Source organism: Variovorax sp. dw_308 (genome assembly GCF_019207085.1).
GTDB lineage: Bacteria > Pseudomonadota > Gammaproteobacteria > Burkholderiales > Burkholderiaceae_C > Variovorax.
In genome coordinates, this window is sequence record NZ_JAATOM010000008.1 from 170753 (window position 1) to 228423 (window position 57671).

Below are 57671 nucleotides of genomic sequence, written 5' to 3' on the forward strand. Positions count from 1 at the left end.
CCAGCTTCGTCTCGGTGCCCTTGAGTTCGAGCGAGCTCTCGTCGAAGGTCGCGTAGAGCGAGACGGCCGGGCAGTCGCGCCCTTCCTGCAGCGTGTACGCGTTCACGATGTCGTCCGGCAGCATCGTGATCTTGTAGCCCGGCATGTAGACCGTGGACATGCGGTTGCGCGCCACCTGGTCGATCGCGCTGCCGGGCACCAGCGCCAGTCCCGGCGCGGCGATGTGGATGCCGACGACGACCGTGCCGCTGCCCAGGCCCCGCACGGAGAGCGCATCGTCGATTTCCGTGGTCTGCGAATCGTCGATGGAAAAGGCCTGCACGCCCTCGGCCAGCGGCAGTGCGTCGGTGATCGCTGGCGCCTGCAGGGCCGGGAAGGCGGTGCCTTTGGGGAAGTTCTCGAACAGGAAGCGCTTCCAGTGGAACTGGTAGGCCGAGTCGATGGCCCCGGCGCGCTCCAGCAGTTCCAGCGGCGGCCGCTGCGAGGCGCGCGAGGCATCGACCACGGCGCGGTATTCGGGCGCGTTCTTGTCGGGCTTGAACAGGATCTTGTAGAGCTGGTCGCGCACCGGTGCCGGGCATGTGCCCTCGGCCAGTTGCTTCGCCCATTCGTCGATCTGCGCCTGCACCTGCTTCTTCTTCTCGATGGCCGCGAGCGCCTGCTGCACGATCTCCGCGGGCGCCTTCTTGAAGCGGCCCTTGCCGGCGCGGCGGAAGTAATGCGGCGCATCGAACAGGCCGAGCAGCGCGGCAGCCTGCTGCGCCAGCGTGGGCTTGTCCTGGAAATAGTCGGCCGCCAGGTCGGCGAAGCCGAACTCTCCCTCGGGCGAGAACTCCCAGGCGAGGTCGAGGTCCATGGTTGCAGCCAGGGCACGCGCCTCGCTGATCAACTCGGCCGGGCCGGGCTTCTCGAAGCGCAGCACGATGTTGGCGGCCTTGACCTTGACGCGCTTGCCGGTGTCGAGCTCGACCTGGGCCGAGGCTTCCGCCTCCGACAGCACGCGACCGCCAAGGTATTTGCCGGCTTCTTCAAACAATACAAACATGGTGACGATTGTCCCATGGGCCCGAGGCGTGAAAACCGAGGGCTTGTGCGCGGATTACCCCGAGGAGTCCGGGGGCGAACTACAGGTTCAGGAACGCCATGACCTCGTCCAGGTGCGCCCGTTCGAAATCCGACAGCGCGTGGTCGCCCTGGTTCAGCAGCTTGATGCGGCTGCCGGCATAGCGCGCCGACATCTCGCGCCAGTCGAGCACCTCGTCACCCTTGGCCACGATCGCGAAGCAGCGCTCCGGCCGCGGCAGCGCCCCCACTTCCAGCGCCTTCAGCTCGCCGATGTACTCCGGGCGGAAATGGAACTGCTGCGCCGGGTCATGCCACTGGGTCTGCGTGCCGATGTGGTGCGCCAGGTCGCGCGCCGGGTCGACCGCCGGGTTCAACAGCACCGCGGGGCAGCGGGTCATTCCAGCCACGTAGGTGGCGTAGAAGCCGCCCAGCGACGAGCCCACCACCGCCATCGACTCGCGCGGCCAGGACGCGATGCCGCGCATGACCATGTCGATGGCCTCGCGCGGCGAGGGCGGCAACTGCGGGCACCACCAGTGAACCTCCGGGTGCGATGCCGCGACGCGGCGCGCCATCACTTGCGCCTTGGTCGAGTTCGGAGACGAGCGGAAGCCGTGCAGGTATAGCAGATGGGTCGCGGGAAGATGTCGCATGCTATGAAATTTATAGCGGGTTATGCAGGGGCCACGGTCACTGCGCGCTGCTTTGTTCTGGAGGGAGGTGTCATCGTAGGGCGGGCGGGCGGACCCCGGCAGGAGCCCGTGCGGCTAGTTTGTAACAAGTGTCGACTCACTCCGCCTCGCCATGCATCCCATGAATTCGGCAGTCAACAATGTGTATTAACTGTTACTCGATTTATGCTCAGGCCCATGTCCCCCACAGAAACGACCTTGACATCGCCCTCGCCCTGGGGCGTCCTGGTCGTGGAGGACGACAACCATGCCCGCGCGTTCTTCGAGGCGAGCGTGCGGCGCAGCCCGCGGCTGCAGTGGCTTGGCGGCGCGGCCTCCGTGCGCGAGGCGCTGGACTGGCTCGACGGCGACGCGGTGGCTCCGGACGTGCTGCTGGTGGACCTCGGCCTGCCCGATGGCAGCGGACTCGACGTGATCTCGGCCGCCGTGGCCCGCTATCCGCAGTGCGAGCCCCTCGTGATCTCGGTCTTCGGCGACGAGGACAGCGTGCTCGCGAGCATCGAGGCCGGAGCACTTGGTTACATCCACAAGGACGCCGCGCCAGAGGACATCGCCCTCACCATCCTCGAGATGAAGGCCGGGGCCTCGCCGATCTCGCCGATGATCGCGCGGCGCGTGCTGGCGCGATACCGGCTGCTGCAGTCGGGCGGCCGGGCCGAGCCCGATGCGGCGCCCACCACGCCCCCGCCAGGCCCGGACGGCGCGGCGCGAGCGCTGCTCTCGCGCCGCGAGCAGGAGGTGCTGACGCTGATCGCCCGCGGCTTCTCGTACGCCGAGATCGCGCGCCTGCAAGGCCTCAGCGTGCACACGGTGCAAACCCACATCAAGCACCTCTACGGCAAGCTGGCGGTGCACTCCAAGAACGAGGCGGTCTTCGAGGCCATGCGCCTGGGCCTGCTGCACCACCCGGGCGCGCGCTGATGCGCGGCTGGCGCGCCGCGGCCATGGCGCTGCTGGTGTGCTGGGCCTGCGCCTTCGCGTCTGCCCACACCGGAGCGGCCGTCCTGGAATTGCGGCAGGGCAGCGTCAGCAGCACCGTCGATGGCCAGGCCACCACGGCGCCGGTGGAACTGCCCTACAACTGGGACCACGAACAACATGCGCGGCCCGGCATGGCCAGTTTCTCGCTGCCCTTCACGCTGCCCGGGCGGCCCGACGGCCCCTGGGCCCTGTACCTGCAACGCATCGGCAGCACCTTCGAAGTGCGCCTCAATGGCGAACTGCTGCGCGTGCATGGCGACCTGTCGCACGGCAACGGTGCGGACTATGCGAAGTCGCCGAGGTCGCTGATGATCCCGGCGCAACTGCTGCGCGCCGGCCCCAACCTGCTCGAAGTCCGCCTGCGGGCCGATTCCGGGCGCCGCGCCGGCTTGTCCCCGGTCCTGATCGGCCCGGCCGACGATGTGCTGGCGGCCTTCAGCGTCGACTACGCCTGGCGTTTCACCGGCTCCGTCCTGCTGGTGGGTTTCAGCGTCGTCGTCGGCGCCATCGCGCTGGCCTTGTGGCTCACGCAGTCCGACAGCGGCGTGACCGGCGGGCGCCGACGCGAACCCGTCTATTTCTGGGCCGCGCTGGCGGAATTCTGCTGGGCCTTGCGCGTGGCCGATGCCGCCATCGCCACGCCGCCGATCGGCTGGGTGGGCTGGGGCACGCTGATGACCGCCTGCTATTCGGGCTGGGCCGCGTCGGCGATGCTGTTCTGCCACCATGTCGCGGGCTGGGACCGGCACCCCCGCATGCGCTGGATGGGGTGGTCCATGGCCCTCATGTTCTTCGGCTCCATTGCCTGCTGCTGGATCTCGCTGAGCCGGGCCGACCCGCGCTGGCTGACCGCGTGGCTGGCGCTGGAGCTGGTCGGTGTGATCGGCTACATCGGCGTCTTTGTCGTGGCCACGGCGCGCCGGCCCGACACCGGGCGCGTGCTGGTCGGCTCGGCCGCGGTGCTGACCGTGCTGGTGGCGCTGCGCGACTGGGCCGTGATCCGCCTGAGCGACAGCTACGGTGAAACCACCTGGGTGCGCTACACATCGGTGTTCTTCGGCATCGCCTTGCTGGCCATCGTGCTCGAGCGCTTCCAGGCCGCCAGCACCCAGGCCAGGAACCTGCTCGGCACCCTGGCCGCCCGCGTGGCCGATCGGGAGCGCGAACTGGCCTCGACCTACGCCCGGCTCGACGCCGCCAGCCGCGAGCAGGCGCGCACGCTCGAGCGCGAACGCATCCTGCGCGACATGCACGACGGCGTCGGCTCGCACATCAGCGCGGCCATCCACCAGATCCAGTCCGGCCAGGCCCGGCCATCGGAGCTGATGCGCACGCTGCGCGATTCGCTGGACCAGCTCAAGCTGTCGATCGATGCGATCCACATGCCGCCCGGCGACGTGGGCGCGCTGCTGGCCGCGTTGCGCTACCGGCTGGAGCCGCGGCTGGCCGCGTCCAGCGTGGGGCTGGAGTGGGCGGTGGATGAGCTCGAACCCGTGGCGCGCCTGGACGCCCCTGCCATGCGGCAACTGCAATTCCTGCTGTTCGAGGTCATCTCCAACGTGCTGCAGCACGCCGGCGCCAGCGTGCTGCGCATCGAGGCCGCGATGCACGAGGGCGTGCTGCGATTGCGCGCCGTGGACAACGGCCGCGGCTTCGACGCCAGCCAGCCGCCGCGCGCCCTGCGCCAGCGCGCGCAGGCCATCGGCGCGCACCTGGCGCTGGAAAGCCAGCCGGGGCGGACGGTGGTACAGCTCGCCTTTCCGTGACGGCGGCCCCGGCAGGCGCGTTTCCTGCTAACTGCGGTCAGCACTTTCCAGAGGACGCCATGAACCGCTTCAACCCCTCGCGGCGCACCGCGCTGCATTGGCTCGCAGCCAGCGCTGCCGCAGCCACTTTCCCCGCCTACGCACAATGGCCGGACCGGCCCATCCGGATCGTCGTGACTTTCCCTCCGGGTGGCTCGAGCGACGTGCTGGCCCGCCTCATGGCGGAGCAACTGGGCAAGAAGCTGGGGCAGCCGGTCGTCGTCGACAACAAGCCCGGCGCGGGAGGCACCATTGGCGGCACGCTCGTGGCCACGGCGCCGCCGGATGGCTATACGCTGCTGCTCTCCAACACGACGCCCATCGCGCTCGGCCCGTTCACCCTGGAGAAGCAGCCCTACGATCCGGTGGGTGACTTCACCCACATGGCCTACCTGGGCGCCGCGCCGCTCGTCATCATGGCCAGCAAGCCCTCCGGCATCAAGACCTATGCAGAGTTCGAGGACGTCGCCAGGAAGCAGGGACGCATGGACTTCGGCTCCGGCGGCCCCGGCTCCATCGGGCACATCCACGGCGAATTGCTCAAGAAGACGACCGGCTTGAACATGGTGCACGTGCCCTATCGCGGCGGCGCGCCGATGACCACCGACCTGATCGCCAACACCATCCCGATCGGCATCGATGTCATCACCTCGTACATCCCCTTCTTCAAGGGCGGGCAGCTTGTTCCCCTGGCAGTGACAAGCGCTCAGCGCGCGCCGCTGATGCCTGAGGTGCCCACCATCGTGGAGTTGAAGCAGCCCAAGCTGGTTCTCGAGAACTTCTTCGGCCTGTCCGGCCCGCCCAGGATGCCTGCCGACGTGGTGGCCCGGATCAACTCGGCATGCAATGAAGTGCTGGTGATGCCCGATATCCAGAAGAAGTTGACGGAACTGGCCATCGTGGCAAAGCCGGAGACGCTCGCAATGTTCAATGACTTCGTGAAAGAACAGGTGGCTGTGTTGGGCCCGACGGTCAAGGCCGCGGGAATCAAGCTTTAGCGGGCGTTTCCAAGCGGCGCATGCTGCCTCCCCGCGGTCATTCGCGGGTGGGCGGGGCGATAATTGCGCCCCATGTCGGCCGTCTTCCAGCAACCTTCCCTCGCGCGCCGCATCGCGCCCATCTTCCAGGGCTTCGATGGCTACCTGGCCTTCGCCGTGCTGCTCTTGGTTTGCGCGGGCTTGGTCACGATGTATTCGTCCGGCTATGACCACGGAACGCGCTTCATCGACCACGGCCGCAACATGCTGCTGGCGGCGTTCATCATGTTCGTGGTGGCGCAGATACCGCCGCAGCGCTTGATGGCGTTCGCGGTGCCGCTCTACACCGTGGGCGTCGCGCTGCTGATCGCGGTGGCGGTGTTCGGCATCACCAAGAAAGGCGCGAGGCGCTGGATCAACGTCGGCGTGGTCATCCAGCCCAGCGAAATCCTCAAGATCGCCATGCCGCTGATGCTGGCCTGGTGGTTCCAGCGCCGCGAAGGCCAGTTGCGGCCGCTCGACTTCATCGTGGCCACCGTGCTGCTGGGGGTGCCGGTCGGCCTCATCATGAAGCAGCCCGACCTCGGCACCGCGCTGCTGGTCCTGGCGGCGGGCATGTCGGTGATCTTCTTCGCGGGGCTGTCGTGGAAGCTGATCGTGCCGCCGGTGGTGATCGGCCTCGTCGCGGTGGCGCTGATCGTCGGCTACGAATCGACGCTGTGCGCAGACGGCTTCGACTGGCGCGTGCTGCACGACTACCAGAAGCAGCGCATCTGCACGTTGCTCGATCCGACCAAGGACCCGCTCGGCAAGGGCTTCCACATCATCCAGGGCATGATCGCCATCGGCTCGGGCGGCATCGGCGGCAAGGGCTTCATGCAGGGCACGCAGACGCACCTTGAGTTCGTGCCCGAGCGCACCACCGACTTCATCTTCGCGGCCTATTCCGAGGAATTCGGGCTGGTCGGCAACGCGTTCCTGATCGTCTCCTTCGTCTTCCTGATCTTCCGCGGACTGGCCATCGCGATGGACGCGCCCACGCTGTTCTCGCGCCTGCTGGCCGGCTCAGTCACGATGATCTTCTTCACCTACGCCTTCGTGAACATGGGCATGGTGAGCGGCATCCTGCCGGTGGTAGGCGTGCCCTTGCCCTTCATCAGCTATGGCGGCACGGCGATGGTCACGCTGGGACTGGCGCTGGGCATCCTGATGTCGATCTCGCGCGCGCGGCGGCTGATGCAGTCGTAGCAATGTCCCCGGCGCGATAGCCTCGGGCCCCGGCACCGGCTTCAATCGGTGCGCATTCCCCAAAATCAACGGAGACAAGACATGGCGTTCCTCATCGCCCGCGCGAGCGCGGGCATTGCACTGGCCGCGGCCACCGCATTCAGCATGGCACAGACACCTCCCGCGCCGCTCTCGTCCACCGACAGCGACCCCGTCAAGCTCGGCTGGATGCAGGGCTCGCCAGCGCCGGCCGACAAGCAGGTCAGCTTCCAGAACGCCGGCCAGTTCCCGCAGGTCCGCTGGGCCCTGCAGCACATGCGTGAACTCGTGCCCAGCCGCAACGTCTGGCGCGGCTCGGGCGCGGCCACCGAACTGCCGCGCGCCGAGCGCGACTGGTCGGGCTTCACCTTCACGGACGATCGCGGTCAGAAGGTCGGCATCGATGCCTATGCCGAGCGCAGCTACACCGACGCCATCGTCGTGCTGCACAAGGGCCGCGTGGTGCTGGAGCGCTACTGGAGCGGCATGACGCCGAACACGCCGCACGCGGTGTTCTCGGTCACCAAGTCCCTCACCGGCGTGCTGGCCTCGCAACTCATCGCCGAAGGCAAGCTCGACCCGAACGCGAAGGTGTCGAGCTACATCCCCGAACTCGCCGGCACCGCGTGGGAAGACGCGACCGTCCAGCAGACGCTCGACATGACGGCCGGCGTCAAGTTCCGCGAGGACTATGCGGATCCGACCTCCGAGGTGAACCAGTACGCGATGTCCTCAGGCCTGGTGCCGACGCCGCCGACCTGGAACGGCCCGCGCGACACCATCACCTTCCTGAAGACCTTGAAGAAGGAGGGCGAGCACGGCGCCGGCTTCAGCTACAAGACCGTCCACTCCGAGATCATCGGCTGGCTGGTGAACCGGGTCACGGGCAAGCCGTTCTCGCAAAACCTCAGCGAGCGCGTCTGGAGCCGCATGGGGGCCGAGAACGACGCCTCCATCAACATCGACCGCCTCGGCTTCGAGTCGATGGGCTCCGGCTTCAACGCCACCGCGCGCGACCTGGCCCGCTTCGGCGAGATGCTGCGCAACGACGGGCAGGTCGGCGGCGTGTTCAGCCGGCAGCAGTTGGTCTCCAAGGCGGCGGTCGACATGATCCGCGCCGGTGGCGACCGCGAGAAGTTCAAGGCCGGCAACCAGGCTGCGCGCCCCGGCTACTCGTACCGCAACCAGTGGTGGATCCTGCACAACGCCGACGGCGCATTCGAGGCCTCGGGCATCTACGGCCAGTACATCCACGTCAACCCGAAGGCCGAAGTGGTGATCGTCAGGCTCGGCTCCACGCCCGGCGCGGCAAACGGCCCGCTGCACGGCTTGCATATGCGCGCCTTCCAGGCCATCGCCGACACGGTGCGCTGAAGCAATCGGACAGCCGAACGCAGAAGAAAGACAAAAGTACGCAGAAGTCGCAGAAGGGCAATCCAAGATTATTTTGGTATTCCTTTTGCGACTTCTGCGAAACCTTTGCGACTTCTGCGTTCGGCTGCCCGCATCCGGCTGCCCCGTGCGCTAATCCCCCGGCACACAGCGATCATCGGCGCGAGCAATAATGCCCCGATGATCTCCCGCGAACCCACCATCGAGCGCCTCGCCACGGCGCAAAGCCTCCTGCTCACGCCTTTCGGACTCGACGAGTCCCACCTGTCGCGTGCGCTGGCCGAGATCACCGCGCACAAGGTGGACGACGCCGACCTCTACTTCCAGTACACGCGCAGCGAAGGCTGGAGCCTGGAAGAGGGCATCGTGAAGACCGGCAGCTTCAGCATCGACCAGGGCGTCGGCGTGCGCGCGGTCAGCGGCGAGAAGACGGCCTTCGCCTATTCGGACGACATTTCCGAAGCCTCGCTGCTGGACGCCGCGCGCACGGTCCGCTCGATCTCCTCCGCCGGCCGCTCGGCCCGTGTGAAGGCGCCGGTGCGCAAGATCGCCTCCAGCCGCTCGCTCTACAACGGCATCGACCCGATCTCCACGCTGGACAGCACCGCCAAGGTCGAACTGCTCGGCCGGGTCGAGAAGCTGGCCCGCGCGCGGGACCCGCGCGTGTCGCAAGTGATGGCCGGGCTCGCCAGCGAATACGACGTGGTGCTGGTAGCCCGCGCCGATGGCACGCTCGCCGCGGACGTGCGCCCGCTGGTGCGACTGTCCGTCACCGTCATCGCCGAGCAGAACGGCCGCCGCGAAATGGGTTCGGGCGGTGGCGGCGGCCGCTTCGGCCTGGCTTACTTCGACGAAGCCCATATTGCCGAGTACGTCGAGCAGGCGGTCAGCGCCGCGCTCGTGAATCTCGAATCGCGCCCCGCACCCGCCGGCGAGATGACCGTGGTCCTCGGCCCTGGCTGGCCAGGCATCCTGTTGCACGAAGCCATCGGCCACGGCCTGGAAGGCGACTTCAACCGCAAGGGTTCGAGCGCGTTTTCGGGCCGCATCGGCCAGCGCGTCGCGGCCAAGGGCGTCACTGTGCTGGACGACGGCACCATCGCCGACCGCCGCGGTTCGCTCAACGTGGACGACGAGGGCAACGCCAGCCAGCGCAACGTCCTGATCGAGGACGGCATCCTCAAAGGTTACATCCAGGACTCGCTCAACGCGCGCCTCATGAAGGTCAAGCCCACCGGCAACGGCCGCCGCGAAAGCTATGCCCACGTACCGATGCCGCGCATGACCAACACCTACATGCTCGGCGGCAAGAAGGACCCGAAGGAAATCGTGGCCAGCATCAAGAAGGGCCTCTACGCCACGAACTTCGGCGGTGGCCAGGTCGACATCACCAGCGGCAAGTTCGTGTTCTCCGCGAGCGAGGCCTACTGGGTTGAAAACGGCAAGATCCAGTACCCGGTGAAGGGCGCGACCATCGTCGGCAACGGCCCCGATGCGCTCACGCGCGTGACCATGATCGGCAACGACATGGCGCTCGATTCGGGCGTGGGTACCTGCGGCAAGGAAGGGCAGAGCGTGCCGGTCGGGGTGGGGCAGCCCACGCTGCGCATCGACGGCCTGACCGTCGGCGGCACCGCCTGAGCAGGCGATCCCGGCGGTCCGGCTGAGCCAGATCCGCGGTTTCCCGCCAGCAACTCTTGTGCTACATTCGCCACCCATGTCTTCGCGCGCAGCTTACTTTTTTTCGTACTTTTGGTTCCGGATGTCCGGCGGCCTAGAGGCGAGCGCGTAGAACACAGACGCACACCCCCCAAAGACCGCCGGCGCTCACGCCCCGGCGGTTTTTTTATGCCTTCTCGAAATCCAACCTGGAGCAACACGATGACCCCACCCAACACCCAGCAGCCCGGCGACAGCTGGTATGCGAGCGTCGAAAAGACCAGCCAGACCGACGACGAACGCATCAAGGACATCAACGTGTTGCCCCCTCCCGAACATCTGATCCGCTTCTTCCCGATCCGCGGGACGCCGGTCGAGACGCTGATCACCGGCACGCGCCGCGCGATCCACAACATCATGGCGGGCAAGGACGACCGGCTGCTGGTGGTCATGGGCCCGTGCTCCATCCACGACCCTGCGGCCGCAATCGACTACGCTCGCCGGCTCAAGGTCGAGCGCGAGAAATACGCCGATTCGCTGGAGATCGTGATGCGCGTCTACTTCGAGAAACCGCGGACCACGGTCGGCTGGAAGGGCCTCATCAACGACCCGTACCTCGACGAGAGCTACCGCATCGACGAAGGCCTGCGCATGGCGCGCCAGTTGCTCATCGATATCAACCGCCTCGGCCTGCCGGCCGGCAGCGAATTCCTCGACGTGATCTCGCCGCAGTACATCGGCGACCTGATCTCTTGGGGGGCGATCGGCGCGCGCACCACCGAAAGCCAGGTGCATCGCGAACTGGCCTCGGGCCTGTCGGCGCCAATCGGCTTCAAGAACGGCACGGACGGCAACATCCGTATCGCCACCGACGCGATCCAGGCGGCGGCGCGCGGGCACCACTTCCTCTCGGTGCACAAGAACGGCCAGGTCGCGATCGTCCAGACCAACGGCAACCGGGATTGCCACGTCATCCTGCGCGGGGGCAAGGCGCCCAACTATGACGCGGCCAGCGTGGCCGAAGCCTGCAAGGACCTCGAAGCGGCCAAGTTGCCGCCCACGTTGATGGTGGACTGCAGCCATGCCAACAGCTCCAAGCAGCACCAGAAGCAGATCGACGTGGCGCGAGACATCGCAGCGCAGATCGGCGGGGGGAGCAAGCGCGTGTTCGGCGTGATGATCGAGAGCCATCTGATTGCCGGCGCACAGAAGTTCACGCCCGGCAAGGACAAGATCGCCGGCCTCGAATACGGCAAGAGCATCACCGATGCGTGCATCGGCTGGGACGATTCAGCCGCAGTGCTTGAAACGCTGTCCCAGGCGGTCAAGCAGCGCCGCGGCTGAGGGCCCTTGTGGCGCAGCGCCTTGGGCACATTCCGGGGTGCATCAGATCAGGCTGGCCAGTTCCGGCCAATGATGGCGCAGGACTGCGGCTTCGTCGCCGTCCGGCGCCATGAGCGAGAAGTCCGCGAAGTCGAAGCCCGGCGCAACCATGCAGGCGGCCAGGCTGTAGTCGCCGCTGCTGTGCGCGACGAGCGGCCGCGCGGCCTGCCACTGGCCGGCAGGCACCATTTGCTGCGGCCGCGTGCCATGCGCGTCGACCGGCCCAAGGCGCGCATGGGCAGGCGCGGTGCGCAAGGCAGCGTCGCAGGTCCAGAGCGCGATCGGCACGCCTTCGAGGTGGACCCACACCTCATCGGACAGCACCCGGTGCCACCGCGACTGCTGCCCCGCTTCGAGCAGGAAATAGATGCTGGTCAGCGCGTCGCGCCGCGGCCGGCCTTGCTGCGGGTCCACCTGCCCCGTCGAGCGGAACACTTCGCGATACCAGCCACCTTCCGGATGCCGCTGCAGCCGAAGCACTTCGATCAATTCTTGCGCACGCATGGCGTTCAGCTCCCCCCGTCCAGGGCCGACAGGAGCTTTTCGTGGATGCCGCCGAAGCCGCCGTTGCTCATGCAGACGATGTGGTCGCCCGGCCGTGCTGCGTACACCACTTGCGCGACCAGCGGCGCAATCTCGCCGGCCACCTGCGCGCGTGCGCCCATCGGCGACAGCGCCGCGGCAGCATCCCAGCCGAGTCCGGCCGTGTGGCAGAACGCGAGGTCGGCCTGTTCCAGGCTCCACGGCAATTGCGCGGCCATGGCGCCGAGCTTCATCGTGTTGCTGCGTGGCTCGAACACGGCCAGGATGCGGTCGGGCCGGTTTCCGCGGGCATCGAGCTGGCGGCGCAGGCCGTCGAGCGTGGTGTGGATGGCTGTTGGATGGTGCGCGAAGTCGTCATACACCGAGATCGCGCCGCCATTGCGCTCCACGGTGCCACGTAATTCCATGCGCCGGCGCACGTTGCGGAAGGATGCGAGCGCGGCGGCTGCTTCCGCCGGCGGCACGCCCAGATGGTCCGCCGCCGCGATGGCGGCCAGCGCGTTCATCTGGTTGTGCAGGCCCGAGAGCGCCCATTCCACGCGTCCGACCACCTCGCCCTGGCGCAGCACGTCGAAGGCATCGTGAGATCCGCTCGCCTGCCACTCGCCGCCTGCACCAAAACGCGCCAGTTCGCTCCAGCAGCCCTGGGCCAGCACGCGGCGCAGGCTGTCTTCCGTTGCGTTGGCGACCACGCGGCCGCTGGCGGGCACCGTGCGCAGCAGATGGTGAAACTGCCGTTCGATGGCGGCCAGGTCATCGAAGATGTCGGCGTGGTCGAACTCGAGGTTGTTCAGCACCGCGGTCCGCGGCCGGTAGTGCACGAACTTGCTGCGCTTGTCGAAGAAGGCGGTGTCGTATTCGTCGGCCTCTATGACGAACGGAGCCCCCATGCGCGCCAACTCGTGCGACTGGTCGCCGACCGAGCCCGGTCCGCCCGCGCCCAGCCGCGCCGACACCTCGAAATTCAACGGGACCCCACCCACGAGGAAGCCCGGCGCGCGGCCAGTGGCTTCGAGAACCCAGGCGAGCATCGATGTTGTCGTTGTCTTGCCGTGCGTGCCGGCCACCGCCAGCACGTGCCGGCCCTGCAGCACCTCTTCGGCCAGCCATTGCGGGCCGCTGGTGTAGCGCAGGCCGGCGTCGAGGATCGCTTCCATGAGCGGGAACTTGGCGCTGCCGTCGTCCAGCCGTGCGCGCGACACCACGTTTCCAACCACGAAGACATCGGGCTTGAGCGCCAGCTGCTCCGCGCCGAAGCCTTCGATCAAGTCGATGCCAAGTGCGCGCAACTGGTCGCTCATCGGCGGATAGACGCCGGCATCGCAACCCGTGACCTTGTGGCCGGCCTCTCGCGCCAGCGCCGCGACGCCGCCCATGAACGTGCCGCAGATGCCCAGAATATGAATATGCATCGGTCGATTTTAGGGATGCGCCCGACCGCGACGCCTGTGTGCAAGCCGCCTTGCGGGCAGAATGCCGGCATGGATATGTCCAAGCGTGAAATCGCCGCTGCCGCCGCGCGCCTGGTGGTCGAGGAAGGGCTCGAGTACGGGCCGGCGAAGCGTCGCGCGCTGCGCGATCTCGGGCTGCCCCAGCGCACCGCCTTGCCCAACAACGACGAGGTCGAAACCGAGGTTCGCGACTACCTCGCGCTCTATTGCGCCGACACCCAGCCCGCCGAATTGCGCGTGTTGCGTGAACTGGCCCTTCAATGGATGGAGCGGATGGCGCCGTTCAGGCCGCATGTCGGCGGTGCGGTGTGGCACGGCACGGCGACCCGCTTGTCCGACATCTACATCCAGCTTTTTTGCGACGACTCGAAGTCGGCCGAGATTTCGTTGATCGACCACCATGTCGACTACGAACCCCGCATGGTCACGGGCTTCCATGGCGAGCAGGTCGAGGCGTTGAGCGTGCACGCCCCCTGCCGCCCGCTCGGTGAGGAAATCGGCGTCCACCTGCTTGTCTACGACCTGGACGATTTGCGCGGCGCGCTCAAGCCCGACGCGCAGGGACGCGCGCCGCGGGGCGATCTGAGCGCATTGCGACGGGTGATTGAACTGGAAAGAGCAGGCAGGGAATGAACGACAGTCCGGATCCGGGCCGGCGTGGCTGGCTTTTCGGTGGCGTGGCGTTGCTGGCCGCAGCGGCCGGCGCCGGCGGCGCCTGGTGGAAAGGGCGCCCAGGTACGTCCGACGCGAATGAGCCGATGGACGCGGCGTTCTGGGCGCGGCGTTTCGAGCGTCCGGAAGGCGGCGAAGTGGACTTCGCGGCGCTGCGCGGCAAACCGCTGCTGGTCAATTTCTGGGCGACATGGTGTCCGCCCTGCATTGAAGAACTGCCGATGGTTGATCGTTTCTTTCGCGATCAGGCGGCCAACGGCTGGCAAGTGATCGGTTTGGCCATCGATCAGCCGAGCGCGGTACGCAAGTTCCTGGAGCGCACGCCGGTATCCTTTCCCATCGGCCTTGCCGGCATGGAAGGTACGGAGTTGCTGCGCCAGCTTGGCAATACGGGTGGCGGCTTGCCGTTCACAATGGTTGTCAACGCAGAAGGCGGCGTGGCCGCACGTAAGATGGGCAAACTCGAACCCGCGGACCTCGATGCCTGGCGACGAGCGTCCGTTCACGGCTAGAATCCGCCCATAACGCGGCATTTGGCACTAAAACGCCAACAATCGCCGATTTTCAGGCGAGTTGATACATATGACCGGCAAAAGCTGGCGCTTGGAGGCCCATGGATCTTCGTAAGCTAAAGACACTGATCGACCTCGTGTCTGAATCCAATATTTCCGAACTTGAGATCACCGAAGCCGAAGGCAAGGTGCGCATCGTCAAGGCCGGCGCGTCGGCGCCCATGCAGTATGTGCAGACGCTCGCGGCACCCCAGCCTGCGCCCGCGCCAGCGCCGGGACAGGCTGCTGAAGCCTCGGCGCCCGCGCCCGCCGCGGTGGCCGCGCCCGCTGGCCACACGGTCAAGTCGCCGATGGTCGGCACTTTCTACCGCGCTTCAAGCCCCGGCGCCCCGTCTTTTGTCGAAGTCGGCAGCCAGGTGAAGGAGGGCGACACGATCTGCATCATCGAGGCCATGAAGATCCTCAACGAGATCGAAGCCGACAAGTCCGGCACGATCACGCAGATCCTCGGCGAGAACGGCCAGGCCGTCGAGTACGGCCAACCGCTGTTCATCATCGAGTGACCGATGTTTAAGAAGATTCTGGTCGCGAATCGGGGGGAGATCGCCCTGAGAATTCAGCGCGCCTGCAGCGAGATGGGCATCAAGGCCGTCATGGTCTATTCGGAAGCCGACCGCGACGCCAAGTACGTCAAGCTGGCCCAGGAAGCGGTCTGCATCGGCCCGGCGCCGTCGTCCCAGAGCTACCTCAACATGCCGGCCATCATCTCGGCGGCGGAAGTGACCGACGCCGAGGCGATCCACCCCGGCTACGGCTTCCTGAGCGAAAACGCCAACTTCGCCGAGCGCGTCGAGCAAAGCGGCTTCCAGTTCATCGGCCCGACGCCCGATAACATCCGCACGATGGGCGACAAGGTGTCGGCCAAGCAGGCCATGATCAAGGCCGGCGTGCCTTGCGTGCCAGGCTCCGAGGGCGAATTGTCCGACGACGCCGCCACCAACAAGCGCATTGCGCGCGCGATCGGCTATCCCGTCATCATCAAGGCCGCGGGCGGCGGCGGCGGGCGCGGCATGCGCGTGGTGCACACCGAAGCGGCCCTGGTCAACGCGATCCAGATGACCAAGGCGGAAGCCGGCGCGGCGTTCAACAACGCGGCCGTCTACATGGAGAAGTTCCTCCAGAACCCGCGCCACATCGAGATCCAGGTCCTGGCCGACAAGTTCAAGAACGCGGTGTACCTCGGCGAACGCGACTGCTCGATGCAGCGGCGCCATCAGAAGGTGATCGAGGAGTCGCCCGCGCCCGGCATTCCGCGCAAGCTGATCGAGAAGATCGGCGAGCGTTGCGCGGCCGCCTGCAAGAAGATCGGCTACCGCGGCGCTGGCACCTTCGAGTTCCTCTACGAAGACGGCGAGTTCTACTTCATCGAGATGAACACGCGGGTGCAGGTCGAGCATCCGGTCACCGAGTTCACCACCGGCATCGACATCGTCAAGACGCAGATCATGGTGGCGGCCGGGGAAAAGCTTCCCTTCACGCAGCGCCAGATCGAGATGCGCGGCCATGCGATCGAATGCCGCATCAATGCCGAGGACGCGTGGAAATTCACGCCGTCGCCGGGCCGCATCACGATGTGGCATCCACCGGGCGGACCCGGCGTGCGCGTCGACTCGCATGTCTACACCAACTACTTCGTGCCGCCGAACTACGACTCGATGATCGGCAAGATCATCTGCTACGGCGACACCCGCGAGCAGGCCATGGCGCGCATGCGCACCGCCCTGAACGAGACGGTGGTCGAGGGCATCCAGACCAACATCCCGCTGCACCGCGAGTTGATGGTCGACGCCAAGTTCATGGCCGGCGGCACCAACATCCACTATCTCGAAGAGTGGTTGGCGGCGCACAAGCGCTGAGCGGCCCAGCCGGTGTTCGAACTTCGCTTGCTGGTTCCCGAGGACGGCGTAGAGAACGTCAGCGACGCGCTGGACGCGTTGGACGCACTGAGCGTTTCGGTCGAAGACGCGGATGCGCAGACCGATTCGGAGCAGGCGCTGTTCGGCGAACCCGGCATGCCGCCGCCGAAGGAAGGCTGGCAGCGCTCGCGCGTGATCGCGCTGTTTCCTAACGAGGCTGCCGCGCGCGAGGCTGCCACGGTACTGGAGTTGCAGGACTTCTTCCAGGGTTGCACCATCCTCGGCGTGATGGATGTCCCGGAGCAGGACTGGGTGCGGCTGACGCAATCGCAGTTCGCGCCGGTCGAGATCACGCCCGAGTTCTGGATCGTGCCGACCTGGCATGAACCGCCCGCGCAGGCCAGGCAGGTGATCCGGCTCGATCCGGGCCTGGCCTTCGGCACGGGCACGCATCCGACCACGCGCATGTGCCTGCGCTGGATTGCGGTGCATGGACTCGCGGGGCAGCGCGTGCTGGACTACGGCTGCGGTTCCGGCATCCTGGCGATCGGCGCGGCAAAGTATGGCGCGGCGCGCATCGACGCAGTCGACATCGACGAAGCCGCTGTCGAATCGACCCGTCTCAATGCCGAGGCCAACGCCGTTCAACTGAATGCGGGGCTTCCGGACGTAGCCGAAGGCCGCTACCAGACCGTGCTGGCCAACATCCTGGCGACGCCGCTCAAGCTGTTGGCGCCCCTGCTGTGCGGCCATGTCGCGCCCGGTGGATCGCTGGTGCTGGCCGGCATCCTCGAGCGGCAGGCCGAAGAGCTGAAAGAGGCCTATGCACCGTATGCGCGCCTGCAGGTCAGCGACAGCGAGGACGGCTGGATTCTCATGACCGCCACGGTCTGAGCGTTCGCTCGCACTGTTGCCTGCGCTGGACATCGCGTGAACGGGGCGCGGCCCCTGGCGCTTCGGCTGCGGGCGCGCCACCTACAATGCCCGCCCAATGAGCCTTGTCACCCGCTGCCCTTCCTGTGAAACCACGTTCAAGGTGGTTCGCGACCAGCTTCGGATATCGGATGGATGGGTTCGATGCGGTCGTTGCAGCCAGGTGTTCGATGCAACCCTGGAACTGCGCGAAGCGCCCGATGCGGTCAGCATGCCGGCCGCGCCTGCCGGGGAAGCCGTGGAGCCGAAGGTTGCCGAGGCAGCTGAAGAGCATGACGAGCCTCTGATCGAGATCGACCTTCCGATCGACGCGCCGGAGCCGCAGCTCGCGCGGATGGCGCTGACGCGCAAGGATTCGCAAGGCGAAGACGAAGGCGAAACGAATCCGAAGTCCGAGCCAGAAGCAGGACCGGAGACGGAGCGGGAGCCAGGACCGGAACCGGCGTCAAGGCCGGAACAGGAGCCAGGACTCGAGCCAGAGTCAGAGCCGCAGCCGGAGTCAAATCTGCAGTTGCAGCCAGCCTTCCCCGATGCCGCCACATTCGCGCCGCACCCGGACTGGCCATCGCTGGACTTGATCGCCGATGACCCGTGGCCTTCGTCGTTCACCGAGCCGCCGACGGCTGAGCCAGCGAGCGCCGCGCCCTCGACCGAATCCGTGCCTGCACTGGCGCAGCACTCGCTCACCAGTTCCATCGCGGCATTGGACGATTTCTCGGCATTCGTCGATCCATCCGGCAACGCGCAACTGCAAAAGGCCTTGCGCCAGGCGCGCATCGAAGCCGTGCGAAATGCCCGCGCGCGCAGGGCCGCGGCCGCTGCAGCATCCGAGGAGGAAGCGCCGCTCCCCGCGCCCGTGGTCACCTCGGCCAGCATCATCGAAGCGCCGGCCGAACCTGCAGCAGCCTTGCCGCCCTTTGCACAAGCGCCCGCTGCGGTCCGAAGCGAGCGCAAGTCCGGCCGCTTCATCATCGTCGCGCTCATCCTTCTTGCCGTGCTGCTCGGCCTGCAGTGGGCGCACCACGAACGCGACGCGCTGGTCGCACGCGAGCCTTCCCTGCAGCCGGTGCTGGAAGCGCTGTGCAAGCTCACGGGCTGCGAGATATCGGCGCTTCGGCAGATCAGTGCGATCACCATCGACGGCGCATCATTCGCCCGCGACAAGACCGGCGACGGCTACCGCCTCGACTTCACCTTGCGCAGCAATGCGACGACGCCGCTGGCCATGCCGGCCGTGGAGCTGTCCTTGCTCGACACGCAGGAGCGCACCGTGGTGCGGCGCGTGCTGATGCCGGCCGACTTCGGCGCGCCCGCGGTGCTCGGGGCCAAGGCCGAACGCGTCGCATCGTTGCCGCTCGCGCTCAGCGGACCCGACGCCGCCGCGCTGTCGCCGGTGGCCGGCTACCGGGTGGTGGCCTTCTATCCTTGAGCGCTTCGCGCGCTTTCATCCAATCCTTTCAACACCTCAGGGCTCAACATGGCATCAGTGATTTGCGGTTCCCTCGCGTTCGACACGATCATGAATTTCGAGGGCCGCTTTGCCGACCAGATCCTCCCTGACCAGTTGCACATCCTGAACGTGTCCTTTCTCGTGCCCGGCTTGCGGCGCGATTTCGGCGGCTGCGCCGGCAACATCGCGTATGCGCTCAATGCGCTCGGCGGCAAGGCCCTGCCGATGGCGACGGTCGGCAGCGATGGCGCCGACTACGTTGCACGTCTCGACGAACTGGGCGTTGGCACCGAGTTCGTCCGCACGGTGGCGGATGCCTACACGGCGCAGGCGATGATCATGACCGACCGTGACAACAACCAGATCACGGCCTTCCACCCGGGCGCCATGCAGCAGGCGCACATCACGCGCATCGCGGCACGTCCGGACCTCAAGGTCGGCATCATCTCGCCCGATGGCCGCGATGCCATGCTGCAGCATGCCGAGCAGTTCAAGGTCGCGAGCATTCCCTTCGTCTTCGATCCGGGCCAGGGCTTGCCGATGTTCAACGGCGACGAGCTGTCGCACTTCATCGAGCAGGCCGACTGGGTCACGGTGAACGACTACGAAGGCAAGATGCTCAGCGAACGCACCGGATGGAGCAGCGCCGACATTTCGCGGCGCGTGCGAGGTCTCGTCGTCACACTGGGCGCGGAGGGATGCGAGGTCTGGATCGACGGTGTCATGTCGCATGTGCCGGCGGTCACGCCAGCGGCCGTGGTCGATCCCACGGGCTGTGGCGACGCCTGGCGTGGCGCGCTGCTGTTCGGCCTGGAGCAAGGCTGGCCGCTTGCGAAGTGCGCGGCCCTGGGCAATCAGGTCGGCGCGCTCAAGATTGCGCAGCGCGGCCCGCAGAACTACACGGTCGACAGGAAAGCACTCGGCCTCTGATACCGGCGCCATGCCATTCCATTCGAGGAACATGGCGGGTCCGGCACTACCGGGCCGATGGTGCCCGGGCTTGAGCAACTCGAAATAATAAAAAAGCCCGACACCTTGCGGTGCCGGGCTTCGCCGATCAGGGCCTCTGAATGACTCAGGGCTTGCTGGCCGTCGGGAACGGCCATGCAGCTTGAGGGTTCAGCGTCGTTTGTGCCGCAGGGGCAGGGGCGACGGCGGCCTTGGCGGGTGCTTTCGCAGCCTTCTTGGCGGCAGGCTTGGCAGCAGGCTTCTTCGCGGCTTTCTTGGCCGCAGCCTTCTTTGCAGGGGCCTTCTTGGCAGCGGCCTTCTTCGCCGGCGCCTTCTTTGCAGCGGCCTTCTTGGCCGGCGCAGCCTTCTTGGCAGCGGCCTTCTTCGCCGGAGCTGCCTTCTTCGCCGCGACCTTCTTGGCCGGCGCCTTCTTTGCAGCGGCCTTCTTCACCGGAGCTGCCTTCTTCGCCGCGACCTTCTTGGCCGGAGCCTTCTTCGCAGCCGGGGCCTTCTTTGCCGCGACCTTCTTCGCCGGAGCCTTCTTTGCAGCGGCTTTCTTCGCCGGCGCTTTCTTTGCAGTTGCCATTTCTTTCTCCTTGATCAAGTTGAAAAATCAACCTCTTGAAGCACTCCACGCCCGCTTGTGAGCGTGAAGCGATTCATGGCGTTGGATATCAAGCTCCAGCACCATGAACACCGTCGCCTTTTCAGTCGCCGCACTCTCTGGTGCGATGTGCGCTGATGGCAATTCTTGAATGCATTGTTGTTCTGAAAACGTCTCAGTCCCAGGAAAGGGCACCACCCGATTGGTATTCGATCACACGGGTTTCGAAGAAATTGCGCTCTTTCTTCAGGTCGATCATTTCGCTCATCCACGGGAACGGATTCTCTTCGTTCGGGAAGAGTGTCTCAAGGCCAATCTGCTGTGCGCGACGATTCGCGATGTAGCGCAGGTAGCCCTTGAACATGGATGCGTTCATGCCGAGCACGCCGCGCGGCATGGTGTCTTCGGCGTAGCGGTATTCGAGTTCGACGGCCTTGAGGAAGAGGGTCTTGATCTCGGCCTTGAACTCTGCGGTCCAGAGGCCGGGGTTCTCGAGCTTCAATTGGTTGATCAGGTCGATGCCGAAGTTGCAGTGCATCGACTCGTCGCGCAGGATGTACTGGTACTGCTCGGCGGCGCCGGTCATCTTGTTCTGGCGGCCCAGCGCAAGGATCTGCGTGAAGCCGACGTAGAAGAACAGGCCTTCCATCAGGCAGGCGAACACGATGAGCGACTTCAACAGCGTCTGATCGGTCTCGTGCGTGCCGGTGTGGAAGTGCGGATCGCTGATGGCCTCGATGAACGGAATCAGGAACTGGTCCTTCTCGCGGATCGACGGCACTTCGTTGTATGCGTTGAAGATCTCGCTTTCGTCCAGGCCGAGCGACTCGACGATGTATTGGTACGCGTGCGTGTGGATCGCTTCCTCGAAGGCCTGGCGCAGCAGGAACTGGCGGCACTCGGGTGCGGTGATGTGGCGGTAGGTGCCCAGCACGATGTTGTTGGCGGCCAGCGAGTCGGCGGTCACGAAGAAGCCGAGGTTGCGCTTGACGATGCGGCGCTCGTCTTCGGTGAGGCCGTTCGGGTCCTTCCACAACGCGATGTCGCGCGTCATGTTCACCTCTTGCGGCATCCAGTGGTTGGCGCAGGTGGCGAGGTACTTTTCCCAGGCCCACTTGTACTTGAACGGGACCAGCTGGTTGACGTCGGTCTGGCCGTTGATGATGCGCTTGTCGGCGGCCTTCACGCGGCGTGCAACAGGCACGGCGGGCGTTGTGCTGGCAACAGTTGCAGCCGTGCGCGAGGGAACGGTGGCGCCGTCATCGAGCATGCGCGACGCGACGGCGGCTTGGGGAATTTGCGGAGTCGGGACTTCCATCGAGCGGCCGGTTGGTGCGCCGTGATTCGTGGAGTGCTGCAATCCGTGTTGCATGTCCTTCGATGAGGAGGGCTTGACTTCTTCGTCCCAGGTCAACATAGAAAAATCCAGTGCTCAAATTATGTGAGCAACGATGTGATATGCAAAGTGCTCGTTCACATCGCGCTCCAATTATCTTGTTCTTATGTTGCTCACGAGCATCGACTCTTGTGAGCCGATGCCGCGCAATTCACACAACGATTACTGACACGCTTCGCATGTCGGGTCATCGACACCGCAGAAAGCGATGTCGGTCGCAGGCATCGCATTCATCTGCGCTTGCGCTGCGAGCGCAGCGGCTTCGAGTGCGCTCATCTTCGGCGTGGCATCGCCACCCGATGACACCGCGTTCAAGCGGCCCGATTGCACGGTCGATTTCTCGGCGTGCGTGGCGCTCTGCGTGCGCAGGTAGTACGTGGTCTTCAAGCCGCGCAGCCATGCAAGCTTGTAGGTGTCGTCGAGCTTCTTGCCCGAAGCGCCGGCCATGTAGATGTTGAGCGACTGCGCCTGGTCGATCCACTTCTGGCGGCGCGATGCGGCTTCGACGAGCCACGTGGTCTCGACCTCGAAGGCCGTGGCGTACAGGGCCTTGATGTCTTGCGGCACACGATCGATCGGACGCAGCGATCCGTCGAAGTGCTTCAGGTCCATCACCATCACGTCGTCCCACAGGCCCAGGCGCTTGAGGTCGTGCACCAGGTAGTGGTTGATGACGGTGAATTCACCGGAGAGGTTCGACTTGACCGACAGGTTGCCGAAGCAGGGTTCGATCGAGGCGTCGACGCCGATGATGTTCGAGATCGTCGCGGTCGGTGCGATGGCAACGCAGTTGGAATTGCGCATGCCGTCGGTCTTGATCTTCTGGCGCAGTGCGTCCCAGTCGAGCGTGGCCGATCGGTCCACTTCGACGTAGCCGCCGCGGGCCTTCTCGAGCAGGTCGAGCGTGTCGATCGGAAGGATGCCCTTGTCCCACAGCGAGCCCTTGTAGCTCGAGTACTTGCCGCGTTCGCGTGCCAGGTTGGTCGAGGCCCAGTAGGCGTGGTAGCAGATCGCTTCCATCGATTCGTCGGCGAACTGCACGGCCTCTTGCGACGCATAGGGAATGCGCAGTTCGTACAACGCGTCCTGGAAGCCCATCAGGCCCAGGCCCACCGGGCGATGGCGCATGTTGGAGTCGCGCGCCTTCTTCACGGCGTAGTAGTTGATGTCGATCACGTTGTCGAGCATGCGCATCGCGGTCGAGATGGTGCGCTTGAGCTTTTCCTGGTCGACCTTGCCGTCCTTCAAGTGCTGCAGCAGGTTGACCGAGCCGAGGTTGCACACGGCGGTCTCGGTGTCGCTGGTGTTGAGCGTGATCTCGGTGCAGAGGTTGGACGAGTGCACGACGCCGGCATGCTGCTGCGGCGAGCGCACGTTGCAGGCGTCCTTGAACGTGATCCAGGGATGGCCCGTCTCGAACAGCATCGTGAGCATCTTGCGCCACAGGTCGGTGGCGGGCACGGTGCGCGAGGGCTTGATGTCGCCGCGCGCGGCCTTCTCTTCATAGGCCACGTAGGCGCGCTCGAAATCGGCGCCGAACAGGTCGTGCAGGTCGGGCACGTTGGAGGGCGAGAACAGCGTCCAGTTGCCCTTCTCCATCACGCGGCGCATGAACAGGTCGGGGATCCAGTTGGCCGTGTTCATGTCGTGCGTGCGGCGGCGGTCGTCGCCGGTGTTCTTGCGCAGTTCCAGGAACTCCTCGATGTCGAGGTGCCAGGTTTCGAGGTACGTGCAGACCGCGCCCTTGCGCTTGCCGCCCTGGTTCACCGCCACGGCCGTGTCATTGACGACCTTGAGGAAAGGCACGACGCCTTGCGATTCGCCGTTGGTGCCCTTGATGTGGCTGCCGAGCGCGCGAACACGGGTCCAGTCGTTGCCGAGGCCGCCGGCGAACTTCGACAGCAGCGCGTTCTCCTTGATCGATTCGTAGATGCCGTCGAGGTCGTCCGGCACGGTCGTGAGGTAGCAGCTCGACAGTTGCGAACGCAGCGTGCCGCTGTTGAACAGCGTGGGCGTGCTCGACATGAAGTCGAAGGACGACATCACTTCATAGAACTCGATGGCGCGGGCTTCGCGGTCGATCTCGTTGAGCGCCAGGCCCATGGCGACGCGCATGAAGAAGGCTTGCGGCAGTTCGATGCGCGCCTTGCGCACGTGCAGGAAGTAGCGGTCGTACAGCGTCTGCAGGCCGAGGTAGTCGAACTTCAGGTCGCGTTCGGCCTTGAGTGCGCCGCCGAGCTTGACCAGGTCGTACTGCAGCAGCTTCTCATCGAGCAGTTCGTTCTCGACGCCCTTCTTGATGAAGTGCGGGAAGTAGTCGGCGTAGGCGGTGGCGCGTTCGGCCGGCGCCACTTCGCGGCCCAGGATCTCGCGGAAGATCGTATGCAGCAGCAGGCGGGCGGTGGCGAAGGTGTAGTCGGGGTCCTTCTCGATCAGCGTGCGGGCGGCCAGGATCGAGGCCTTGTAGACCTCGTCGAGCGGCACGCCGTCGTAGAGGTTGCGCATCGTCTCGGCCTGGATCGGCGCGGCCGTGATGCTGGCGCCCAAACCCTCGCAGGCCGATTCGATCAGGCCCTTGAGTTCCTCGATGTCGAGCGCGACACGTTCGCCGCGGTCCAGCACGTGCAAGGTGGGCAAGGCGGCCGGCGCGGCCTGCACGTTCTGGCTGGCGCGCTCCTGGGTGCGGCGCTCGCGATAGAGCACGTAGGCACGTGCGATTTCATGGTGGCCGCCGCGCATCAGGCCGAGCTCGACCTGGTCCTGCACGTCCTCGATGTGGAAGGTGCCGCCGCCCGGACGTGAACGCACCATCGCGCGCACCACGGCCTGGGTCAGTCCTTCGACGGTCTCGCGCACGCTGGCGGAAGCCGCGCCCTGGGTGCCGTGCACGGCCAGGAAGGCTTTCATCAGCGCGATGGCGATCTTGTTGGGCTCGAACGAGACCACTGCGCCGTTGCGGCGGATGATCTGGTAGTGCGCGAGCGCATCCGCCGACAGCGTGCCGGCGACGTCGCGCGGCTGGTTGCTGGCAGCGGGGGTGGAGGACGAGGGGCGTGGCGTGGCGGGGGTGTTCAGTGCTGTCTGCATTCGGATCCTCGGGTTGCGACTGTTGTTGTGGAGAGCGGCGCTTGGGGCATTGCGAGCCGAGCGTGCCGCAGCATGGATGTAAGTTTGTTTGTAACGGAATATGTCCGACCGAGCGCACACTATATCTAGTGTCCATAGGGCCTACAAGCCACTAGATGTAGTGTTTGTCATGAATCTCAAACGCCACATCCCGCGGGTTTTTCTGGATGCCGCGCGCGAGCGCCCGTGGTTGCTGCACTACTTTGTCACGATCCAGTAATGATGCGGGTTGCCGGTCGATTTGGGCCCGCAGACCGCATGGTTGCTGCACGCGGGCGTTGATTTCCGCTGCGCCAGGGGCTTGGAGCGCGACCCATCGCGACGGCTTTCGCGATTGAGAAAATTCAGCGGAGGCCGGTGCTTTCGGGGAACATCGTGTGGGGCCAGGCCAACGCGCCTTGCAGGGCGAGCCAGTCGAAACCGCTGCCCGGGTCCTGTTTGCGGCCGGGGGCGATGTGCTCGTGCCCCGCGATGAAGGCCACCGGGTAGTGCTGCGCGAGCACCGGGCACAGGCTGGCCAGGGTCTCGTACTGGGCGTCCTCGAAGGGCTCGCCTTCCAGGCCCTCGAGTTCGATGCCGATCGAGTCGTCGTTGCAATTGTCGCGGCCGCGCCAGCGGGAGGCGCCGGCATGCCATGCGCGCTCGTCGCAGCTGACGAACTGCCACAACTCGCCGTCGCGCCGCACGTAGAAGTGACTGGAGACCTGCAGGCCGCGGATGCGGTCGAAATACGGGTCGGCATCCCAGTCGAGCCGGTTGGTGAAGAGCTCCTGCACCTGATGGCCACCGTAGACGCCCGGCGGCAGGCTGATCGAATGCAGCACGATCAGGTCGATTTGCGCGTCGGCGGGGCGGGGGCCGAAATTGGGAGATTCCAGGCGCCGGGCGAATCGGTACCAGCCCGCCTGCCAGAGGCCGGCGTCCGACTTTCCATTCATCCGGCGTCGTCCAGCGTTCCGACGCCGCCGTCGTCGCCGTGCGGCGTGCTGATGCCGAGACGGGCGATGCGGTAGCGGATCTGGCGCAGGCTCAGGCCCAGCCGCGCGGCTGCGGCGGTGCGGTTGAAGCCGCTCTCCTGCAGGGCGCGGACCAGCACTTCGCGCTCGTGCTGGTCGAGGTAGGACTGCAGGTCCGAAGGCATCGCCGGCCGCGCCGTCGGGCGCTCGCGCGCTGGCGTCACCGCCTCGGCCGCTGTCAAGGGTAGGGCGGCCGCTTCGAAAGGCGCTGCGCTGTTGCTCATGAAGTCCAGGTGCAGTTCGTCCCCGTCATTGAGGGCGACCGCGCGGTGCAGAAGATTCTCGAGTTCGCGGACGTTGCCTTCGAGCGGATGGTCCGCGAGCCGCGCGATCACGTCGGAGGTCAGGCGCGGCACCGGCATGCCGCCGTCCTGCGCGATGCGCGCCAGCAGCGCGTTGCACAGCGCCGGCAGGTCGTCGCGTCGGTCGCGCAGCGGCGGCACCGAGATCTCGATCACGTTGAGCCGGTAGAACAGGTCCTGCCGGAAACGGCTGGCCTGCACCTCGGCATGCAGGTCCTTGTGCGTTGCGCTGACGATGCGCACGTCGACCGCGTCTTCCTGCGTGGACCCGATCGGTCGCACGCTGCGCTCCTGGATCGCGCGCAGCAGCTTGGACTGCATCGCCAGCGGCAGGTCGCCGATCTCGTCGAGGAACAGCGTGCCGCCGCGCGCCGCCTGGAAATAGCCGTCGCGGTCGGCCGCGGAGCCGGTATAGGAGCCCTTGCGCGCGCCGAAGAATTCGGCTTCCAGCAGGTTCTCGGGGATGGCGCCGCAATTCACCGCGACGAAAGGGCCGTCGCTGCGCTGGCTGCAGGCATGCACGGCGCGCGCGACCAGTTCCTTGCCGGTGCCCGACTCGCCGCGCACCAGCACCGGCGCCATGCCGCGTGCGACCTTGGCGATGTGCGACTTGATGAGCCGCATCGGCTCCGACTCGCCGACCAGGCGTTCCAGCGCCCGGTCGCCCAGCGTCGTGGACGGGGTCGGTCCGCGGCCCTCGCCGACGGACGGAACGGCAGCCGGGTGGGCCGCCTTGGCCGCCGGCACGGCCGCCTGCGGTTGGCGTTGCACGGCCGAAGCCACCACCGCGCGGAACTGTTTGAGGTCGACCGGCTTGGTGAGGTAGTCGAAGGCGCCGGCCTTGAGCGCCTCGACCGCGTTCTCGGCGGAGCCGTAGGCGGTCATCACCACGCAACGCTCGCTGCGCTGGTCCTTCTGGATGCGCTGGATGATCTCCATGCCGAGCCCGTCGGGCAACCGCATGTCGGTGATGACGGCGTCGAAGCGGCCGGCGTCGAGATGCTCACGCGCTTCCGACAGGCTGCCCGCCGCTTCGACGCGATAGCCCTCGCGTAGCAGGGTGAGTTCGTAGAGCGTGCGCAGGTCGGGCTCGTCGTCGACGACCAGGATCTGCGCCGGCAGGACGGCGGTGGGATGGTGGGTGCTCACGCCGCTATTGTGTCAGCCGCGTCTCCGCGGCGGCAAAGACGACGAAGAATTCGTTGCCCTCGGGCCCGGTCGCGGCAAGCGGCCGGCGCTCGTAGCCGATGGTGGCGCCGTGCCGCTCGCAAAGCTCCCGGCAGATGAACAGGCCCAGCCCGCTGGAGCGGCTTTCGGACGAGAAGAAGGGCTCGAACAGGTGCCGCTGCACCGCCGGCTCCAGCGGCATGCCGTCGCTCCACACCTGCAGGGTGGCGCGGCCGCGCTGCGCGGTCGCGGTCGTCACCTGGATGGAGCCGTCGCGGTCGCCCGCATAGCGCGCAGCGTTGTCGAGCAGGTTGACCAGGATGCGGCGCAGGTGCTCGACCTCGAAGCGCACGTCGCGCCCGCCGGCGTCCAGCGCCAGCAGCACGCCCTGGCGCCGGGTCTGGCGCACCCATTCCTCGGCCAGCGTGCGCACCGTGGCGTCCAGCGCGACCAGGTCGCCCAGCGGCAGCGAGCGTTGCTGCCGGGCGCGCGACACGTCGAGCACGTCGTCGACGATGCGCGCCAGGCGCTGCGCGTTCTGCTGCACCATCGCCGTCAGCTGGCGGTGCGACGGGTCGACGAGGTCCTCGCCGAGCAGCGCGCTGGCCTGGGTGATGGCGGCCAGCGGATTGCGGATCTCGTGCGCCACCGCCGCCGACATGCGGCCCATGGCGGCCAGCTTCTCGGTGCGGATGCGCGCCTCCAGTTCGCGCAGGTCCTGCAGGAACATGACGCAGAGGCTGTCGATGCGCCGGTCGTTGGCCGGCGTCAGGCGGGTGCGCACGCGCACCTCGCGTGGCGCGCCGCCGGCCTGCGCGATCGGCATCTCCTGGGACTGCGGCTGGCGCTGCGAGAAGGTCTCGTCGGCCAGCACCGCCAGCGAATGCCACGCCGGATGGGCATCGAGCTCGAAGGGCAGCGCCATCGCGGCCAGCCCGCGCCCGAGGATCGCGTCGGCCGCCGGGTTGGCCGAATGGACGCGGCCCTCGGCGTCGATCACCAGCACGCCTTCGCTCAGGGTCTCGATGACCAGGTCGTTCACCTGCGCATGCAACTGCGCGGTGCTGCGGCTGCGCAGAGCCAGGGCCTCCTCGCGGGCCAGGCGCAGGGCAAGCTGGTGCGCCAGCAGCGCCACGACGAAGAGGCCGGTGCCGGTGAGCGCGGCCTGCAGGAAGCGGGTCGACGGATCGCCCGAATGGTCGAGCCATTGCCAGCCCGCGTCGCCCAGCAGCAGCAGCGACACCGCCGCCGTGGTGCCGAGGCCGACCGAAGCCGTGCCCAGTACCGCGCCCATCAGCACCGGCAAGGCGAACAGCGGCGTGTAGTTGATGCTGCCCGGCGACTGCACCAGTTGCAGCACGGTGAAGGTGGCCAGGTCGATGCCGATCGAGGCCAGCCATGCGCCCCGGAAGCCGCGGATGGGCGGTCGGAAGGGCACATAGCGCATGGCGCCGAGCACGGCCGCCAGGTAGAGGAGCGAGATGACCAGCGCGGTCGGGTGGATCGCCGGGCTGATGCCGACGCTCACGCCCTGCAGCATCACCAGCACGGCGGCCACGAAGCTGCGCGCCGTCATGAAGCCGCGCCAGAGGCGCTGCAGCGCCGGGCTGTCGGCCTGCGGTGTCTTGTCGAGGGTGCCCCATTCGCTGCCGGGCTCCCCCCGCGACCAAAGCAGCGGGGAACTCATCCGGCCGCGGCTTGGCGGTGCGCGATGCTGCAATAGACGCCGCCGCCGGGTCCGGCGATGGCGTCGCTCGCCGGCAGGTGCAGGCCGCAATGGGCGCAGCGCACCATCTCTTGCGGCTCACCCGCGCGCCGGGGCGCGGATGGTTTCGCGGCCCGTGCGGCCTCCTCCATTTCCTCACGGCGATTGCGGCGCCACAGCCAGATCGCCACCGCCACCACGAACAGCACGAGCAGGTATTTCATGCGACGCGGTCCAGCATGACTTCGAGCACGAAGCGCGAACCCACATAGGCCAGCACCAGCAGCGCCGCACCCGCATAGAGCACGCGCCGCGCCGTGCGCCCGCGCCAGCCGACGCGCGCACGTCCGGCCAGCAGCACCGCGAAGCAGAGCCAGGCCAGCACCGAGAGCACGGTCTTGTGGTCCCACTTCCAGGCGCGGCCATAGAGCGTCTCGCTGAAAAAGAAGCCGGCCAGCAGCGTGGCCGTCAGCAGCGCGAAGCCGGCGGTGACGAAGCGGAAGGTCAGCCGCTCCAGCGTGAGCAGGGGCACGCCGGCCTCCGGATCGTTGGCGCGGCGGATCTGTTTCTCTGCGCGGGTGATGAGCCACGCATGCACCACGGCCGCGCCGAACAGCCCGTAGGACGCGATGCCCAGCGCCAGGTGCAGGGGCAGCCACGGCGACGCGGACACATCGAGCGGCTTGCCGGGAAAGAAAGTGGCCACCAGCACCGTGGCGGCGGCCAGCACAGCCAGCGCGCGGCGCACGGTGAGTTGGGGGTACATGCGGCTTTCGATGCCGTAGACCGTGAGCACCAGCCAGGCCGTCACGGAGAGCGCGGGCGCCCAGTCGAACCGGGGTTGTGCGCCGACGAGACCCTGCACCAGCGCGATACCGTGCAGCACCCACGCGAGGATCAGCAGCCATTGCGTGGCCGAGCGGCTCAGGCGGGAGGCCGCGACCGCGGTCACGCCATAGGCCGACGCGGCGGCGATGCCCAGTGCCACGCCGAGCGGGGAGGGGCTCGCTAAAATCATCAGCCGAGTTTAATGCGCTGGAGATTGTCACCAGCCTCCTGCGTCGCCCCGTTTCCGGCGTCGCGGCCAGTCGGCAGGCAGCCCGCCGCCACCGGCTCCGCGGCATTCCCCGCAGCCACCGGGCTCACGCATACTGTCCGGGTTTCTTTCGTCTTCCATCGGCTCGCGGCAGCGGGCAACAAGGCATCCCTTCATGGCCAACGCTCTCTCCGAAAAGTTCTCGCGCCTCGTCAAGCAGGTCAGCGGCCAGGCCCGCATCACCGAGGCCAACGTACAGGACATGCTGCGCGAAGTGCGCATGGCGCTGCTGGAGGCCGACGTGGCCCTGCCGGTGGTGCGCGATTTCGTCGCGCGGGTCAAGGAAAAGGCGCTCGGCCAGGAAGTGCTGGGCTCGCTGAAGCCGGGCCAGGCGCTGGTCGGCATCGTCAACCGCGAGCTGGCCGCGACCATGGGCGAGGGCGTGTCGGACATCAACCTCGCGGCGCAACCGCCGGCGGTGATCCTCATGGCCGGCCTGCAGGGCGCCGGCAAGACCACGACCACGGCCAAGCTGGCCAAGCACCTGATCGAGAAGCGCAAGAAGAAGGTGCTGACCGTGTCGGGCGACGTGTACCGCCCGGCCGCGATCGAGCAGTTGAAGACCGTCACGAAGCAGGCCGGCGCCGAATGGTTCCCTAGCACCGCCGACCAGAAGCCGCTCGACATCGCCCGCGCCGCCATCGACCATGCGCGCCGCCACTTCTTCGACGTGCTGCTGGTCGACACGGCCGGCCGCCTGGCGATCGACGAAGTGCTGATGACCGAGATCAAGCAGCTGCATGCGGCGTTGAACCCGGTCGAGACGCTCTTCGTCGTCGACGCCATGCAGGGCCAGGATGCGGTCAACACCGCCAAGGCCTTCAAGGACGCGTTGCCGCTGACCGGCATCATCCTCACCAAGACCGATGGCGATTCGCGCGGCGGCGCGGCGCTGTCGGTGCGGCAGATCACCGGCGTGCCGATCAAGTTCGCCGGCACCAGCGAGAAGATCGATGGCCTCGAGGTGTTCGATGCCGACCGCCACGCCGGCCGCATCCTCGGCATGGGCGACATCGTGGCGCTGGTGGAGCAGGTCACGGCGGGCGTCGACGTCGCCGCGGCGCAGAAGCTTGCCAACAAGGTCAAGAGCGGCGGCGGCTTCGACCTGGACGATTTCCTCGGCCAACTGCAGCAGATGAAGCAGATGGGCGGCCTCTCCAGCATCATGGACAAGCTGCCCTCGCAGATGGCGGCCAAGGCGACCGAGGCCGACCTCACGCGTGCCGAGCGCGACATCCGCCGCAAGGAAGGCATCATCAACAGCATGACGCCGCTGGAGCGGCGCAAGCCGGAGCTGCTCAAGGCCACGCGCAAGCGCCGCATCGCGGCCGGCGCCGGCGTGCAGGTCCAGGAAGTGAACCGGCTGCTCAACGAGTTCGAGCAGATGCAGGGGATGATGAAGAAGATGAAGGGCGGCGGGCTCATGAAGATGATGAAGCGGATGGGCGGCATGAAGGGGATGCCGGGCATGGGTGGGGGCGGCGGCGGAATGCCGCGCTTCTAGAAGGTGTGAAACTTTCTGCTGCGGCCACCGATCTTGCGTCTGCGGTCCTCACCGCACGAGCGTGCGTTCCGGTCCGCGAGCCGGCCTCCCGGCTGGCGCCCTCGCTACGAAATCTTCAGACCTTCTGATCTGAGCCCTCCATCCGGTGGGGAGGGCACAGCCACTCGGATTGGGGAGACGTGGCACATTCCACGGTTCGTCTGCGGCAAATCGCTGGAGGCGCGCCATCGGCCCTTCGGTGCAGCGCGCCTGCCTGACACTCCGAAGCCCGTCCAATCGCCATCGAACACCCGTGTCCACTCTCCTCAGCTACCCCCTCGTTCTCAAGGGCACCGTCTTCCTGTCGATGGTGTCGATCTTCGGGCTGCTCGAATGGCGCTGGGGCGCGCGGAAAATCGAGTGGCGCAAGGTGCTGTGGCGCGACCTGGTGGCCCAGGCCTTCTATGCCTTCGTGGTGGTCAAGGCGGCGTTCTTCCTGAATCTTTGGATCAGCGTCAAGGGGCCTTGGCCCGAAGCCATCGGAACTTGGCCATTGGCGGTGCGTCTGGTGCTCTACCTGCTCGTCGCGGATTTCGGCGCCTACTGGATGCACCGTCTGGTGCACGTTGGCGTGCTGTGGCACGTGCATCGCTGGCACCATTCGCCCAAGCACATGTACTGGCTGGCGGGAAGCAGGGGCTCGATCCTGCAGCAGGCGCTTTTCAACCTGCCCTACATCTTCGCGAGCCCCCTGCTCAACGTGTCACCGTGGTGGATGTTCAGCGGCCTGTTCGCCCTCTATGGGCTGACCAATGCCTGGATGCACATGAACGTACGCTGGAAGCTGGGCTGGGTCGACTGGCTGCTGGTCACGCCGCGCACGCACGAGATCCACCACAGCGACAACCCGGCGCACTACAACAGCAACTTCGGCGTGCTGCTGTCGATTTGGGACCGGATGTTCGGAACGTACAGGAGCCCGAAGGATGTGGATTCCGCGGCGCTGAAGTTCGGGATTCCGGAGACGGTGCCGGTGGGGCGGATGGCGATCGGGTTTTGAATGTGGGAGGGTGATGCCCGGGCGTTCGGGTGCGTGAACGGAGCAAGGTACGCCGTCGGCGTGCTCCCGCTCCAGAACCCAAGAAAAAGCGCCCCAACAAAGTGGGGCGCTCATGACTTGAAGCCGTCTCAGGCAGTCAGCGCCGCAGGACGCGCCAGACGCACCGCGTGCATCCACGCCCGGCGCAGCACCGCAGGCGAGCGGGACTCTTCGGGAATCAGCAGGTAGCCGCGTTCGCGCAGGCTGGTGCCCAGCCCGATCTGGCTCGTCAGCACGGTCAGCGGAATCGCCAGCAGCAGCGGCAGGCCAACCGGCATCAGCCAGATCAACGCACTCGGGTCGATCAGCGCGATGCCCAGGGCCAGGGCCAGCACGACCAGGCTCATCGGCGCCAGCGTCGAAGCCGCATCGCGCCACGGCACGGCATTGGCTTCACGCGGAGGCGACTTCCAGTCGAGCTTGATGCCGGTGAGGGCGACCACCACGAACAGCGAGTGCGCAATCATGCGGACCGGCGCCTGCACGATGGCCAACGCGCTCTCGAGCGCGGCGCTCTTGACCAGGCCCCACAGCCCGCCGTACTGGTTCTGCTCGCCACGCATCATCACGGCGGCAATGCCGAGGATGCGGGGCAGGAACAGCAGGCACAGCGTCCAGACCCACAGCCCGGCGAGTTCCGCCGGAAGCACGTCCCATTGGCCCAGCAGGCTGGTGCCGCTCAGCCAGAGCGCGGTGCCCAGCGTCAGGAACGCGAGCCACAGCGGGGCCGAGACATAAGCCATAGTGCCGGTCACGAACATCGCGCGGTGCACCGGGTGGATGCCGGGCTCGGCCATCAGGCGGGCGTTCTGCAGGTTGCCCTGGCACCAGCGGCGGTCACGCGTCAGCTCGGCCAGCAGATCCGGCGGTTGCTGTTCGTAGCTGCCGACCAGGTCGGACACCAGCCACACGTGATAACCGGCGCGGCGCATCAACGCGGCTTCGACGAAGTCGTGCGACATGATGCCGCCCGACATGCCGCCGGTGCCCTTGATCGGGGCCAGCGCGCAGTGGTCCATGAAGGGCTTGACGCGGATGATCGCGTTGTGGCCCCAGTAGTGCGACTCGCCGAGTTGCCAGAACTGCATGCCCAGCGTGAACAGGCGACCCGTGACGCGCGATGCGAATTGCTGCGCCCGGGCGTGCAGCGTGACGTGGCCGATGGCCTGCGTCGCGGTCTGGATGATGCCGGCGCTCGGGTTGGCTTCCATTAGCTTGACCATCGAGCTCAGGCAGTCGCCGCTCATCACCGAGTCGGCGTCCAGCACGACCATGTAGCGGTAGTCCTTGCCCCAGCGGCGGCAGAAGTCGGCGACGTTGCCGGCCTTGCGGTGCGTGCGACGGGTGCGCAGGCGGTAGTAGACCTCGACCTGCGGCTGGCTCGGGTTGGTGGCCAGCGCGGCGCGCAGGTCTTCCCAGGCGGCGCGCTCGGCGGCGGCGGTCTCGGGGGCGTAGCTGTCCGACAGGATGAACACGTCGAAGTGCCTGGCATTGCCGGTGGAGGCGACCGATTCGCAGGTTGCGCGCAGGCCGGCGAACACCGTGGCCACGTCTTCGTTGCAGATCGGCATGATGATCGCGGTGCGGGCTTCCGGGTTCATCGGATGATCCGCCACCTGCTTGACCGACAGCGCATGCTTGTCTCCGCGCACGGAAACATAAAAACCCATCAGCGCGGTCACGAAGCCGGTGACGACCCAGCCGGAGAGCAGCGCATAGAGGCCGATCTGGCCGTATTCGAGCCAGGCGTTGTCGTAGTCCGGCTGGATGTTGGCAAACAACATGGCGGCGATCACGGTGCTGAACAGGGTCAGCGCCATGAAGGCGAGCCGGCGTCGTTGTGCGGCGCGTTCCCACGCCTCTTTCTTCGGCGCCGCGACAGGCGCCGAACGGCGCGCGCCGCCGGCGCCCAGGCGCACGAGCATGGCGGTGCCGATGCTGTTCCAGAAGCCGCGCCACGGCCGCGGCGCCATGGAACCGCGGTTCACCGGCGGGGCCGTGACGGAGTTCGGATGACGCTCTTCGCGCAACGGGCTGCGCGCCGGGGCGCTTTCAACCAGCGCCTGAAGTGTGCTCAGCTGTGAATAGTTGCTCGGCTTCATGGGGGCGGCCTACCAGTGTTGCCTGGCAGAGCCAAGCGTGTCGCCGATTGCCGGAAAGCGCTTGAAGACGCAATCAGGCGCCGCGCCGCTGGACGCATCGTGCGCCGCGTGCGGATGTGCCGCGCCACGGGGACGCGAGAGCGAAACCCGTTTTTGACGGAGGCCGTCGCGCTGCGAACGCAGTGCGAATGTGGGGCTGAGATGTGCTGTCATGCCAGTACAGGGGCAATACCTGTGCCAGCAGGGAATTCAGCTTGTGCATCAACGACTTGCGTCGCTTTACATGGGGTTTACCCGAGATTTCGGGTCCGGGAGGGGTGGAAACCTCCGCTTTTGTCGCCGCACGGCGACAAGCCCCGCCGTTCAATTTTGATAACTCAATGAAATCAAAGACTTAGCTGCGTCGCTCCTCGGCGACAGGCTCGCCGGGGCCGCCGCCGGCGTCGGACTTGAACAGGCCTGGTGTCAGTTCGTGCTTCTGCAGCAGCCGGTAGAACTCGGTGCGGTTGCGGTCGGCCATGCGGGCCGCGTCGGCCACGTTGCCGTCGGTCAGCTTCAACAGGCCCACCAGGTAGTCGCGCTCGAAGCGCTGCTTGGCTTCGGCGTATGTCTGCACCTCGACCGTCGGCACGCGCAGCGCCCGCTGCACCAGCGACAGCGGGATCAGCGGCGAGGTCGACAGCGCGCACACCTGTTCCACCACGTTGAAGAGCTGGCGCACGTTGCCGGGCCACGCGGAAGTCGTCAGCGCCTTGAGCGCCTCGGGCGCGAAGCCCGAAAGCCGCTTGCCGTACTTCGCCGACAGTCGGTTCAGGAAGTGGTTGGCGAGCAGCGGGATGTCTTCGCGCCGCGCGCTGAGCGGCGGCAGCGTGAGTGTCACGACGTTGAGACGGTAATAGAGGTCTTCGCGGAACTGGCCGGCCTCCATCGCGGCGTCGAGGTCGCGATGGGTGGCCGAGATGATGCGCACGTCGACCGCGATCGACTGGCTGCCGCCGAGCGGCCGCACCGCGCGCTCCTGCAGCACGCGCAGCAGCTTGACCTGCAGGGCCGGCGGCATGTCGCCGATCTCGTCGAGCAGCAGCGTGCCGCCGTCGGCCTGCTGGAACAGGCCCTTGTGGTTGGCCACGGCGTCGGTGAAGGCGCCCTTCATGTGGCCGAACAGTTCCGACTCGAGCAGCGCCTCGGGGATGGCGCCGCAATTGACGGCCACGAAGGGCTTTTCGGCGCGCGCGCTGGCGCGGTGGATGGCCCGGGCCAGCAACTCCTTGCCGGCGCCGCTGTCGCCGCGCAGCAGCACGCTGGCGTCCGACTTGGCAATCATGCGGGCCTCGGCCAGCACTTCGGCCATGCGGTTGCTGCGGCTCACGATCTCGGCGCGCCAGCTTTCGTCGCTGCCCTTGCTGGGCAGGTGGACCGGGGCGCCGAGCGCCAGCGCCTGGCCGATCTTCTCGAGCAGCTCGCGCGCCTCGTAGGGCTTGGTCAGGTAGGTGAAGACGCCGCGCGCGGTGGCCTCGACCGCATCGGGAATGGTGCCGTGCGCGGTCAGCAGGATCACCGGCAGGGAAGGATGGCGCTTTCGGATCTCGTCGAACAGCGCGAGGCCGTCCTTGCCGGGTAGCCGCACGTCGCTCAGCACCAGTTGCGGGTGTTCGATCTCCAGTTGCGTGAGCGCCGATTCGGCCGAGGTCACGGCCGTGACCTGGTAACCGGCCGAGTTCAGCCGCATCGAGAGCAGCCGCAGCATGTCGGGGTCGTCGTCGACCACCAGCAGGCGCGCCCCGGGCGATGTCGTATCGGTCACGGGAGGACTTTCGTGGTGCTTCGCACTGCGGTGCGACCGGCGTTCATGGCGTGGCCCTGATGGTGTTGCTGGGGCGGCCGAAGCTTCGCTCGATGGCGCGCAGCGCTTCCATCCGGTCGTTCAACTGGTCGATGCGCCGCTGAGCTTCGCGCACCTGCTGCGCCTGGCGGTCGCGATCTTCCTCGACGCGGCGTTGTTCCACATAGCGCTGTGCGAGCGCACGGGCCAGCGGCTGCAGCGACTGTGCCTCGGCGGCTGGGTTGCCGATCACGCGCTGCATCAGGCTGAGCGCGCGCGCCAGGTCGGGCGGGTTGCGTGTCTGCGCCAGCGCGATCGCCAGTTGCATCTGTCCTACCGGGGAATCGGCGGGATCGCCGAGGCGCGCGATCTCGTTGCCCAGTTCGTTCCCGCCAAGGGGCCGGATCCGGTCGGCGTAGGCGAGAACTGTCGCGCTGGGCGAAGGGCTGTCGGCGGACGGCGGCAACAGGCGCGTCGCCGGCGCGGTCGGCTCGACTTCGACCGGCGTCACGCGCGGCATCGGCGGTGGCGGCGGCGGAGCCTGGACCGCGGGCTTGATCACCGACGGCAAGGCGCAGCCGGCCAGGAGCAACGGCAAAGCAATCGCGGTCACCCGCGAGGTTCTGCGAACGATGTGGAACAACATGAACAGGGAAACTGGGAAATCCGGCTCAGGCGGCGCGGGGGAGCTCGATGCGAAAACGTGCGCCGGGGCCGTCGGGCAGCAGCGTGATATTGCCACCATGTGCAGCAATGTACTCCTGCACGATCGAAAGGCCGATGCCTGTGCCTTTGACCGCATGCTCCGGCTGGCGTTCGCCGCGGAAAAAGGGTTCGAAGACGCGGTCGCGGTCGGCCGGTGCAATGCCGGGACCGGCGTCGCTGATGTCGATGCGGGCCACGCCGGGCTCATGCGACACGGCAATGGTGATGGTGCCGCCGCGCGTAGAGAAGCGGATCGCGTTCGATAGCAGGTTGGCGATGGCCGTGCCCAGCTTGACCGGGTCGACCGTGGCCGTGACGGGCTCGCCTTCGGCCCGTACCTTGAGGCCCTGGGCCTGCCATTGCAGGCGTTGCGCGTCGATCTGTTCCTCGATCAGCGGCAGCAGCGCGGTGCGCTCGCGGCGTAGTTCGCGCGCCTCGAAGGCTGCTGCATTGAAGCGCAATAGCGCCTCGATCTGGCCCTGCAGCGACAGCGTGTTCTGCTGCAGGATCTGCGCGACCTCGCGCTGGGCCGGGTTGAGCGCGCCGGTCACGCCGTCCTCCAGCAACGAAACGCCTTCGCGGAGCGCGGCGAGTGGGGTCTTGAGTTCATGCGACACATGACGCAAAAAGCGCGCCTTGTCGGCATCCAGTTCGGTCAGGCGCAGGCGCAGCCATTCGAGCTGCTGCGACACGCGCCGCACGTCGACCGGGCCACGGATGTTGATCGGCTCGTCCAGGCGGTTCTGCCCGAGCCCGACGATGGCGCGCTCGATGCGCTTGAAGGGCCGTGCCAGCCACACGCCAAAGGCCAGCGCCAGCGAGACCGCCAGCGCGCTGGCCGCCAGCACCTGGCGCATGAGCCGTTCGCCGGCGTTCTGGATGCGTTCGGCCAGCGCATTGTTCTGCGTCTCGATCAGGTTCTGCGCCTGCTGCGCGATGGCCGTGTTGAACCCGTCGAGTTCGCGGAACTGCAGGGCCACGCTGTTCTCGCGGGCCAGCGCGGTGTCGCCGGGGCCGTCCATGAGCCCTTCGATCGCGCCGAGCTGCTCGCGCCAGCCGACCACCGACTCCGGCGGCAGGCCGTTGTCCACCAGCTTGCCGACGACGGCGGTGGCGTCGCGCACCGCATCGTTGAAGCGGCGGCGCAGCATCGCATCGTTCAGCACCAGCGACTGCCGGCCCGCGCGCTCCATCGCCGCGCTGCGCTCGGCCAGCGACTGCGCGCCGCCGGACAGCGCCAAGGCGCGCGCCGCCGCGTTGCGGCTCTCGGTCATCAGGGTTTCATACTGGAACAGCGAGCGCAGGGCCACGCCCACCAGCAGCGCGGTGATGACGAGGAACGCGAACAGCAGCAACTGCTGGAACGAGCCGCGCGAATACTTGGATGTGGGCATCAGCTGGCGAGCGCCGCGGGGGCGGTGGCCGGCGCGGTGATGTCGTTTTCGCGGATCGGCACCTCGCCGCGCAGCGTGTAGGCCAGTGACTTCGTGATGCGCAGGTCGATCATCTGGCCGACCAGGCGCGGATCGCCGGCGAAGTTGACGACGCGGTTGCACTCGGTGCGGCCCATGAGTTCGGTCGCGTCCTTGCGCGAGGCGCCTTCGACGAGCACGCGCCTCGTCTGCCCCACCAGTGCATTGCCAAAGCGCTTGACGTTCAGGTCGATCACGGCCTGCAGTTCGTGCAGGCGCTTGAGCTTCACGTCGTGCGGCGTGTCGTCATGCAGCGCCGCGGCCGGCGTGCCGGGGCGGGGGCTGAAGATGAAGCTGAAGCTGGCGTCGAAGTCGCAGTCGTGGATGAGCTTCATCATCTTCGCGAAGTCCTCGTCGGTCTCGCCGGGGAAGCCGACGATGAAGTCGCTGCTCAGGGCCAGTTCCGGACGGATGGCGCGCAGCTTGCGGACCGTGCTCTTGTATTCCATCGCCGTGTAGCCGCGCTTCATCGCCATCAGGATGCGGTCGCTGCCGTGCTGTACGGGCAGGTGCAGGTGCGAGACGAGTTGCGGCACCTTCGCATAGGCCTCGATCAGGCGCGGGGTGAACTCGTTCGGATGGCTGGTGGTGTAGCGGATGCGCTCGATGCCGGGGATCTCGGCGATGTATTCGATCAGCAGCGCGAAGTCGGCGATCTCCGAGGTGTCGCCCATCCTGCCGCGATAGGCATTCACGTTCTGGCCCAGCAGCGTGATCTCGCGCACGCCCTGGTCGGCCAGGCCGGCGACTTCGACCAGCACGTCATCGAGCGGGCGATTGACTTCCTCGCCGCGGGTGTAGGGCACCACGCAGTAGCTGCAGTACTTGGAGCAGCCTTCCATGATCGACACGAAAGCCGTCGCGCCCTCGACGCGCGCTGGCGGCAGGTGGTCGAACTTCTCGATCTCGGGGAAGCTGATGTCCACCTGCGGCCGGCCCTGCGACTCGCGCTGGTTCAGCATCTCGGGCAGGCGGTGCAGGGTCTGCGGGCCGAACACGATGTCGACGTAGGGCGCGCGGGCGATGATCGCCTCGCCTTCCTGGCTGGCCACGCAGCCGCCCACGCCGATCTTCACGCCCTTGGCCTTCAGGTGCTTCACGCGGCCGAGGTCGCTGAACACCTTCTCCTGCGCCTTCTCGCGCACCGAGCAGGTGTTGAACAGGATCAGGTCGGCCTCGTCGACGTTCTGCGTGGGTTCGTAGCCCTGGGCTGCGTTCAGCACGTCGGCCATCTTGTCCGAGTCGTACTCGTTCATCTGGCAGCCGAAGGTCTTGATAAATACTTTTTTGGACATGTTGTTTCCCCTGGGAGCGATGTCCATCGCGGGCACTGTCGCACGCGACGGACGCAAAAGAAATTCGTGGAGGGCGGGATGCAGCCACAAGGAGCATCGCCCGGATCGCCGGCATCTGCTCTGCGGCCGATGCGAGACCCTTGCGCCCCCTGTGTTCAAGGGTTCCTGGCGCAGGGCCCTGTTCGCGGCCCTATTCGCCGTATTTCGGCAGTTGGTCGAACGGTGTCTTGCCGTCGTCATGGGGCCGGCTGGCGGCTACGAAGGGCCAGAAATTCAGGAACGGCCGCTCGGCCGTTTCCCGCTCGATGGAGGCTTCCTCTGGCGTCAGGATCCACACTTGCGACACCAGTCCGGCCGGGTCGCGCGTGTAGTTGACAAGGAACTTCTGCCCCTGGATGGCGCCCACCATGACCAGCATGTTCTGCGGGCTGCGGATGCGGGCGCCGGGCGAGAGCCGGTCGGGCTGGCCGTCGAGCATGACCTCGGGAGCATTGAGGATCAGCAGCTTGCCGCGCAGGGTGCCGGTCGGAAAGTTGCGACCGCCGATGACGGCCTCGGGCGAGATCTGGGCTTGCGCGTCGGTGGCGAGAGGGCCGACCGCACTGGCCAAGCCAAGGGAAAGCGCTAGCAGGATTTGAGTTGTGGCGGATTTTTTGCAGCGATTCATGGGGTATATCCAGAGGCTGTGAAGCGGCGATTCTACCGAGGGGCCTCAGGGAATTCCCCAAGGGCTGGAATGCGATCCTTCGCTGGCGTTGGATCAATCTTTTTGCCGGTTGTGGACTCCACCCCTCGACCACTGGTCCAATGGTGACTATTCGTAAACAAGCTGGCGTTTTTTACTCGATGCTGGCAGTACCGTGCAAGTCGTTCCATGAAGAAAAAAATTTTTGTCACCCTTGCCGGCGTGTTGGCCGTCGCCGCAGCCGGGGGCTGGTGGTGGACGGGCCACAGGCAGCAGGCCGCCGCCAAGGCCGAAGGCAATGGGGCGCAAGCCGCCGCGCCAGCGCTGGTGACGCTCAGCGCCGCGCTGAAGCAGACCGTGCCGGTCACGGTGGAAGTCAATGGCAGCGTGGTGTCGCTCAACAGCGTCGACCTGCGTCCGCAAGTCACGAACACCGTGCGCGAGGTGCATGTGAAGGAGGGGCAGTTCGTCAAGGCGGGGCAGTTGCTGTTCACGCTCGACGACCGGCCCGACCAGGCCAACCTGGCCAAGGCCCGTGCCCAGCAGCAGAAGGACGAGGCCACGCTGGCCGACTACGAGCGCCAGCACCGGCGCGGCCAGGAAATGGTGGGGCAAGGCTTCATCGCCAAGAGCGCGGTCGACACGATCCTTTCGCAACTGGAAGCCCAGAAGGCCGCCATTGCCGCGGACCGTGCCGCCGTGCAATCGGCGCAGGTGGCCCTGGGCTATGCGACCTTGCGCGCACCGATCGCCGGGCGCATCGGCGCGGTCGCCATCTATCCGGGCAGCCTCGCGCAGCCCACGGTGCCGATGGTCACCATCACCCAACTCGACCCGATCGCGGTGAGCTTCCCGGTGCCGGAAGGGCAGTTGCAGGACCTGTTGGCCGCGGCGCGGACGCAGACGCCGGTGGAGGCCGTGGTTGCCGGCCGCAAGAAGCCGCTGATGGGCGTGCTGAACTTCGTCGACAACACGGTCGACCCGCAGATCGGCACGGTGCGCGCCAAGGCGGTGTTCGGCAACGAGGACCAGGCGCTGTGGCCCGGCCAGTTCGTGGCCACGCGCGTCACCGTGCGCACGCTGCGTGACGCGACCGTGGTGCCCGCCGCCGCGCTGATGATGCTGGGCGACGGCGTGTCGGTCTATGTGGTCGACGCCGACCAGAAGGCGACGCGGCGCCAGGTCAAGACCCCGTACACCTTCGGCACGCAGGCGGTGGTGACCGGGATCGAACCGGGCGAGCAGGTGGTCATCGAGGGCAAGCAGAACGTGCGCCCGGGCGGAAAGGTGCGGGTCGAGAAGCCGGCCGCGCCCAGGACGGCACCGGGCGAGCCTTCGTCGGCCGTGTCGCCCGCGTCGCTTTCGCCGGGGCAAGCGGACGCGTTGCCCAGGCAGGTGAAGTCATGAACGTCTCGGAGCTTTGCATCCGTCGTCCCGCGATGACGGTGCTGCTGTCCGCGGCGGTGGTGGTGATCGGCATCTTTGCCTACTTCAGCATTCCGGTGGCGGCCCTGCCGAGCTACAACACGCCGGTCATCAACGTCAATGCGCAACTGCCGGGCGCGAGCCCGGACACGATGGCCTCGTCGGTCGCGCTGCCGCTGGAGAAGCAGTTCTCCACCATCCCCGGCCTGCAGACCATCAGTTCGACCAACACGCAGGGCGTGACCTCGCTGACGCTGGAATTCGTGAGCACCCGCGACATCGACGCGGCCGCGGTCGACGTGCAGGCTGCGCTGCTGCGGGCGCAGCGCCAGCTCCCGGCGGAACTGACGCAGATGCCGTCCTACCGCAAGGTCAATCCGGCCGATGCGCCGGTGCTGTTCATCTCGCTGCAGTCGGATTCGATGAACCCGACCGAGCTGAACGACTATGCCGAGAACCTGATCTCGCCCACGCTCTCGACCATCGACGGCGTGGCGCAGGTGGCGGTGTACGGGCGCAAGGCCTTCGCGGTGCGCATCAAGGCCGACGCCAACCTGTTGAACGCCCGCAACATCACGCTCGACGAACTGGCAAACGCGGTGCGCCTGGCGAATGCCAACACGCCGGTGGGCGTGCTCGACGGCCCGCGCCAGACGCTGACCATCCAAGCCAACGAGCAGATGCTGAAAGCCGCCGACTTTGCCCGCGTCATCGTCGGCCAGCGCAACGGTGCGCCGGTGCGGCTCGACGAGGTCGCGACCATCGAGGACAGCTTCGAGTCGGTGAAGACGGCGAGCAGCTACAACGGCAAGGACTCGATCACGCTGGCCGTGCAGCGCCAGCCCAATGCCAACACCGTGCAGGTGGTCGACGCGGTTCGTGCGCTGCTGCCGCGCTTCAAGGCCGAGCTGCCGCAGTCGGTGCAGATCGACATGGTCAACGACCGCTCCCTCTCGATCCGCGAGGCGGTACACGACGTGCAGCTCACGCTGATCGGCACCATCCTGCTGGTGGTGCTGGTGATCTTCCTGTTCCTGCACCGGCTGGTGGCCACGCTGATCCCGGCCGCCACGATTCCGATCTCGCTGATCGGCGCGGTGGCGCTGCTCTATGCCTTCGGCTACAGCCTCGATAACGTGTCGCTGCTCGGCATCACGCTGGCCGTGGGGCTGGTGGTGGACGACGCGATCGTGGTGCTCGAGAACATCATGCGCTACGTCGAGAAGGGCATGCCGCCGATGGCCGCCGCGCTGCGCGGCGCGCGCGAGGTGGGCTTCACCATCGTCTCGATCTCGATCTCGCTGGTGGCGGTATTCATCCCGATCTTCTTCATGCCGGGCGTGATCGGCTTGTTGTTCCACGAGTTCGCGGTGGTGGTGGCGCTGGCGGTGCTGGTGTCGGCGATCGTGTCGCTGACGCTGGTGCCGATGCTGGCGAGCCGGCTGTTGAAGCAGGTCGACCACGAACCCGGCGAGCTCGACCACGAGGAAGTGCATCCCGAGCCCGGCACCGCGATCGGCCGCGCCTTCGAGCGCCTCTACCAGTCCACGCACGGCGGCTACATGCGCTCGCTCGACTGGACGCTGGAGCACCGCCCGATCATGCTGGGCCTGGCTGGCCTGACCTTCGTCGTCACCGCCTGGTTGTTCGTCACCATTCCGAAGGGCTTCTTCCCGGAGGAAGACATCGGCCAGATCCAGATCACGACCGAGGCCTCCGAGGACATTTCCTTCACCGCCATGAAGACCTTGCAGGCGCGCGTGTCCGACGCGCTGCAGGCCGATCCGAACGTGGCCTACGTGACCTCCTTCGTCGGCGCCGGCGGGCCGACCGCCACGCAGAACGCGGGCCGCCTGTTCGCCGTGCTCAAGCCGCGCAGCGAGCGCATGAAGATGCCGCAGGTGCTCGAATCGCTGCGCAAGCGCTTCCGCGAGATCCCGGGCATCGCCGTCTACATGCAGCCGGTGCAGAACCTGCGCCTGGGCGGTCGCCAGAGCAAGGCCCGCTACCAGTACACGCTGCAGAGCGTGAACGCCGGCGCGATGGGTGAATGGGCCGGCAAGATGATGGAGCGCATGCGCGCCGACCCCGACTTCCGTGACGTCACCAGCGACTCGCAGAACCGTGGCCTGCAGGCCACGCTCGACATCGACCGCGACAAGGCCGGCGTGCTCGGCGTGCAGGTCGGCGACTTGCGCACCGCCCTCTACAACGCCTACGGCGATCGCCAGATCGGCAGCATCTACGGCGCCAGCAACACCTACCAGGTGATCCTGTCGGCGGCCGACAACGACCGCCAGTTCGAACAGGACATGTCGCGGCTGTCGGTGCGCAACAAGGCCGGCCAGCTCGTCCCGCTGACTGCGTTCACCACCGTGCGGCGCACCATCGGCCCGACGGCGGTCAACCACCAAGGCCAGTTGCAGGCGATCACGCTATCCTTCAACCTCGGGCCCGACGTGCCCCTGGGCAATGCGACCGCCAAGATCGACCAGTTCAAGCAGGACATCAAGATGCCCGAGTCGATCATCACCAGCTACGGCGGCGATGCGGCGGTGTTCCAGAGTTCGCAGGGCAGCCAGGCGGTGCTGCTGATCCTGGCGGTGCTGGTGATCTACGTGCTGCTGGGCGTGCTGTACGAGAGCTACATCCACCCGCTCACCATCCTCGCGGGCCTGCCCTCGGCGGCGGTCGGCGCGCTGCTGTCGCTCAAGCTGTTCGGCTTCGACCTGACGCTGATCGCGACCATCGGCATCCTGCTGCTCATCGGCATCGTCAAGAAGAACGCGATCATGCTGATCGACTTCGCGCTCGATGCGCAGCGCACCGAAGGCATGCGGCCGGTCGACGCGATCCGCGAAGCCTGCCGGTTGCGCTTCCGCCCGATCCTGATGACGACGCTGGCCGCGCTCATGGGTGCGCTGCCGCTGGCACTGGGCCTGGGCGCGGGCGCCGAGTTGCGGCAACCGCTGGGCGTGGCCGTGGTGGGCGGGCTGATCTTCTCGCAGGTGATCACGCTCTACATCACGCCGGCGATCTACCTGGCGCTGGACCGGTACAGCGGCACCGGGCCTTTGTTGAGCTTGCCGGGGGAGCGCACTGTGGGCGTGGTGGCTCACCAATAGCCGGGGTCAGCGGCGAGCAACAGCGAAGCCTGTTCGTGGGCACCCGCGGAACAGGCTTTGCCGGGCCGCTGGGTGCGCCCTCTTGAAGGGGGTAGCGCCGCAGGCGCTTCGGGGGTGGGCTAATGTGACCCGACCGGGCCCAGCAGGCGCGGCGTCACGCTCGCCTGCAGCGGCGCGTTCACCGTCACCGGCTTGCTTCCCGCTGCGCGATGCTGCTGCGCCGGCGTCCGCCCGGCCACCACCCGCAGCACCCATTCACTCACCACCGCCTGGAAGGTGTGCTGCGAGGCCAGCGTGGTGATGCTGTGGTCGATCTCGGCGATGAACTGGTAGTCGATGTGCTGGGCGTACGGCTCCGAAGCGAAGCGGCCAAGCTGGTCGCGGCCGCGGTCGCGCACGTGTTTCGTCCCGGTGTAGAGGAAGAACAGCGCGACGCCACGGCCCACCAGTTCGGTCATCGAGCGGTGGAAGGTCGTCTCCGTTTCCTCGCGCGACACGGCCCGCATGAAGTTCACTGGCGCCGCCGCCGCCGCGGCCTTGGCCGAGAACTTGCGATGCAGCCAGCGGATGGACTTGGCGATCACGGCCGGGTTGGTCGGCGCGGCCATGGCGCGGCGCAGGGTCAGCTCCAGTTGCGCACGCCGGCTGGGGAAGGCGTAGCTGTCGAACATCAGGATGCCGACGATGCGCGGGTCCACCATCGCGGCGGCCATGCCGTTGGTCGAGCCGGAGCACAGGCCGATCACGATGAAGCGGCGGATGCCGAGCATGGTCTCGATGAGGTTCATCGCGGCCTGCATGTCGAACACCACCTGCGTCATGTAGTGGTTGGCGCTGGCCGGCGCGCCGCTGTCGCCCAGGCCGGCCAGGTCGAAGCGGATGCTGCTGATGCCGTACTCCGACGACATGTGCCGTGCCAGCTTGACGTTGGCGCGGTGCGGGCCGACGCGGTGCGTGGCACCCATGTTGAGCATGAGGCAAGCGACGGGCGCCATGCGTCCTTCCTCGCTCGGCGTCGTGACGATGCCGACGAGGGAACTGTCGCCGCCGAAAAGAACCGGTGTTTCTTTCATGTCACTTACCTACTTCCGCCAGCAGGCGCTGCACAGCTTCGGCTGGCACCATGGCATTGTGGGGATGTGGATCGGAGACCCATTCCATTGGATGCTTGAAGGGCAGCAGGCGCAACGGCATGTGCCGCGCCAGCTCGCCCTCGGCCCAATGGCGGGTCGCGACGTCGTCTTCGCTCGCGAGAGCGGTTGTCTGGTAGAGCGCGGTCAGCGGCAGCGAGGCGGCGTCGAGCGCGCGCAGCTGCCCATGCAGCACCGGCGAGATCTCGAAGCCGAGCAGTTCGCCGGTGAAGGTCTCGGGCGGCTGGGCCAACTGGCGGCGCCATTCGGCCTTGGGCACGACGAAGGAGCGCTCCAGTGCGTCGACGTGCCGCTCCCGCAACTGCGAGAGGTAGTCCTTGCCGTCGACGATCGGGTCCCATAGCAACAATCGCGCAGGGTCGCAGCGCCCGCTGTGCGCAGCCATGATCGCCACCGCCGCACCGAGCCGGGCGCCGAGCCAGACCACGTTGCGCGCCTCGGTCAGGCGGACCAGTTCCTCGTGGGCCACGCAGACATCGCGACGCCAGCCTTCGAGCTCGGCCTCGGATTCGTCGCCGGGCGAGTCGCCGCTGCCGTAGTAATCGAAGCGCAGCACCGACACGCCGGAGCGCGCCAACCGATCCGCCAGCACGCGCACCAGCCGATGCGCGCGGATGGCTTCCTGGCCGAAGGGCGGGCAGATCAGCACTGCCGTTGCGCCGACCCGTTCGGCAGGGTGGAACAGCCCGAACAACTGGCGTGATGAAGGTCCGAACATGAGCGGGGTCATGCGCATGCCTCGCATTCCTCGGTTGCGCCGGCCTTGACGGTCAGCACCATGGCCAGCGCCGCCACCGCGCCGTCGCCGCCGTCGGTGGACACCAGCGCCAGGTGCATCGGCCCGCCGTCCAGCGGCATCGCCACGTGCATCGCCACCGGCCGGATGCCGACATGGAACGAGCGCGTGTCGAGCCCGAGGCCCACGCCGACAGCCTTGAGGCAGGCTTCCTTGCGCGTCCAGCAGCGGAAGAAGGCGAGGTCATGCGCCGGCCCGGGCTCGATGGCCGCGAGCGCGGCCTGCTCGGCCTCGTCGAAGTAGTTGGCGGCGAGTTCATCCGCATCGGGCATGGGGCGCACCAGTTCGATGTCGACGCCGATCTCGGCCTGCTCGCTCAGCGCGATCAGGCCCACGCCCTGGCTGTGGCTCAGGTTGAAGTGCACGCCCGTCGCGGCCTCCAGCTTCGGCTTGCCGAAGCTGCCCGCGGTGAAGTGCAACTGGGCCGCATGGCGGCGCGCCGGGCCGGCAAGCGTCTGGCGCAGCGCGACGTGGGCCGCCTGGTAGCGGCTGCGGTCGCGTGCGAAGACGAAGCGGCGTGCCCGGTCAGCCTCGGCCTGCGACAGGCCGCGCAGCGCGTCGGGCGCGGGCGGGGTATCGAGGTCGACGCGCCAGAGCGCGCAGGCCAGTGCCGAGGGGAGTGCCGTGATGGACATGCGCAATCCTAGTTCTTGCGGCCCCAGCCGAGCACGCGGCCGAGCAATCCGCGCTTCACAGGTGCGCGTTCTGTGCCAAATGGCGCAGCCGATGGGTCGAGGGGTGTGCCCAGCTCGGCGGTGGCGAGTTGGCCGAGGTTCTCGAACACGTAGCGGCGCGGCTCGACCCGGAAGCCGAGTACTTGTTCGGCCTGCTGGACGATGCGCATCGCCTGCATCGACTCGCCGCCGAGGTCGAAGAAGTTGTCGGTGCTGCGGATGTCGTTCACGTCGATGCCCAGCGTGCTGGCCCAGAGCTGCGCCAGTTGCGCCTGCTCGGGCAGCAGCAGTGGTTGCACGTTGCCGGGAGACGCCGCGGGCTGCGCCGGCGCGGCCGCGGGCTTGACCTCCGCCGAGCCCTTGCCCAGCCGTTGCAGGTGCGCGGCGGCGGTCGAATCACCGGGCGCGGTGAGGTCGTCGAGCTGGCCGTCGGGCTGCGCGGCGGCCGCACGCAACACCTCGATGTAGCGGTCGCGGAAGGCGGCGGCGGTGTCGCGGCGGTAGATGTCGGCGTTGTAGACCACGGCGCCTTCCAGGCCCTGCGCCTTTTCCATCAGCCAGACACCGAGGTCGTCGGTGGCGCCGCGCTGCAGCAGGTGCATCTGCCGGTCCTGCAGGCCGCCCAGGTCGCGCGGACGTTCGCGGGTGTCCTGGAACGAGAAGAGGGACTGGTAGAGTCCGCCGCCCTTGACGCGGGCCGAGAATTCCGGCTCGGCCACGAGGCGCTCGAAGGGCACCTGCTGGTGGCCCATGACGCCCAGCAGTTCGCGCTTGACGTACTGCAGGAAGTCGCCGAGGCGCTGGCCTTGCTTGACCTCGAAGGCGAGCGGCAGCACGTTGTTGAAGAAGCCCATCACGTTTTCCAGTTCGGGCTGCTCGCGGCCGCGCACCGGCATCGCGATGGTGACGGCGTCGCCCTCGGTCACGCGGCCCAGCATCGCGAGGTAGAGCGCGAGCGTCAGCATGTTCAGCGTCACGCCGTGTTCGAGCGCGACCTGGCGCAAGCGGTCGGCCAGCGTCTTGTCCACGCTGATCCACTGCGTGCCACCCTGGCCGCTCATGCCGGCCTTGCGCGGCATGTCGGTCTTCAGCGCGCTCGGTGTTGGCGCATTGGCGAAGCGGGCCTTCCAGTAGCGCAGTTGCTCCTCGAATTCCGGTTGCTTCAGCCAGTTGCTGTACCAGGCGGCGAAGTCGCCGGCATCGACCGACAACTCGGGCAGGCCGTGCGGCTCGCCCTTCACCAAAGCGCTGTAGATGGTGGCGAGTTCGCTTTGCAGCAGGTCGAAGGACCAGCCGTCCCAGACCAGGTGGTGCGGCACGAACACGAAGGCATGGTCGTCCGGCGCCATCCGGAACAGCGCGGCATGGAACAGCGGCGCGCGGTGGATGTCGATGGGTTGGTCGGCCAGGGTCTGCATGCGCTCGCCGAGTTCGGCTTCGCGCTGGTCGGCCGGGACCGATTGCAGGTCGATGATCGGCAGGTCGAACGCGATGGATGGCTCGATGCGTTGCACCGCTTCACGCGTGGCAGGGTCCACGCCGATGCTGGTGCGCATCGCGGGCTGGCGACGGATGATCTCCTTCAGCGCGGCGGCGAACTTGACGGCGTTGAGCGGCCCGGTGAAGCGGTGCGCCGAGGGCTCGTTGTAGACCGAGCGGCCCGGGTGCAACTCTTCCAGGAAGCGGATGCGCTCCTGCATCGGCGTGAGCGGCGCGCTGGTGCGGCCGGGCTGGTGCGGGATCTGCGTGGTGGTCGCGCCGGCGTCGAGCATCTCGGCGATGACGACGGCCAGTTGCTCGGTCGTCGGCGCCTCGAACAAGGTGCGCAGCGGCACGGTGATGCCGAACGTCCGCCCGAGCTGGGTGGTGAGGCGCGCCGCCAGCAGCGAGTGGCCGCCGAGGGCGAAGAAGTCGTCGCGAATGCCGAGGCCCGGCAGGTTCAGCACCTGCTCCATGGCTTGCAGCACGGTTTGCTCGCGCGGGTTGCGCGGCAGCACGCGCTCGGCAGAATCCACTGCCGCGGCTTGCGGCGCGGGCAGCGACTTGCGGTCGATCTTGCCGTTGGGCAACTGTGGCAATGCATCCAGCGTGACCACGTGCTGCGGCAGCATGTACTGCGGCAGGTGGGCGCGCAGGTGGCGGTCGAAGGCGGCGGCGTCGAAGGTGGCGCCGGGCGTCAGTGCGAGGTAGGCGACCAGGCGCACGTCGCCGGGCCGGTCCTCGCGGGTGATGACCACGCTGCGCGCCACGCCGGGGGCTTCGTTGGCGCGCGATTCGATCTCGCCCAGTTCGATGCGGTAGCCACGCACCTTCACCTGGAAGTCGAAGCGGCCCATGTGTTCCAGCAGGCCGTCGTTGCGCCAGCGGCCCTTGTCGCCGGTGCGGTAGATCAGCGTCTCCTGCCCGTCGATCAGCGTGGTGACGAACTTCTCTGCGGTGAGTTCGGGGCGATCGAAATAGCCCAGCGTCACGCCCGTGCCGCTGATGCAGATCTCGCCGGGCACGCCGACCGGGCAGGCTTGCAGCGCACTGTCGAGGATCCAGATGCCGGTGTTGTCGATGGGCTGGCCGATCGACACGCCGCTCTGCCTGATCTGGTCGCGGTCCATTTTCCAGACGGTCGACCAGACGGTGGTTTCCGTCGGGCCGTACACGTTCCAGACTTCGGCGCAGTTGTCGAGCAGCGCCAGGGCCAGGTCGGCCGGCACGCTCTCGCCGCCGATCCAGCCGCAGATCTGCGGGCCGCCGGTCCATTGCGCATCGAGCAGCAGGCGCCACATGCCGGGCGTGGCCTGCAGCACGGAAACCTTCTCGGTTTCGAGCAGCGCGCGCAATTGATTGCCGTCCATCGACACTTCGCGCGGCACCATGATGATCTCGGCGCCGGCGGTGAGCGGCAGCATCAGCTCGGCCACGGCAATGTCGAAAGAGAGCGTGGTCACGGCGGCCAGGCGGTCGCGCGGGCCGATGCCGGGGGCGCGCTGCATGCTCTGGATCAGGTTCGACACGGCGCGGTGCGGCACCACGACGCCCTTGGGCTTGCCGGTCGAGCCGGAGGTGTAGATCACATAGGCCGGGTCTTCTTCCTGCGCGTCGAGTGCGCTTGGGGCCAGCGCCTCGGCGCTGCCGGACTTCCATTCGCTCTCGGCGTCGATCTCGAACACGCGCTGGGCCGCATCGACGCACCAGCTGCGCGGCGCGCCGGACAGCAGGGCAGAGGTGAGCAGCAGGCTCAGGCGGGCGTCCTCGGCGTAATAGTCGAGCCGGGCCTTGGGGAAGGTCGGGTCGAGCGGGACATAGGCCGCGCCGGCCTTCAGGATGCCGATGAGCCCGATCAACATGTCGAAGCCGCGCTCGATACACAGGCCGACCAGCTGGCCATGGCCGACGCCACGTGCACGCAAGGCATGCGCGAGCTTGTTGGATTGCTCGTCCAGCTCGCGGTAGCTCATGGTGCGCGCGCCGTGACGGATCGCGCGGCGCTCCGGCTGCAGCGCCGCCATGGCGGTGAAACCGGTGTGCATCAGCGCAGGCACGGGCAACGCGGTGGGCTCCGGTTGCATCTCGGCCAGCGCCTGTGCCTCGACCGGCGACACCAGGTTGATCTGTGCCAGGGCCTGCTTCGGGTCCTGTGCGAGCGAACGCAGCAGGGTCTCGTAGATGGAGAGCCAGTGGACGATGGTGGCTTCGTCGAACAGGTCGGTGTTGTATTGCGCCTCGATGCGCATGCCGCCCGCGGCCGGCGTCAGGTTGACGAACAGCTCGAAGTTCTCGAAGGCGCGCGGGATGCTGCGCTGCTCGACTTCGAGGCCGGGGAAGCCGGCGCTCGGCGTCGCATCGCCGTCGACATTGAACAGCACGCTCACCAGTGGCAGGCGGCTCGGGTCGCGACGCACGGCCAGCTTGGTCAGCAGCGAGCCGTAGGTCAGGGTCTGGTGCTCGAAGGCGTCCATCAGCACGCTCGACGATGCGCGTGCAAACGCGTCGAAAGGCATCTTCGGATCGACCGCGAGGCGCAGCGGCAGCGTGTTGACGCAGTGGCCCACCAGCTTGGGCATGTCGCTGGCCAACTGGCCGGCGGCGGCGATGCCGACCACCAGGTCGTCCTGCCCGGTCAGGCGGTGCAGCAGCGCGCCGAAGCCGCTGAACAGCGTGGCGAACAGGCTGACGCCCGTGCTGGCGCCGACGCGGCGCAGTTCGCCGAGCAAGGCCGGATCCAGCAGGTGGTCGACGCGGCGTGACTTGAAGGTGCGCACAGCCGGGCGCGGGCGATCGAGCGGCAACTCCAGCACGGGCAGGTTGCCGCCGCCGAAACGGCCGAGCCAGTAGTCCACGTGCCCTTGCATGGCCGGGCTGGCAGCCTCGACCGCCTCCCAGGCCGCGTAGTCTGCGTAGCCGGTGGCAGGGTCGAGGGCAGGGCCCTCGCCGGTCTGTTCGGCATAGAGCTGTGGCAGTTCCTCGGCAATGACGCCCCAGGACCAGCCATCGCAGACTGCATGGTGTGCGGTCATCACGAGTTCATGCTCGGCCGCGCCCAGCTTGTAGAGCGCAGCACGCAGCAACGGACCTTGTGACAGCGGAAAGGGCTGGTGCATGGCCGCGGCATGTGCGGCGGCCAGGGCTTGTTGCCGCGACGACACGTCACCGGAGCTCAGGTCATGCTGCACCAGCGCGAGCGGCGCGGCTTCGCCGATCACGAGTTGCGTGCCGTCGGCCGAGAAGGTCGCGCGCAGCGACTGGTGCCGCTGGACCAGTTGATCCAGCGCCAGCGACAGCGCCTGCACCTGCAGTGCGCCCCGCAGGCGGAACACCATGGACTCGTTGTAGGCCAGCGAGGCTTCGGCGCTGAGCTGGTCGCCCAGCCAGACCTCGCGCTGGGCTTCGGTGCTGGGAACGATCTGCTCGATCTGGCCCGACGCAAAAGGGTCGAATGCAACCGCGTCGTCGTTTTCAAATGCCATGCTGCTTGCGTCGATCATGGTTGGATCTTGATGAACTTGCCCTGTGCGGAGGGGTCAGGAATGAACCACGCGGGTTGGCCGTCCTTGTCGCGGCCGAGCCGGGCGTTCGGGACGGGGGGATGGGCGGCGTCGAAGCGCTGCACGGCGGCGGCGCGGCGCGGCAGGAATTCAGCTTCCTGCATTTCCGCGATGGATTCCTTGAAGGCCGACTTGATGGTGGCGATGTCCTGCTGCGAATGCGCGGTCGTCATGAAGCAGGGGAAGTTGTCGAGGATGTGCACGCCGCGGCTGCGCATCATCGCGAACAGCAGGTCCTGCAGCGGGTGGTCTTCCAGCCAGTGCACGCGCCACAGCGAGGCAAAGTAGCGGATCTCCAGCGGCGCGCCGACCTCGCGGCAGAAGGCCGTGAGTTCGTCGGCCATGGCGGCCGTGTGCAGGTTGAGTTGCGTCTGCAATGCGTTGCCGGCTTGCTTCAGGTGCAGCAGCGAGGCCTTGCAGGCGGCCAGTGCCAGCGGGTGCCGCACGAAGGTGCCGGCGAAGTAGGTCACGCCCACGGTCGGCACCGAGGCGTCGCCGTATTGCCAGGCGCCGCCGTCGAGCGCGTCCATGAACTCGCGCTTGCCGGCCACCACGCCGACCGGGAAGCCGCCGCCGATCACCTTGCCGTAGCAGGCCAGGTCGGCGCGGATGCCGAAGATCTCCTGCGCGCCGCCGAGATGCGAACGGAAGCCGGTGATGACCTCGTCGAAGATCAGGCAGGTTTCCGATTTCTCGGTGATGGCGCGCACCTCGCGCAGGAACTCGCGCGGCTGGAAGTCGGGACGGCGGCTCTGCACCGCCTCGCAGACCACGCAGGCCAGGTCGTCGGCGTTGGCACGGATGAATTCGAGCGATTCGGGCGTGCCGTAGTCGAGCACGCGCACGTCGCCGAACATGCCCTGCATCACGCCGGGCGCGGCGGACATGCCCTTGGCATTCTTGCCGGCGCGCACAAGCACTTCGTCGAAGGTGCCGTGGTAGGAGCCGCTGAACAGCACGATGGTGCTGCGCCCGGTGACGGTGCGGGCGATGCGGATGGCGGCCATCACCGATTCGGAGCCGGTGTTGCAGAGGGCGGCGCGGTCGAAGCCGGTGAGTTCGCAGACCAGTTGCGTGACCTCGGCGGCCAGCGGATGCTGCGGGCCGATCTCGTAGCCGGCGTCGAGCTGCTTGCGGACCGCCTCCTGCACGAACTCGGGCTGCCAGCCGAACATGTTCATGCCGAAGCCGTTCAGCACGTCGACGTATTCGTTGCCGTCGATGTCCCAGAGGCGCGAGCCCTTGGAGCGCTCGACCACGACCTGGTAGGTGATCTCCTTGGTGGTCGGGCGGAAACCGTTGACCACGCGCGGATCGGCCATGTGCGAGCGGTTGTCCTGGGTGAAGGCCTTGCTCTTGGCGGTGCGGTCGGTGTAGCGGCGCATGAAGGCGGCCAGCCGCGCGCGCTGTCGCTCGGTCGGGTCCTTGCTCTGCGTGTGGATGCGGGCGATGGCGCCGAAGGCCTTCTTCACGTCGTACTTGATCGGGCCCTGGGGCTCGGACGGGTCGGCGGGGTCGGTTGCGGCGGTGGCCGGTGCGGCGGCCACCGCGACAGGCGTTGCGGGTGCGACAGGCACGCTCGCCGCAACGGTGGGGACCACCATGGCGGCCGCTTGCTGCGGTGCGCCGGAGAGCAGCATCAATTGCTGCTGCATGAGTTGCATCTGCTGGGCGATGACCTGCTGCATCAAGGTACCGCCGGCGGCCGGCAGCGCCAGCGCTTGCACCGGCATCGCCTGCATTGGCATGGCGGCCTGCGGCAGGAGCTGTGGCGCGGCGACGGTCGCCTGGGCTGCGATGGCAGGCGCCGCTGCGGGCGTGGCATCCGGCGGCAGTGTCACGTCGAGGAATTCGCCGAGCGCGTCGAAGCTGCGATAGCTTTCCATCAACTGGCGGAAGCTCAGGTTGACCTTGAAGTGCTTCTTGACCTGGGTGGCGGCCTGGGTGAGCGTGAGGGAATCCAGGCCCATTTCGACGAAGGGCACGCCGCCGTCGGCGTCGCCCATCTCGATGCCGGAAATTTCCTCGAACAGTTCGCGCAGGCGTGCCGTCAGGGCGGCGCGGCGCGCAGGGGCGGCGGTGGTGGGTGGGAGTACGGCAGTCATGGTCGGCTCCGGGAGGGGCTGTGAAAGTGGGGCGGCAAGGGCGGGTGCGGAAGGGGCGATCGCGGCGGCTGGGACAGGGGCCGTGGCTGCGATGTCGACCCAGAAGCGCTTGTGCTCGAAGGGGTAGGTGGGAAGACGCAGGCGCAGCTTGCGCGCCCGTTCGTCGAGTTTCAGGAGATCGATCTCGACGCCGGTGGCCCAGAGCCGGCCGGCGCCGAGGCGCCATGCGGCGCATTCGTCGGCAGGCTGGTCGCCCAGCAGCGCGATGGCGGGCGCGGGGAAGGACTTGGTCGCATGCTGGCGGACCAGCGTGGCGAGGGTGTTGCGCGGGCCGACCTCGATGAAGACGGCGTGCGGCACCTCCGCCATCACGCTGCGCACGGCGGGGGAGAAGCGGACCGCTTCGCGCAGGTGGCGGGCCCAGTAGCGCGGGTCGGTGGCTTCGGCGTCGGTCAGCAGGTGGCCGGTCAGCGTCGAGTAGATCGGCAGCGTGGGGGCAGAGAGTTGCACCTCGCGCACCAGCGCCTCGAAGGGCGCCACGGCCGCCTCCATCATGGACGAGTGGAAGGCATGCGAGGTCTGCAGCAGGCGCACCGCGACGCCTTCGGCTTCGAGCGTGGCGCGCAGCGTCTCGATGGCTTCGAACGGGCCGGCGGCGACGCAGGCAGTCGGGCCGTTCTCGGCGGCCAGCGAAATGGCGGTCGGCAGGCGGGCTTCGAGGTCGGCCGCTGGCAGGCGCACGCTGAGCATCGCGCCGGCGGGCAGGGCCTGCATCAGCGCGCCGCGGCGCGCGACCAGGCGGGCCGCGTCCTCCAGCGACATCACGCCGGCAAGCACCGCGGCGGCGAACTCACCGACGCTGTGGCCGATGAACGCGGCCGGCTTCAGGCCGAGCGACAGCAATTGGCGCGCAAGTGCATATTCCAGCGTGAACATGGCTGGCTGGGTCACTGACGTCGGTGACAACGCAGCCAAGTCCGCTGACAACATGCGCTCGCGCATATCGAAACCAAGCACGCCGTCGAAGGCGCGCAGGCATTCATCGAAGGCGGCGCGGAACACGGCGTCGCCTTCATGGAGGCCCTGGCCCATGCGCGGGTACTGCGCGCCCTGGCCGGGGAACATCAAAACGGGTTGCGGCGCCGATGCCGCGACGGTGGCGCTGGCGCGCATCGGCGAATCGGCCTTGCGCAGCGCGGCGACGGCCTGCGCCACGTCGCTGGCGACGAAGACTGCGCGTTGCGCGAATGCCTTGCGGCCGACGCGCAGGGTGTGGGCAACGTCGGGCAGCGACACGTCCGGGTGCGCGTCGAGGTGGTCGGCCAGGCGCTGGATCGCGGCGGCCAGCGCGGCGGGCGTGCGGGCGGAGACCTGCAGCAACTGCGGCAGCGACGATGCATCGGAAGGCGCCTGCAGCGGCGCTTCCTCGACGATCACATGCGCGTTGGTGCCACCGACGCCGAATGCGCTCACGCCGGCGCGGCGCGGCTGTTGCGAGCGCGGCCAGGCGGCGCGTTCGTGCTGGACCTTGAAGGGCGTGGCGCTGAAGTCGATGGCTGGGTTGGGCGCGTCGTAGTGCAGCGTGGCCGGGAGGGTCTCGTTCTCGAGTGCCAGCACGGTCTTGATCAAGCCACCGGCGCCTGCCGCCGTGACCATGTGACCGACGTTGCTTTTTAGGGAGCCGATGGCGCTGAAGCCGAGGTCGCTGGTGTAGCGGGCGTAAGCCTGGCGCAGGCCTTCGACCTCGACCGGGTCGCCCATCGGCGTGGCCGTGCCGTGCGCTTCCACATAGGAGATGCTGCGGGCATCGACGCCAGCGTTGGCCAACGCCGCCGATACGACCGCCGCCTGGCCCTTGACGCTGGGCGCCGTGAAGCTGGCCTTGGCGCCGCCGTCGTTGTTGATGGCCGCGCCGCGCAGCACTGCATGGATGGTGTCCCCATCGGCGATCGCGTCGGACAGGCGCTTGAGCAGCACCACCGCCGCGCCGTCGCTGAACACCGTGCCCCTGGCCTGTGCGCTGAAGCTGCGTGTGTGGCCGTCGGGCGACAGCATCGAGCCTTCGTTGTAGAGATAGCCGCTGCGCGGCGGGCAGGTGACGGATGCGCCTCCGGCCAGCGCCATGTGGCATTGGCCGCTGCGCAGCGCATGGAAGGCTTGCGCAATCGCCACCAGCGAGGTCGAACAGGCGGTGTGGATCGCGACGGCCGGGCCGGTGAGATTGAGCCTGTTCGCCACGCGCGTGGTGATGTAGTCCTTCTCGTTGCCCAGCATCACCTGGAACTCGCCGACCGCCTCGATCAGGTCGGGCCGCGTGCTGACGTGGCGCTGGAAGTAGGTCGCGTTGTACATGCCCGCGTAGACGCCGACCGGTTCGACGCATTGGTCCGGCGCATGGCCTGCGCGTTCGAGGCATTCCCAGCACAGTTCGAGGAACACGCGCTGCTGCGGATCCATCAACTCGGCTTCCTTCGGGTTGATGCCGAAGAAGGCGGCGTCGAACATCTCGATGCCGTCGATCACGCCGCGCGCCCGCACATAGGACGGGTCGGCGCGGAGGGCGGCGCTGACGCCGGCGTCGAGCGTGGCGTCGTCGAAGAAGCTGATGCTTTCGCGGCCCTCGACGAGGTTGGTCC

41 protein-coding genes (2 of these 41 running past the window's edge) are annotated in these 57671 nt (G+C 67.3%); 18 read left to right on the plus strand and 23 right to left on the minus strand.

Annotated elements, in window-relative coordinates; translation table 11 throughout:
- A protein-coding gene (locus tag HCU76_RS17980; RefSeq protein ID WP_218510205.1) for a ribonuclease catalytic domain-containing protein crosses the window boundary here: on the minus strand, positions 1–1045 show its 5' portion. It extends 1010 nt beyond the left edge of the window; the window shows 1045 of its 2055 coding nt (coding positions 1–1045); the start codon lies at positions 1043–1045; the stop codon falls past the left edge of the window.
- Between the two features lie 79 nt (positions 1046–1124).
- Positions 1125–1718, minus strand: coding sequence for a YqiA/YcfP family alpha/beta fold hydrolase (locus HCU76_RS17985; RefSeq protein WP_213952959.1), 594 nt, complete (start codon positions 1716–1718; stop codon positions 1125–1127).
- A 204-nt stretch (positions 1719–1922) separates the two neighbouring features.
- Here HCU76_RS17985 and HCU76_RS17990 point away from each other — a divergent pair, with 204 nt between their 5' ends.
- The 7 genes from HCU76_RS17990 (at position 1923) to HCU76_RS18020 (ending at position 11181) form a co-directional block, all read left to right on the plus strand.
- A complete protein-coding gene (locus HCU76_RS17990; RefSeq protein WP_218510206.1) occupies positions 1923–2678 on the plus strand; it encodes a response regulator transcription factor in 756 nt (251 codons plus the stop codon).
- Positions 2678–4504, plus strand: a complete 1827-nt coding sequence (locus HCU76_RS17995; RefSeq protein WP_218510207.1) for a histidine kinase — start codon at positions 2678–2680, stop codon at positions 4502–4504. The genes HCU76_RS17990 and HCU76_RS17995 overlap by 1 nt, the downstream gene beginning before the upstream one ends.
- Before the next feature lie 59 nt (positions 4505–4563).
- Complete coding sequence (locus tag HCU76_RS18000) at positions 4564–5541, plus strand: tripartite tricarboxylate transporter substrate binding protein (protein WP_218510208.1); 978 nt, start codon at positions 4564–4566, stop codon at positions 5539–5541.
- A 72-nt stretch (positions 5542–5613) separates the two neighbouring features.
- Entirely contained in the window at positions 5614–6768 is a 1155-nt protein-coding gene (gene rodA, locus HCU76_RS18005) for a rod shape-determining protein RodA (RefSeq protein ID WP_213952963.1), read from the plus strand.
- Positions 6769–6849: 81 nt separating this feature from the next.
- Positions 6850–8160 carry a serine hydrolase gene (locus tag HCU76_RS18010; RefSeq protein ID WP_218510209.1) on the plus strand — a complete coding sequence of 437 codons (1311 nt, stop codon included), beginning with the start codon at positions 6850–6852 and terminating at the stop codon, positions 8158–8160.
- Positions 8161–8358: 198 nt separating this feature from the next.
- Positions 8359–9819: a metalloprotease TldD gene (tldD, locus tag HCU76_RS18015; protein ID WP_218510210.1), complete on the plus strand. Its 1461-nt coding sequence runs from the start codon at positions 8359–8361 to the stop codon at positions 9817–9819.
- A 240-nt stretch (positions 9820–10059) separates the two neighbouring features.
- Positions 10060–11181: a 3-deoxy-7-phosphoheptulonate synthase gene (locus HCU76_RS18020; RefSeq protein ID WP_218510211.1), complete on the plus strand. Its 1122-nt coding sequence runs from the start codon at positions 10060–10062 to the stop codon at positions 11179–11181.
- Between the two features lie 42 nt (positions 11182–11223).
- Here HCU76_RS18020 and HCU76_RS18025 read toward each other — a convergent pair whose 3' ends face one another.
- A complete protein-coding gene (locus HCU76_RS18025; RefSeq protein WP_213953301.1) occupies positions 11224–11733 on the minus strand; it encodes a cupin domain-containing protein in 510 nt (169 codons plus the stop codon).
- Positions 11730–13175, minus strand: a complete 1446-nt coding sequence (gene mpl / locus HCU76_RS18030) for a UDP-N-acetylmuramate:L-alanyl-gamma-D-glutamyl-meso-diaminopimelate ligase (protein ID WP_213952967.1) — start codon at positions 13173–13175, stop codon at positions 11730–11732. The genes HCU76_RS18025 and mpl overlap by 4 nt, the downstream gene beginning before the upstream one ends.
- Positions 13176–13244: 69 nt before the next feature.
- Between mpl and HCU76_RS18035 the strand changes: the two genes are divergently transcribed.
- The 7 genes from HCU76_RS18035 to HCU76_RS18065 all read left to right on the plus strand — a co-directional run bounded on the left by HCU76_RS18035 (position 13245) and on the right by HCU76_RS18065 (position 19627).
- Positions 13245–13847 (plus strand): hypothetical protein, encoded by a 603-nt coding sequence (locus HCU76_RS18035; protein WP_218510266.1) that lies wholly within the window; start codon positions 13245–13247, stop codon positions 13845–13847.
- Positions 13844–14398: a TlpA disulfide reductase family protein gene (locus HCU76_RS18040; protein WP_218510212.1), complete on the plus strand. Its 555-nt coding sequence runs from the start codon at positions 13844–13846 to the stop codon at positions 14396–14398. Before HCU76_RS18035 ends, HCU76_RS18040 begins: the two co-directional genes overlap by 4 nt.
- Before the next feature lie 101 nt (positions 14399–14499).
- Positions 14500–14961 (plus strand): acetyl-CoA carboxylase biotin carboxyl carrier protein, encoded by a 462-nt coding sequence (accB, locus tag HCU76_RS18045; protein WP_213952969.1) that lies wholly within the window; start codon positions 14500–14502, stop codon positions 14959–14961.
- Between the two features lie 3 nt (positions 14962–14964).
- Complete coding sequence (accC, locus tag HCU76_RS18050; RefSeq protein ID WP_213952970.1) at positions 14965–16314, plus strand: acetyl-CoA carboxylase biotin carboxylase subunit; 1350 nt, start codon at positions 14965–14967, stop codon at positions 16312–16314.
- 12 nt (positions 16315–16326) lie between these two features.
- Positions 16327–17208, plus strand: coding sequence for a 50S ribosomal protein L11 methyltransferase (prmA, locus tag HCU76_RS18055; RefSeq protein WP_213952971.1), 882 nt, complete (start codon positions 16327–16329; stop codon positions 17206–17208).
- 97 nt (positions 17209–17305) lie between these two features.
- Entirely contained in the window at positions 17306–18676 is a 1371-nt protein-coding gene (locus HCU76_RS18060) for a DUF3426 domain-containing protein (RefSeq protein WP_218510213.1), read from the plus strand.
- A gap of 48 nt (positions 18677–18724) precedes the next feature.
- Positions 18725–19627 carry a carbohydrate kinase family protein gene (locus HCU76_RS18065; RefSeq protein ID WP_218510214.1) on the plus strand — a complete coding sequence of 301 codons (903 nt, stop codon included), beginning with the start codon at positions 18725–18727 and terminating at the stop codon, positions 19625–19627.
- 145 nt (positions 19628–19772) lie between these two features.
- Here the strand turns inward: HCU76_RS18065 and HCU76_RS18070 are convergent, their stop codons facing one another.
- The 8 genes from HCU76_RS18070 to HCU76_RS18105 form a co-directional block, all read right to left on the minus strand.
- Positions 19773–20231, minus strand: a complete 459-nt coding sequence (locus HCU76_RS18070) for a histone H1-like DNA-binding protein (RefSeq protein WP_213952974.1) — start codon at positions 20229–20231, stop codon at positions 19773–19775.
- A 193-nt stretch (positions 20232–20424) separates the two neighbouring features.
- Positions 20425–21666: a ribonucleotide-diphosphate reductase subunit beta gene (locus HCU76_RS18075; RefSeq protein WP_218510215.1), complete on the minus strand. Its 1242-nt coding sequence runs from the start codon at positions 21664–21666 to the stop codon at positions 20425–20427.
- A gap of 141 nt (positions 21667–21807) precedes the next feature.
- Positions 21808–24732, minus strand: coding sequence for a ribonucleoside-diphosphate reductase subunit alpha (locus tag HCU76_RS18080; RefSeq protein WP_218510216.1), 2925 nt, complete (start codon positions 24730–24732; stop codon positions 21808–21810).
- A 383-nt stretch (positions 24733–25115) separates the two neighbouring features.
- The gene (gene ampD, locus HCU76_RS18085; protein ID WP_218510217.1) at positions 25116–25709 is read right to left on the minus strand and encodes a 1,6-anhydro-N-acetylmuramyl-L-alanine amidase AmpD; all 594 of its coding nucleotides are present in this window, start codon (positions 25707–25709) and stop codon (positions 25116–25118) included.
- Positions 25706–27238 carry a sigma-54 dependent transcriptional regulator gene (locus HCU76_RS18090; protein ID WP_218510218.1) on the minus strand — a complete coding sequence of 511 codons (1533 nt, stop codon included), beginning with the start codon at positions 27236–27238 and terminating at the stop codon, positions 25706–25708. The genes ampD and HCU76_RS18090 overlap by 4 nt, the downstream gene beginning before the upstream one ends.
- A gap of 4 nt (positions 27239–27242) precedes the next feature.
- Positions 27243–28943, minus strand: a complete 1701-nt coding sequence (locus tag HCU76_RS18095) for a nitrogen regulation protein NR(II) (RefSeq protein WP_213952979.1) — start codon at positions 28941–28943, stop codon at positions 27243–27245.
- On the minus strand, positions 28940–29185 hold the full coding sequence (locus HCU76_RS18100; protein WP_213952980.1) for a PP0621 family protein: 246 nt from the start codon (positions 29183–29185) through the stop codon (positions 28940–28942). Before HCU76_RS18100 ends, HCU76_RS18095 begins: the two co-directional genes overlap by 4 nt.
- Positions 29182–29979 carry an inner membrane protein YpjD gene (locus HCU76_RS18105; protein ID WP_213952981.1) on the minus strand — a complete coding sequence of 266 codons (798 nt, stop codon included), beginning with the start codon at positions 29977–29979 and terminating at the stop codon, positions 29182–29184. The genes HCU76_RS18100 and HCU76_RS18105 overlap by 4 nt, the downstream gene beginning before the upstream one ends.
- A gap of 193 nt (positions 29980–30172) precedes the next feature.
- Between HCU76_RS18105 and ffh the strand changes: the two genes are divergently transcribed.
- Together ffh and HCU76_RS18115 are read left to right on the plus strand one after the other, a co-directional pair.
- Complete coding sequence (gene ffh, locus HCU76_RS18110; protein ID WP_213952982.1) at positions 30173–31561, plus strand: signal recognition particle protein; 1389 nt, start codon at positions 30173–30175, stop codon at positions 31559–31561.
- A 292-nt stretch (positions 31562–31853) separates the two neighbouring features.
- A complete protein-coding gene (locus HCU76_RS18115; RefSeq protein WP_218510219.1) occupies positions 31854–32600 on the plus strand; it encodes a sterol desaturase family protein in 747 nt (248 codons plus the stop codon).
- A gap of 128 nt (positions 32601–32728) precedes the next feature.
- Here HCU76_RS18115 and mdoH read toward each other — a convergent pair whose 3' ends face one another.
- The 6 genes from mdoH to HCU76_RS18145 all read right to left on the minus strand — a co-directional run bounded on the left by mdoH (position 32729) and on the right by HCU76_RS18145 (position 40702).
- Positions 32729–34741 carry a glucans biosynthesis glucosyltransferase MdoH gene (gene mdoH, locus HCU76_RS18120; protein WP_218510220.1) on the minus strand — a complete coding sequence of 671 codons (2013 nt, stop codon included), beginning with the start codon at positions 34739–34741 and terminating at the stop codon, positions 32729–32731.
- Positions 34742–35135: 394 nt separating this feature from the next.
- Positions 35136–36545, minus strand: coding sequence for a sigma 54-interacting transcriptional regulator (locus tag HCU76_RS18125; RefSeq protein WP_213952985.1), 1410 nt, complete (start codon positions 36543–36545; stop codon positions 35136–35138).
- 43 nt (positions 36546–36588) lie between these two features.
- A complete protein-coding gene (locus HCU76_RS18130) occupies positions 36589–37176 on the minus strand; it encodes a hypothetical protein (RefSeq protein WP_371319851.1) in 588 nt (195 codons plus the stop codon).
- A 58-nt stretch (positions 37177–37234) separates the two neighbouring features.
- Positions 37235–38662, minus strand: coding sequence for a sensor histidine kinase KdpD (locus HCU76_RS18135; protein WP_218510222.1), 1428 nt, complete (start codon positions 38660–38662; stop codon positions 37235–37237).
- Positions 38662–40035: a tRNA (N6-isopentenyl adenosine(37)-C2)-methylthiotransferase MiaB gene (gene miaB / locus HCU76_RS18140; protein WP_218510223.1), complete on the minus strand. Its 1374-nt coding sequence runs from the start codon at positions 40033–40035 to the stop codon at positions 38662–38664. Before miaB ends, HCU76_RS18135 begins: the two co-directional genes overlap by 1 nt.
- A 190-nt stretch (positions 40036–40225) precedes the next feature.
- Positions 40226–40702 (minus strand): hypothetical protein, encoded by a 477-nt coding sequence (locus HCU76_RS18145; protein ID WP_218510224.1) that lies wholly within the window; start codon positions 40700–40702, stop codon positions 40226–40228.
- 207 nt (positions 40703–40909) lie between these two features.
- Between HCU76_RS18145 and HCU76_RS18150 the strand changes: the two genes are divergently transcribed.
- A complete protein-coding gene (locus tag HCU76_RS18150; RefSeq protein WP_218510225.1) occupies positions 40910–42127 on the plus strand; it encodes an efflux RND transporter periplasmic adaptor subunit in 1218 nt (405 codons plus the stop codon).
- Positions 42124–45270 (plus strand): efflux RND transporter permease subunit, encoded by a 3147-nt coding sequence (locus HCU76_RS18155; protein WP_218510226.1) that lies wholly within the window; start codon positions 42124–42126, stop codon positions 45268–45270. The genes HCU76_RS18150 and HCU76_RS18155 overlap by 4 nt, the downstream gene beginning before the upstream one ends.
- A gap of 119 nt (positions 45271–45389) precedes the next feature.
- Here the strand turns inward: HCU76_RS18155 and HCU76_RS18160 are convergent, their stop codons facing one another.
- The 5 genes in view from HCU76_RS18160 to HCU76_RS18180 are tightly spaced (at most 8 nt apart) and all read right to left on the minus strand, a layout consistent with a single transcriptional unit that may run on beyond the window.
- Positions 45390–46343: an alpha/beta fold hydrolase gene (locus HCU76_RS18160; protein WP_218510227.1), complete on the minus strand. Its 954-nt coding sequence runs from the start codon at positions 46341–46343 to the stop codon at positions 45390–45392.
- A gap of 1 nt (position 46344) precedes the next feature.
- The gene (locus HCU76_RS18165; RefSeq protein ID WP_213952993.1) at positions 46345–47157 is read right to left on the minus strand and encodes a serine aminopeptidase domain-containing protein; all 813 of its coding nucleotides are present in this window, start codon (positions 47155–47157) and stop codon (positions 46345–46347) included.
- Positions 47148–47852: a 4'-phosphopantetheinyl transferase superfamily protein gene (locus HCU76_RS18170; protein WP_213952994.1), complete on the minus strand. Its 705-nt coding sequence runs from the start codon at positions 47850–47852 to the stop codon at positions 47148–47150. Before HCU76_RS18170 ends, HCU76_RS18165 begins: the two co-directional genes overlap by 10 nt.
- Positions 47853–47860: 8 nt before the next feature.
- Positions 47861–52870 (minus strand): non-ribosomal peptide synthetase, encoded by a 5010-nt coding sequence (locus HCU76_RS18175; RefSeq protein ID WP_256354260.1) that lies wholly within the window; start codon positions 52868–52870, stop codon positions 47861–47863.
- Positions 52867–57671, minus strand: the 3' portion of a protein-coding gene (locus HCU76_RS18180) for a polyketide synthase (RefSeq protein ID WP_218510228.1). The gene runs 2452 nt beyond the window's last position; 4805 of the gene's 7257 nt are visible here — the last part of the coding sequence; its start codon lies beyond the right edge, outside the window; its stop codon occupies positions 52867–52869. Before HCU76_RS18180 ends, HCU76_RS18175 begins: the two co-directional genes overlap by 4 nt.

Bases quoted from the DNA above. Each gene is read 5' to 3' on its own strand.
- HCU76_RS17985 (WP_213952959.1), bottom strand. From the start codon at position 1,718: ATGCGACATCTTCCCGCGACCCATCTGCTATACCTGCACGGCTTCCGC.
- mpl (WP_213952967.1), bottom strand. From the start codon at position 13,175: ATGCATATTCATATTCTGGGCATCTGCGGCACGTTCATGGGCGGCGTC.
- HCU76_RS18010 (WP_218510209.1), top strand. From the start codon at position 6,850: ATGGCGTTCCTCATCGCCCGCGCGAGCGCGGGCATTGCACTGGCCGCG.
- HCU76_RS18175 (WP_256354260.1), bottom strand. From the start codon at position 52,870: ATGATCGACGCAAGCAGCATGGCATTTGAAAACGACGACGCGGTTGCA.
- mdoH (WP_218510220.1), bottom strand. From the start codon at position 34,741: ATGAAGCCGAGCAACTATTCACAGCTGAGCACACTTCAGGCGCTGGTT.
- HCU76_RS18105 (WP_213952981.1), bottom strand. From the start codon at position 29,979: ATGATTTTAGCGAGCCCCTCCCCGCTCGGCGTGGCACTGGGCATCGCC.
- accB (WP_213952969.1), top strand. From the start codon at position 14,500: ATGGATCTTCGTAAGCTAAAGACACTGATCGACCTCGTGTCTGAATCC.
- HCU76_RS18035 (WP_218510266.1), top strand. From the start codon at position 13,245: ATGGATATGTCCAAGCGTGAAATCGCCGCTGCCGCCGCGCGCCTGGTG.
- tldD (WP_218510210.1), top strand. From the start codon at position 8,359: ATGATCTCCCGCGAACCCACCATCGAGCGCCTCGCCACGGCGCAAAGC.
- HCU76_RS18065 (WP_218510214.1), top strand. From the start codon at position 18,725: ATGGCATCAGTGATTTGCGGTTCCCTCGCGTTCGACACGATCATGAAT.
- accC (WP_213952970.1), top strand. From the start codon at position 14,965: ATGTTTAAGAAGATTCTGGTCGCGAATCGGGGGGAGATCGCCCTGAGA.
- rodA (WP_213952963.1), top strand. From the start codon at position 5,614: ATGTCGGCCGTCTTCCAGCAACCTTCCCTCGCGCGCCGCATCGCGCCC.
- HCU76_RS18150 (WP_218510225.1), top strand. From the start codon at position 40,910: ATGAAGAAAAAAATTTTTGTCACCCTTGCCGGCGTGTTGGCCGTCGCC.
- HCU76_RS17990 (WP_218510206.1), top strand. From the start codon at position 1,923: ATGCTCAGGCCCATGTCCCCCACAGAAACGACCTTGACATCGCCCTCG.
- HCU76_RS18060 (WP_218510213.1), top strand. From the start codon at position 17,306: ATGAGCCTTGTCACCCGCTGCCCTTCCTGTGAAACCACGTTCAAGGTG.
- ffh (WP_213952982.1), top strand. From the start codon at position 30,173: ATGGCCAACGCTCTCTCCGAAAAGTTCTCGCGCCTCGTCAAGCAGGTC.
- HCU76_RS18165 (WP_213952993.1), bottom strand. From the start codon at position 47,157: ATGCGCATGACCCCGCTCATGTTCGGACCTTCATCACGCCAGTTGTTC.
- HCU76_RS18075 (WP_218510215.1), bottom strand. From the start codon at position 21,666: ATGTTGACCTGGGACGAAGAAGTCAAGCCCTCCTCATCGAAGGACATG.
- HCU76_RS18070 (WP_213952974.1), bottom strand. From the start codon at position 20,231: ATGGCAACTGCAAAGAAAGCGCCGGCGAAGAAAGCCGCTGCAAAGAAG.
- HCU76_RS18080 (WP_218510216.1), bottom strand. From the start codon at position 24,732: ATGCAGACAGCACTGAACACCCCCGCCACGCCACGCCCCTCGTCCTCC.
- HCU76_RS18170 (WP_213952994.1), bottom strand. From the start codon at position 47,852: ATGTCCATCACGGCACTCCCCTCGGCACTGGCCTGCGCGCTCTGGCGC.
- miaB (WP_218510223.1), bottom strand. From the start codon at position 40,035: ATGTCCAAAAAAGTATTTATCAAGACCTTCGGCTGCCAGATGAACGAG.
- HCU76_RS17995 (WP_218510207.1), top strand. From the start codon at position 2,678: ATGCGCGGCTGGCGCGCCGCGGCCATGGCGCTGCTGGTGTGCTGGGCC.
- HCU76_RS18000 (WP_218510208.1), top strand. From the start codon at position 4,564: ATGAACCGCTTCAACCCCTCGCGGCGCACCGCGCTGCATTGGCTCGCA.
- HCU76_RS18040 (WP_218510212.1), top strand. From the start codon at position 13,844: ATGAACGACAGTCCGGATCCGGGCCGGCGTGGCTGGCTTTTCGGTGGC.
- HCU76_RS18100 (WP_213952980.1), bottom strand. From the start codon at position 29,185: ATGAAATACCTGCTCGTGCTGTTCGTGGTGGCGGTGGCGATCTGGCTG.
- HCU76_RS18135 (WP_218510222.1), bottom strand. From the start codon at position 38,662: ATGCCCACATCCAAGTATTCGCGCGGCTCGTTCCAGCAGTTGCTGCTG.
- HCU76_RS18095 (WP_213952979.1), bottom strand. From the start codon at position 28,943: ATGAGTTCCCCGCTGCTTTGGTCGCGGGGGGAGCCCGGCAGCGAATGG.
- HCU76_RS18155 (WP_218510226.1), top strand. From the start codon at position 42,124: ATGAACGTCTCGGAGCTTTGCATCCGTCGTCCCGCGATGACGGTGCTG.
- HCU76_RS18020 (WP_218510211.1), top strand. From the start codon at position 10,060: ATGACCCCACCCAACACCCAGCAGCCCGGCGACAGCTGGTATGCGAGC.
- HCU76_RS18145 (WP_218510224.1), bottom strand. From the start codon at position 40,702: ATGAATCGCTGCAAAAAATCCGCCACAACTCAAATCCTGCTAGCGCTT.
- HCU76_RS18160 (WP_218510227.1), bottom strand. From the start codon at position 46,343: ATGAAAGAAACACCGGTTCTTTTCGGCGGCGACAGTTCCCTCGTCGGC.
- ampD (WP_218510217.1), bottom strand. From the start codon at position 25,709: ATGAATGGAAAGTCGGACGCCGGCCTCTGGCAGGCGGGCTGGTACCGA.